The 57,671-nt window shown below is 29.8% G+C and carries 52 protein-coding genes and 1 other RNA gene (2 of these 53 only partly in view); 46 read left to right on the forward strand and 7 right to left on the reverse strand.

The window, feature by feature from the left end; translation table 11 throughout:
* The 5 genes from gyrB to FOC48_RS02825 all read left to right on the forward strand — a co-directional run.
* Positions 1 to 706: the 3' portion of a DNA topoisomerase (ATP-hydrolyzing) subunit B gene (gene gyrB / locus FOC48_RS02805; RefSeq protein WP_003146322.1), read on the forward strand. The gene continues 1,211 nt to the left of window position 1, outside the view; the window shows 706 of its 1,917 coding nt (coding positions 1,212-1,917); its start codon lies beyond the left edge, outside the window; it ends in the stop codon at positions 704 to 706.
* 16 nt (positions 707 to 722) lie between these two features.
* Positions 723 to 3,170, forward strand: a complete 2,448-nt coding sequence (gyrA, locus tag FOC48_RS02810; protein ID WP_003146321.1) for a DNA gyrase subunit A — start codon at positions 723 to 725, stop codon at positions 3,168 to 3,170.
* A gap of 362 nt (positions 3,171 to 3,532) precedes the next feature.
* Positions 3,533 to 6,223, forward strand: a complete 2,691-nt coding sequence (gene ppc, locus FOC48_RS02815; RefSeq protein WP_003146319.1) for a phosphoenolpyruvate carboxylase — start codon at positions 3,533 to 3,535, stop codon at positions 6,221 to 6,223.
* A gap of 185 nt (positions 6,224 to 6,408) precedes the next feature.
* Positions 6,409 to 6,993, forward strand: a complete 585-nt coding sequence (locus FOC48_RS02820) for a transposase (protein ID WP_172497837.1) — start codon at positions 6,409 to 6,411, stop codon at positions 6,991 to 6,993.
* Positions 6,924 to 7,817: an IS3 family transposase gene (locus FOC48_RS02825; RefSeq protein ID WP_172497839.1), complete on the forward strand. Its 894-nt coding sequence runs from the start codon at positions 6,924 to 6,926 to the stop codon at positions 7,815 to 7,817. Before FOC48_RS02820 ends, FOC48_RS02825 begins: the two co-directional genes overlap by 70 nt.
* A 188-nt stretch (positions 7,818 to 8,005) precedes the next feature.
* On the opposite strand, the gene FOC48_RS02830 is transcribed toward FOC48_RS02825, so the two are convergent.
* Positions 8,006 to 9,856: a glycoside hydrolase family 13 protein gene (locus FOC48_RS02830; protein WP_003146314.1), complete on the reverse strand. Its 1,851-nt coding sequence runs from the start codon at positions 9,854 to 9,856 to the stop codon at positions 8,006 to 8,008.
* Positions 9,857 to 10,188: 332 nt separating this feature from the next.
* Between FOC48_RS02830 and glgB the strand changes: the two genes are divergently transcribed.
* The 36 genes from glgB to trxB all read left to right on the forward strand — a co-directional run bounded on the left by glgB (position 10,189) and on the right by trxB (position 46,580).
* Positions 10,189 to 12,042 (forward strand): 1,4-alpha-glucan branching protein GlgB, encoded by a 1,854-nt coding sequence (gene glgB / locus FOC48_RS02835; protein WP_003146312.1) that lies wholly within the window; start codon positions 10,189 to 10,191, stop codon positions 12,040 to 12,042.
* Between the two features lie 27 nt (positions 12,043 to 12,069).
* Positions 12,070 to 13,242 (forward strand): glucose-1-phosphate adenylyltransferase, encoded by a 1,173-nt coding sequence (locus FOC48_RS02840; RefSeq protein WP_003146310.1) that lies wholly within the window; start codon positions 12,070 to 12,072, stop codon positions 13,240 to 13,242.
* Position 13,243: 1 nt separating this feature from the next.
* A complete protein-coding gene (gene glgD, locus FOC48_RS02845) occupies positions 13,244 to 14,356 on the forward strand; it encodes a glucose-1-phosphate adenylyltransferase subunit GlgD (protein ID WP_003146309.1) in 1,113 nt (370 codons plus the stop codon).
* Between the two features lie 144 nt (positions 14,357 to 14,500).
* On the forward strand, positions 14,501 to 15,919 hold the full coding sequence (gene glgA / locus FOC48_RS02850) for a glycogen synthase GlgA (protein WP_003146307.1): 1,419 nt from the start codon (positions 14,501 to 14,503) through the stop codon (positions 15,917 to 15,919).
* Between the two features lie 24 nt (positions 15,920 to 15,943).
* Positions 15,944 to 18,337, forward strand: coding sequence for a glycogen/starch/alpha-glucan phosphorylase (locus FOC48_RS02855; RefSeq protein ID WP_003146306.1), 2,394 nt, complete (start codon positions 15,944 to 15,946; stop codon positions 18,335 to 18,337).
* Between the two features lie 249 nt (positions 18,338 to 18,586).
* Positions 18,587 to 19,396: a TlyA family RNA methyltransferase gene (locus FOC48_RS02860; protein ID WP_003146304.1), complete on the forward strand. Its 810-nt coding sequence runs from the start codon at positions 18,587 to 18,589 to the stop codon at positions 19,394 to 19,396.
* 11 nt (positions 19,397 to 19,407) lie between these two features.
* Positions 19,408 to 21,108, forward strand: coding sequence for a DNA repair protein RecN (recN, locus tag FOC48_RS02865; protein WP_003146303.1), 1,701 nt, complete (start codon positions 19,408 to 19,410; stop codon positions 21,106 to 21,108).
* Between the two features lie 33 nt (positions 21,109 to 21,141).
* Positions 21,142 to 22,023, forward strand: a complete 882-nt coding sequence (rsgA, locus tag FOC48_RS02870; RefSeq protein WP_003146301.1) for a ribosome small subunit-dependent GTPase A — start codon at positions 21,142 to 21,144, stop codon at positions 22,021 to 22,023.
* A 1-nt stretch (position 22,024) separates the two neighbouring features.
* Positions 22,025 to 22,669, forward strand: coding sequence for a ribulose-phosphate 3-epimerase (rpe, locus tag FOC48_RS02875; RefSeq protein WP_003146300.1), 645 nt, complete (start codon positions 22,025 to 22,027; stop codon positions 22,667 to 22,669).
* Positions 22,669 to 23,301: a thiamine diphosphokinase gene (locus tag FOC48_RS02880; RefSeq protein ID WP_003146298.1), complete on the forward strand. Its 633-nt coding sequence runs from the start codon at positions 22,669 to 22,671 to the stop codon at positions 23,299 to 23,301. Before rpe ends, FOC48_RS02880 begins: the two co-directional genes overlap by 1 nt.
* A gap of 11 nt (positions 23,302 to 23,312) precedes the next feature.
* A complete protein-coding gene (locus FOC48_RS02885) occupies positions 23,313 to 24,161 on the forward strand; it encodes a sulfite exporter TauE/SafE family protein (RefSeq protein ID WP_003146296.1) in 849 nt (282 codons plus the stop codon).
* A gap of 1 nt (position 24,162) precedes the next feature.
* Positions 24,163 to 24,516 carry a DUF1634 domain-containing protein gene (locus FOC48_RS02890; RefSeq protein ID WP_003146295.1) on the forward strand — a complete coding sequence of 118 codons (354 nt, stop codon included), beginning with the start codon at positions 24,163 to 24,165 and terminating at the stop codon, positions 24,514 to 24,516.
* Positions 24,517 to 24,730: 214 nt separating this feature from the next.
* A complete protein-coding gene (locus FOC48_RS02895) occupies positions 24,731 to 26,113 on the forward strand; it encodes a cytochrome ubiquinol oxidase subunit I (RefSeq protein ID WP_003146293.1) in 1,383 nt (460 codons plus the stop codon).
* A gap of 1 nt (position 26,114) precedes the next feature.
* On the forward strand, positions 26,115 to 27,143 hold the full coding sequence (gene cydB, locus FOC48_RS02900) for a cytochrome d ubiquinol oxidase subunit II (RefSeq protein ID WP_003146292.1): 1,029 nt from the start codon (positions 26,115 to 26,117) through the stop codon (positions 27,141 to 27,143).
* A gap of 53 nt (positions 27,144 to 27,196) precedes the next feature.
* Entirely contained in the window at positions 27,197 to 28,861 is a 1,665-nt protein-coding gene (cydD, locus tag FOC48_RS02905) for a thiol reductant ABC exporter subunit CydD (protein ID WP_003146291.1), read from the forward strand.
* Positions 28,851 to 30,584, forward strand: a complete 1,734-nt coding sequence (gene cydC / locus FOC48_RS02910) for a thiol reductant ABC exporter subunit CydC (protein ID WP_003146290.1) — start codon at positions 28,851 to 28,853, stop codon at positions 30,582 to 30,584. The genes cydD and cydC overlap by 11 nt, the downstream gene beginning before the upstream one ends.
* 170 nt (positions 30,585 to 30,754) lie before the next feature.
* A complete protein-coding gene (locus tag FOC48_RS02915) occupies positions 30,755 to 31,537 on the forward strand; it encodes a DUF4037 domain-containing protein (RefSeq protein ID WP_003146288.1) in 783 nt (260 codons plus the stop codon).
* A gap of 276 nt (positions 31,538 to 31,813) precedes the next feature.
* A complete protein-coding gene (gene uvrA, locus FOC48_RS02920; protein WP_003146286.1) occupies positions 31,814 to 34,642 on the forward strand; it encodes an excinuclease ABC subunit UvrA in 2,829 nt (942 codons plus the stop codon).
* A 179-nt stretch (positions 34,643 to 34,821) separates the two neighbouring features.
* Positions 34,822 to 35,005: non-coding RNA, 6S RNA (ssrS, locus tag FOC48_RS02925), on the forward strand.
* Positions 35,006 to 35,069: 64 nt separating this feature from the next.
* The gene (locus FOC48_RS02930; RefSeq protein WP_003146284.1) at positions 35,070 to 35,837 is read left to right on the forward strand and encodes a tRNA threonylcarbamoyladenosine dehydratase; all 768 of its coding nucleotides are present in this window, start codon (positions 35,070 to 35,072) and stop codon (positions 35,835 to 35,837) included.
* Between the two features lie 210 nt (positions 35,838 to 36,047).
* Positions 36,048 to 36,410, forward strand: a complete 363-nt coding sequence (locus tag FOC48_RS02935) for a helix-turn-helix domain-containing protein (protein ID WP_003146283.1) — start codon at positions 36,048 to 36,050, stop codon at positions 36,408 to 36,410.
* Positions 36,411 to 36,552: 142 nt separating this feature from the next.
* Positions 36,553 to 37,521 carry a competence type IV pilus ATPase ComGA gene (gene comGA, locus FOC48_RS02940; protein ID WP_035466877.1) on the forward strand — a complete coding sequence of 323 codons (969 nt, stop codon included), beginning with the start codon at positions 36,553 to 36,555 and terminating at the stop codon, positions 37,519 to 37,521.
* Positions 37,496 to 38,542, forward strand: a complete 1,047-nt coding sequence (gene comGB, locus FOC48_RS02945) for a competence type IV pilus assembly protein ComGB (protein ID WP_003146281.1) — start codon at positions 37,496 to 37,498, stop codon at positions 38,540 to 38,542. Before comGA ends, comGB begins: the two co-directional genes overlap by 26 nt.
* Before the next feature lie 10 nt (positions 38,543 to 38,552).
* Complete coding sequence (comGC, locus tag FOC48_RS02950; RefSeq protein WP_003146279.1) at positions 38,553 to 38,885, forward strand: competence type IV pilus major pilin ComGC; 333 nt, start codon at positions 38,553 to 38,555, stop codon at positions 38,883 to 38,885.
* Positions 38,860 to 39,300 (forward strand): prepilin-type N-terminal cleavage/methylation domain-containing protein, encoded by a 441-nt coding sequence (locus FOC48_RS02955; RefSeq protein WP_003146278.1) that lies wholly within the window; start codon positions 38,860 to 38,862, stop codon positions 39,298 to 39,300. The genes comGC and FOC48_RS02955 overlap by 26 nt, the downstream gene beginning before the upstream one ends.
* A gap of 127 nt (positions 39,301 to 39,427) precedes the next feature.
* On the forward strand, positions 39,428 to 39,574 hold the full coding sequence (locus FOC48_RS09935) for a hypothetical protein (RefSeq protein ID WP_254263192.1): 147 nt from the start codon (positions 39,428 to 39,430) through the stop codon (positions 39,572 to 39,574).
* Positions 39,552 to 40,130, forward strand: a complete 579-nt coding sequence (locus tag FOC48_RS02965; RefSeq protein WP_003146276.1) for a hypothetical protein — start codon at positions 39,552 to 39,554, stop codon at positions 40,128 to 40,130. The genes FOC48_RS09935 and FOC48_RS02965 overlap by 23 nt, the downstream gene beginning before the upstream one ends.
* 3 nt (positions 40,131 to 40,133) lie before the next feature.
* Positions 40,134 to 40,325, forward strand: a complete 192-nt coding sequence (locus FOC48_RS02970) for a hypothetical protein (protein ID WP_035466785.1) — start codon at positions 40,134 to 40,136, stop codon at positions 40,323 to 40,325.
* Positions 40,326 to 40,528: 203 nt separating this feature from the next.
* Complete coding sequence (locus FOC48_RS02975; RefSeq protein ID WP_003146275.1) at positions 40,529 to 40,777, forward strand: hypothetical protein; 249 nt, start codon at positions 40,529 to 40,531, stop codon at positions 40,775 to 40,777.
* Between the two features lie 4 nt (positions 40,778 to 40,781).
* Positions 40,782 to 41,684, forward strand: coding sequence for a YihY/virulence factor BrkB family protein (locus FOC48_RS02980; RefSeq protein ID WP_003146274.1), 903 nt, complete (start codon positions 40,782 to 40,784; stop codon positions 41,682 to 41,684).
* Positions 41,685 to 41,904: 220 nt separating this feature from the next.
* Complete coding sequence (msrA, locus tag FOC48_RS02985) at positions 41,905 to 42,393, forward strand: peptide-methionine (S)-S-oxide reductase MsrA (protein WP_003146273.1); 489 nt, start codon at positions 41,905 to 41,907, stop codon at positions 42,391 to 42,393.
* Positions 42,394 to 42,474: 81 nt separating this feature from the next.
* Positions 42,475 to 43,401 carry a manganese-dependent inorganic pyrophosphatase gene (locus FOC48_RS02990; RefSeq protein ID WP_003146272.1) on the forward strand — a complete coding sequence of 309 codons (927 nt, stop codon included), beginning with the start codon at positions 42,475 to 42,477 and terminating at the stop codon, positions 43,399 to 43,401.
* A gap of 82 nt (positions 43,402 to 43,483) precedes the next feature.
* Complete coding sequence (locus FOC48_RS02995) at positions 43,484 to 43,876, forward strand: phage holin family protein (RefSeq protein ID WP_003146271.1); 393 nt, start codon at positions 43,484 to 43,486, stop codon at positions 43,874 to 43,876.
* Between the two features lie 13 nt (positions 43,877 to 43,889).
* Entirely contained in the window at positions 43,890 to 44,834 is a 945-nt protein-coding gene (gene hprK / locus FOC48_RS03000) for an HPr(Ser) kinase/phosphatase (RefSeq protein ID WP_003146270.1), read from the forward strand.
* Position 44,835: 1 nt separating this feature from the next.
* Complete coding sequence (gene lgt, locus FOC48_RS03005; protein WP_003146269.1) at positions 44,836 to 45,639, forward strand: prolipoprotein diacylglyceryl transferase; 804 nt, start codon at positions 44,836 to 44,838, stop codon at positions 45,637 to 45,639.
* 17 nt (positions 45,640 to 45,656) lie between these two features.
* Positions 45,657 to 46,580, forward strand: coding sequence for a thioredoxin-disulfide reductase (trxB, locus tag FOC48_RS03010; RefSeq protein ID WP_003146267.1), 924 nt, complete (start codon positions 45,657 to 45,659; stop codon positions 46,578 to 46,580).
* A 127-nt stretch (positions 46,581 to 46,707) separates the two neighbouring features.
* On the opposite strand, the gene FOC48_RS03015 is transcribed toward trxB, so the two are convergent.
* Positions 46,708 to 48,951 (reverse strand): hypothetical protein, encoded by a 2,244-nt coding sequence (locus FOC48_RS03015; protein WP_003146266.1) that lies wholly within the window; start codon positions 48,949 to 48,951, stop codon positions 46,708 to 46,710.
* Between the two features lie 186 nt (positions 48,952 to 49,137).
* The gene (locus tag FOC48_RS03020) at positions 49,138 to 50,541 is read right to left on the reverse strand and encodes an APC family permease (RefSeq protein ID WP_172497841.1); all 1,404 of its coding nucleotides are present in this window, start codon (positions 50,539 to 50,541) and stop codon (positions 49,138 to 49,140) included.
* A 463-nt stretch (positions 50,542 to 51,004) separates the two neighbouring features.
* Here FOC48_RS03020 and FOC48_RS03025 point away from each other — a divergent pair, with 463 nt between their 5' ends.
* Both FOC48_RS03025 and FOC48_RS03030 read left to right on the forward strand, forming a co-directional pair.
* Positions 51,005 to 52,516: an ATP-binding protein gene (locus FOC48_RS03025; protein WP_254263193.1), complete on the forward strand. Its 1,512-nt coding sequence runs from the start codon at positions 51,005 to 51,007 to the stop codon at positions 52,514 to 52,516.
* Positions 52,517 to 53,197: a response regulator gene (locus FOC48_RS03030; protein ID WP_003146259.1), complete on the forward strand. Its 681-nt coding sequence runs from the start codon at positions 52,517 to 52,519 to the stop codon at positions 53,195 to 53,197.
* A 63-nt stretch (positions 53,198 to 53,260) separates the two neighbouring features.
* Here the strand turns inward: FOC48_RS03030 and FOC48_RS03035 are convergent, their stop codons facing one another.
* From FOC48_RS03035 to prmA, 4 genes are all read right to left on the reverse strand, one after another.
* A complete protein-coding gene (locus FOC48_RS03035) occupies positions 53,261 to 53,530 on the reverse strand; it encodes a hypothetical protein (protein WP_003146258.1) in 270 nt (89 codons plus the stop codon).
* 219 nt (positions 53,531 to 53,749) lie between these two features.
* Positions 53,750 to 54,193 (reverse strand): hypothetical protein, encoded by a 444-nt coding sequence (locus FOC48_RS03040; RefSeq protein ID WP_003146257.1) that lies wholly within the window; start codon positions 54,191 to 54,193, stop codon positions 53,750 to 53,752.
* A gap of 274 nt (positions 54,194 to 54,467) precedes the next feature.
* Positions 54,468 to 54,734, reverse strand: a complete 267-nt coding sequence (locus FOC48_RS03045) for a hypothetical protein (RefSeq protein WP_003146255.1) — start codon at positions 54,732 to 54,734, stop codon at positions 54,468 to 54,470.
* 124 nt (positions 54,735 to 54,858) lie between these two features.
* Positions 54,859 to 55,827, reverse strand: coding sequence for a 50S ribosomal protein L11 methyltransferase (gene prmA / locus FOC48_RS03050; protein WP_254263194.1), 969 nt, complete (start codon positions 55,825 to 55,827; stop codon positions 54,859 to 54,861).
* Between the two features lie 591 nt (positions 55,828 to 56,418).
* Here prmA and FOC48_RS10160 point away from each other — a divergent pair.
* The 3 genes from FOC48_RS10160 to gatC form a co-directional block, all read left to right on the forward strand.
* Positions 56,419 to 56,637 carry an isochorismatase family protein gene (locus FOC48_RS10160; protein ID WP_003146253.1) on the forward strand — a complete coding sequence of 73 codons (219 nt, stop codon included), beginning with the start codon at positions 56,419 to 56,421 and terminating at the stop codon, positions 56,635 to 56,637.
* A gap of 6 nt (positions 56,638 to 56,643) precedes the next feature.
* Positions 56,644 to 56,943, forward strand: a complete 300-nt coding sequence (locus tag FOC48_RS10165) for an isochorismatase family protein (protein WP_196792834.1) — start codon at positions 56,644 to 56,646, stop codon at positions 56,941 to 56,943.
* Positions 56,944 to 57,512: 569 nt separating this feature from the next.
* On the forward strand, positions 57,513 to 57,671 hold the 5' portion of the coding sequence (gene gatC, locus FOC48_RS03060; RefSeq protein ID WP_003146249.1) for an Asp-tRNA(Asn)/Glu-tRNA(Gln) amidotransferase subunit GatC. It continues 132 nt past the right edge of the window; 159 of the gene's 291 nt are visible here — the first part of the coding sequence; its start codon is at positions 57,513 to 57,515; the stop codon falls past the right edge of the window.

A 57,671-nucleotide genomic window follows, 5' to 3' on the forward strand; every position in this document is an offset into this window, starting at 1 on the left:
TACAAACCTTCCTGGGAAACTAGCTGACTGTTCGAGTAAAGATGCAGCTGAATGTGAACTATTCCTAGTCGAAGGGGACTCTGCGGGAGGAAGTGCAAAACTTGGACGTAATAGTAAATTCCAAGCCATTTTACCATTAAAAGGTAAAATTCTGAACGTAGAGAAAGTAAGAATAGATAAAGTATTAGCTAATGACGAAGTACGTTCATTAATTACAGCTATTGGTATGGGAATTGGAGAAACATTAAATATTGATAAACTTCGTTATCATAAAATTGTTATCATGACCGATGCCGATGTCGATGGAAGTCACATTAGAACATTATTATTAACATTCTTCTTCAGATATATGAGAGAACTTATCGATGAAGGATATGTATATATCGCTAGACCACCTCTATATGGTCTAAAAGTAGGTAAAAAAGAATTCTACTGTCATACAGAAGAAGAGCTTAAACAAAATATTGAAGAACATGCTGGAGATAAGAAGTACACTGTTCAACGATACAAAGGTCTTGGAGAGATGAATGCAGAAGAACTATGGGATACTACAATGGATCCAGAACATCGTTTAATGTATCAAGTAAGTATTGATGATGCTCAAAGAGCGGATGCAGCATTTGATACGTTAATGGGTGAAAAAGTAGAACCAAGACGTAAATTCATCGAAGATAATGCTCTAAATGTTATAAACTTAGACATTTAGAAAGAAAGGATAGAACATGGAAGATAATAAAAATAATATTACCTTAAGAAACATAACGACTGAAATTGAAAATTCATTCTTAGATTATTCAATGAGTGTTATTGTATCACGTGCCTTACCAGATGTACGTGACGGGTTAAAACCAGTTCATAGAAGGATACTTTATGCTTTTAATGACTTAGGGTTAACATATGATAAACCTTACAAAAAAAGTGCCTTTGTTGTAGGGGAAGTAATGGCGAAGTATCACCCACACGGTGACTCTGCAACATACGGTACAATTGTACGTTTAGCGCAAGATTTCAACAGTAGATATCCTTTAGTAGATGGACAAGGGAACTTTGGTTCTATCGATGGAGATGGAGCTGCTGCGATGCGTTATACAGAAGCAAGAATGAGTAAAATTGCTTCTGAACTACTTCGTGATATTAACAAAGATACAGTTGATATGCAAGATAACTATGATGGTACTAAACAAGAACCAAAAGTATTACCAGCAAGGATACCTAACTTATTAGTTAACGGAAGTAGTGGTATTGCAGTTGGTATGGCGACTAACATTCCGCCACACAACTTAGGCGAAGTTATCGATGGAGTAATCGCATTAGCAGATAACTCTGAAATAACTATTGCTGAACTTATGTCTAAGATAAAAGGACCAGACTTCCCAACAGGCTCATTCTTATTAGGTCGTAGTGGAATAGTTAAAGCCTACACAACAGGACGTGGTTCTGTAATAATGCGTGGTAAAACTGAAATTGAACAAATGAAAAATGGTAAAGAAAGAATTGTTATTACAGAAATTCCTTACCAAGTAAACAAAGCTAAATTAGTAGAAAAAATTGCTGAATTAGCTCGTGATAAAAAAATAGAAGGTGTTACAGACCTTCGTGATGAAAGTAACCTAAAAGGTATAAGAATTGTAATAGAATTACGTCGTGATGTTAATAGTAACGTAATTTTAAATAATTTATACAAATTAACGCCATTACAAAGTTCATTTGGTGTTAACATGATTGCTCTTGTAAATGGAGTACCTAAGTTATTAAATCTTAAAGAAGTACTTTACTACTATCTAGAACACCAAAAAGAAGTAGTAGTTAGAAGAACTAAATTCGATCTTAAAAAAGCTCAGGCGCGTGCTCACATATTAGAAGGTTTAAGAATTGCTTTAGACAATATAGATAGAATTATTAGCTTAATTCGTGGATCACAAACTGCTGAAGAAGCAAAAGCTGGCTTAATAGATCAATTCGGATTAACTGAAATTCAAGCTCAAGCTATCCTAGATATGCGTCTTCAAAGACTTACAGGTTTAGAACGCGATAAGATTGAAGAAGAGTACAGCAAACTTATGGAACTTATCGCTGATTTAGAAGATATTCTAGCTAAACCAGAGCGTGTAATTCAAATAGTTAAAGATGAATTATTAGAAGTTAAAGAAAAATTCGGAGATAAACGTCGTAGTGTAATTATCGAAGGACAAGTAGATCAAATCGAAAATGAAGATTTAATCGAAAAAGAACAAATTATAATTACTCTATCCCATAACCAATACATTAAACGTCTTGCTGCAAGTACTTATAAATCTCAAGGTCGTGGTGGACGCGGAGTAAATGGTATGACTACAAACGATGAGGATAATGTAGCTTATATGCTAAGTTGTTCAACTCACGATCATATTCTATTCTTTACAGATAAAGGTAAGGTTTATACTCTTAAAGGTTATGAAATTAACCAAATGAGTAGACAATCTAAAGGAATACCTATCATTAACTTATTAGAAATTGAAAAAGAAGAGAAAGTAAACTCTATTATTGCAATATCTGATCTTCAAGAAGAAGGAACAAGCTTAATCTTCTCAACTAAATATGGTATCATTAAGAAATCTAAATTAGGAGATTACGCAAGTATCCTTAAGAAAGGTAAGATTGCTCTTAAACTTGATGAAGACGACTCACTAATTGATGTTCAAAGAATTACTGATGATCAAGATATTATGATTGTTACAGCAAATGGACAAGCAATTAGAATTAATGCTGAAAAAGTCCGTACAATGGGACGTGTAAGTCGTGGTGTTAAAGGTATTACACTTTCTCCAGATGACTATGTAGTAGGTATGGAAGTTGTTGATGAGTCTAAGAAAATTTTAACAGTAACAGAAAATGGTATTGGTAAAATTTCTAAATCTACGGAATTCAATGTAATTAACCGTGGCGGAAAAGGTGTTAAAGTAGCGAAAGTTACTAAGAAAACAGGTAAGATTGTAGCGGTTAAATCAATCGCAGGAAACGAAGATTTAATGATTATGACTGATCAAGGAATTATTATTAGAATAGACGTTTCAACAATTAGCACACTTGGAAGAACAGCGACAGGTGTTAAAGTAATTAATCTTGTTGATGATCAAAAAGTAGCAACTGTTACATTAGCAGCGAAAGAAGAAATCTACGAAGAAGAATAATAAAATATAAATCGAGGAAATTATTGAAAGTAAGATTGATAAAATTTCACTTTCAAATTCCTCGATTTTTTATGTATAGAAATTAAAAACTACCAATTTAATCTTCTAGTTATTAGAATGATAAATCATGTGAATATTAGAATATTATTAGAATTTTTAGATATAGTATAAAATATTATTTGATAAAACAAAATAGGAACAATAAAATTAAAAAAACAAAAAAAGTTAGTAAAATGCATGAGAAAATGAAAAAAATTCTCAAAATTCATTGTGTTATTTCTAAAAAAGTTTTATAATGGAATATGTAGTTAAAACTGATAAAATAAACTTTATTAGTAAAAATCTTATCAAGGAGTAACTAGATGCAAAAAACAAGACTAGAAAGCAATGTAAATGAAAATATTATCCAAGAGGAGATTCAGATTCTTACTGAAATGTTATTGAAAGCAACTCAAAAATTAATTTCAGAAGAAACTTTTCAAAAGATAGTAGAATTGAAATCATTAGCAGATCAGAAAAATTATGAAAAATTAAATCTTATTATTAAAGACTTAACACAAGAGGAAATGGAAATTGTTGCTAACTTCTTCTCAGTTTTACCTCTTTTAATTAATATTGCCGAAGATGTTGACTTAGCTTATGAGGTAAACTATAAAAATAACTCTGGTGAGTCTTACATAGGTAAGTTATCTGATTCAATAAAAAATATTAAAGATAAAAATATTTTAGATAATATTAATGTTGTACCAGTATTAACAGCACACCCTACACAGGTTCAACGCAAAACAATTCTTGATTTAACTGAAAAATTACACTCATTATTAAGAAAACATAGAGATGTGAAAAATGGTTTAATTAATGAAAGAAAATGGAGAAATTCAATCCAAAAACATATCGAAATATTAATACAAAGTGATATTATTCGTGAGAAAAAACTAAAAGTAGCAAATGAGATTACAAACGTATTAGAGTATTATAATTTATCTTTCATAAAAGCAATTGGAAAACTAATGACTGAGTATAAGCTGTTATTAGAAGAAAATAATATTGATTTAAAAAATGAAACACCGATAACTATGGGAATGTGGATTGGTGGAGACCGTGATGGTAACCCGTTTGTAACAGCTGAAACACTGAATTTATCAGCGATGAAACAGTGTGAACTTATATCTAATTATTATTTAGATAAATTAGAAAGTTTATATAGAACATTCTCAATGTCGACTCAATATATTCAAGAAAGCAAAGAATTAGAAGAATTAGCTAATCGTTCTAATGATTCATCAGTATATAGAGAAAAAGAACCATATAGAAGAGCAATATTTTATATTAAAGAAAAACTTGAAAATACTAAAGAATTCTTACTTAATGATAAGGAAATTGGAGAAAAGTACTTAACATCATTAGAATTTATTAATGATTTAGAAGTAATAAAAACATCTTTATTAGAAAATAAAGGTGAAATATTAATCACTGGAGAATTTGAGGAATTACTAAATGTTGTGAAAATCTTTGGATTCTATTTAGCAAGTATAGATATGCGTCAAGATTCAAGTGTCTATGAAGCTTCTGTAGCAGAATTACTAAGAAGTGCTAATATTGAAAAAGACTATAGTTCTTTAAGTGAAGATGAAAAATGTAAATTGTTATTAAAACAATTAGAAGAAGATCCACGTCCTCTAAGTATTAATGATGAAGATAAACAATCAGAAGAATTAAGAAAAGAGCTTGCTATTTTTAGAACAGCTAGAAAATTAAAAGATAAACTTGGAGACAATGTTATTAAACAAAACATTATATCTCATACGACTAGTGTGTCAGATTTATTAGAACTAGCGATTATGCTTAAAGAAGTTGGATTAGTAGGTAGTGATTTTGCTAGGTTACAACTCGTACCATTATTTGAAACAATTGAAGACTTAGAAAATTCATATGAAGTTATGGATAAATACTTAAGCTTAGATATAGTGAAAAAATGGGTGAGTGATAATGGTCGATACCAAGAAATAATGTTAGGATATTCAGATAGTAACAAAGATGGTGGATATTTATCATCAGGATGGTCTTTATATAAAGCTCAACAAGAACTTTCTTCGCTTGGTGAGAAACACAATATCAAAGTTACATTCTTCCACGGTCGTGGTGGTACTGTAGGTCGAGGTGGAGGACCAAGTTATGATGCGATTATTTCACAACCACTAGGAAGTGTTCAAGATAGGATCCGACTTACGGAACAAGGGGAAATTATAGCTGCTAAGTATGGAAATAGTGATGCTGCTTATTATAATCTAGAAGCATTATTCTCTGCTGTAATTCAAAGAATGAATGCCGATAAAGTGAATACTGACATTAGAGATATTCCAGAAATTCAAATCATTATGGATGAAATCGTTGATGATAGTTATAGTAAATACCGTGAGTTAGTGTTTGAAAATCCAAACTTCTACAATTATTTCTTTGAGGCAACCCCAATTAAAGAAATATCAAGTTTAAATATAGGTTCTCGTCCAGCATCACGTAAGAAAATTACGGATATCGGTGGCTTAAGGGCTATTCCTTGGGTATTTTCATGGTCACAAAGTAGAATTATGCTTCCAGGTTGGTATGGAGTAGGAACAGCATTCTCTAATTTTATCAATAAAGACAAAGCAAATATTGAAAAGCTACGTTCTATGTATAAACAATGGCCATTCTTTACATCATTATTATCAAATGTAGATATGGTTATGTCAAAATCAGATATGGATATTGCAAAAGAATATGCAAATCTATGTAATAATGAAGAAACTAAAAATGTATACGAAGAAATTCTAAGAGAGTGGAACTTGACTAAACAAGTAGTACTAGAAATTTCAGAACACAAAGAGTTCTTAGAAGATAATACATATTTAACTCGAAGTTTAGAAAATAGGTTACAATACTTTAATACTCTAAACTTACTACAAGTGGAATTGATTAAACGTGCAAGAGAAGGTAAATTGCCAGAATCTCAAATTAATACAATTCACATAACAATTAACGGAGTTGCTACTGGACTTAGAAACTCAGGATAATATAAAAATGACACTAAGATTGAATCAGTCTTAGTGTCTATTTTTACGGCTTCCTAATCATTTATAATTCTGAAAAATACCTAAATGAAGATACAAAAAGAATAGGAAGTTGCTCAAAAATCGTGATTTCGAAGAAATGATATGTACCCCCTTTTACTGGACAAACCAGTGAAAGGGGTATTTTTATGCGTTATAGTTTTGAATTTAAAGTAAAATGTGTTGAGATGTATGAAAGAGGGGAATATCCAGAAACACCGAACGGAATAACCACTAGAAAATTTAAAGATACTATTAGAAAATGGAAAAGAATGGTTGATTCGTTAGGAGTAAGTGTCTTGCGACATAAAACAAAAAATAAGAAGTGGAATCCAGAAGAAAAACTAGTATTAGTTTCTAAAATTTTAGCTGGTTATTCATATAATTCCGTTGCACTAGACAATGGAATTAACTATAGGACACTGTATAAATGGGTTCAAAAATATAAGGAAAAAGGTTATAATGGACTTGTAGATGAAAAGAAAGAAAGACCAAGAAAGGTACCTATCATGAAAGAAAACAGTAGTCCTAAACCATTAAAAGAATCAGAAAGAGAAGAATTAATTAGATTACGTGCAGAAAATAAATTTATAAAAACGGAAATCGAAAATATTAAAGCGGAAAAAGAAATAATAAAAAAATTAATAGCCTTGAGGCGAGAAAAATGGGCTGCGCAACTCAAGGCGAAAAAGCAGCAATCATCAAAGAACTTAGAAAAAAAGGATATCAATTAAAATGTCTTTTACAAGAAATAGGAATGGCAAAATCAACGTATTATTATTTAGTAAATAAGGAAGAAGTAGATGTTGAGGCTATTCGTAATGAACCAGTGTTAAAAGAAATTAAAATTATTTTTACCGAAAATAAAGGACTATATGGTGTCCGTAGAGTTCACAATGAACTAATTAATAGAGGTTTTAAAGTAAATCATAAACGAGTACAAAGTCTTATGCATAAAGAAGGATTGAAAGGGAAAACTCCTAAAGAAAGATACCATTCATATAAGGGAACAGTAGGAAAAGTCGCTAATAATATAATAAATCGAGATTTTAGTACGACTGCTCCTTTACAGAAATGGACTACAGATGTATCACAATTCAATTTTTCATGGGGAAAGTGCTATTTTTCAGCGATTCTAGATATGCATACAAATGAAATAATATCATATGATTTATCTTTACATCCAAATTTAGATCAGATAAAAAGGATGTTAGAACAAGCATTTAATAAATTTCCAAATACAGAAGGATTAATTATGCATTCTGATCAAGGGTGGCAGTATCAACATTCACACTATAGAAGTGAGTTAAAAAAACATGGAATCATTCAATCGATGTCTAGAAAGGGAAATTGTTATGATAATAGTATCATGGAATCACTTTTTGGAAGAATGAAGACGGAGATATATTATGCTTATGAAAAGGTTTATATGTCATTTGAAGAGTTTAGTAAAGCTGTATCTGAATATATAAATTATTACAACAACAAGAGAATTCAATCAAAAACAAAATGGATGCCTCCTGTACAATACAGGATAACATCCACTTGTCTAAACTAAATATATATGTGTCCAGAATTCTGGGTACACATCAAAATCGATTTTGTCGAGTCACCCCCGCACAGTTTATAAGATATCTAAAAAGCTTTTATAAAGCGACTTTAGATATCAATAAACCACTGCGTCTATAAGTTCTCATAGACACTTTGTTAAATTTTATGACTTTTGGGTCAGCCCCTTAATTTGTTTTATTTAACTTTTATAGCAATATAGCTATTAGGGGCTACAACAGTACCAAAAGGTGTTGAATAAATTTCATTGTTTCCAAATATTTTTTCACCAAAATAATCTTCAATAAAGTGAGCCTTAGAATCTAAGTTTATTATACAAAGAATGTTATTACGTCTATATGCAACACATTTTTCATTAGTATAAATAAATTCAAAATTTGTAATAAAATCATCTTTATTTTCATTTCTAAATTTTGATAATTCTATATAATGATTTAGTAAATCTTCATCTTTATTATTATGAGAAAATCCTAGTCTGTTATATGGGTCTCTAAATCCATACATACCAATTTCATCACCATAGTAAATACAAGGAACACCAGGTAATGTAAATTGTATGAAACTAGCAAATTTCAATAGATTTTTAGCTTTGTTATATTGTTTTTGTGACATTTTATATGTTGGACGTTCATGAACAGGTACATCTTCTGGATTGTTAAATGCTAATATTGTAAGAACACGCTCAGTATCATGACTTCCAAGTAAATTCATCACCGCATCAAGGGAAGGGCGAGGATAGTTTTCTACCAATTTTAGTATTTCTAGGGTAAAATCATCTGCATTTTTATATTTTACGAAATTAATAATAGCATTTTTCCATGGATAGTTCATTACACTGTCTAGTTGATCACCTAAGAAATATCGACGTCGTGTATTGTAAGAAATTTTATTAGTTGCATCTTCCCAAACTTCTCCGATAATTAGGGAATCTTTATCATAGTATTTTGCACTTTCACGAATTCTATCTAAGAATTCATCAGGAAATTCATCAGCAACATCAAGACGCCATCCAGCAATTCCTAATTTTTGCCAAAAGTTAACAACACCAGTATCTTTATTATTTATGAAATCACTATATTCTTTGTTTTCTTTTACCACTGTAGGTAAATTGTCAAATCCCCACCAAGAGTGATATTCGTTAGGGAAATTAATAAAATTAAACCAAGAATAGTATGGTGAATTTTGAGAGTTATAAGCTCCAATACTGTCATAATTGTTATATCGATTGAAATAAATACTGTCAGAACCTGTGTGGCTAAAAACACCATCTAGAATAATTTTAATATTATCTTTTTTGAAATCTTTACAGAATTTTTCGAATTGCTCATTAGTTCCAAAATAAGGGTCAACATTAAAATAATCGGCAGTAGAGTATCGGTGATTCTCAGGGCTCTCAACAATAGGATTTAAATAAATACTTTCTATATTTAATTTCTTAAAGTAATCTTTTTCTTCCTCTATCCCTAATAGATTCCCCATTAGGAAATCTTTAGCACCATAATTATCATGAGTAATAGATGAGTGTGGAACGCTGTACCAATTTTTATGTCTAATTCTTACATTTTCATTTTTTGCTATTGTTGCGGTATATTTATCACTTCGTTTAAATCTATCTGGGAAGATTTGGTACATAATTGAACCTTTGTACCAATCTGGTGTAGTGAAGTTTGCATCGTAGACTGTAAGTTGCCAGTCAGGTAAGTCATCATTACTATTAACTAACTTAGCATTTAATCTATCATTTTTTAAATATACATTAAAATTATCAAAATGTACTTCAAAATGATAAAAGTATAAGCCAATATTAAAAGGATCAAACTCTACGAAATATTTAGAATAATTACTTTCAGTCTTTTCTTTAAATTTCAAACTTTTAGAAATAATCTCTTCAGAAAATTCATTTTTTATAATAATTTTGAAATCATTAAAATAAAAATCATCTTTAATTAACACTTCAAAATGAAAAACATCTTTATTTTTTATTGCTCCTTTAGGAAATTTATTTTTTATAGGATTAAATTTAATCATTTTTTCTTCTCCGAAATATAAAATTTTCATTATCAATTTGTTTTACAAAAATAACAATCTTAATTTTAATACAAAAATATTTAAAAGTAAATGTTAATATTTTAAAAAATAGAATTTGATTAGTATTAAAGCATTAAATTTGAGATAAAAATTTGTAACGAAATAGTAAAGAAAACATTTACATAAAAGCTTTCATATGTTATACTATAGGTATAAAAAATAAAGAATAAATTAGTGTTGATTTGAACTATTTTTTATGAAATTTTTATAAAATTAAATTTTTTTAAAAACTGAAGAAAACGTTTACTTTTTATTGAAAAGGGGGTTATTTAGTGAATAGTAATATGGCTGAATATTTATTCCATGAAGGAACTAATTACCATAGTCATAAATTTTTAGGATCGTTTTTAGAAGGGGATTCTTGTACTTTTAGAGTATGGGCCCCAAACGCGAAAAGAGTTTTTGTTACAGGTGAGTTTTGTTCTTGGTATCCACATACATATGAAATGAAAAGAATAAATGATAGAGGAATCTATGAAATTCAAATTCCAGGAGTTAGCGAGTTTGATACCTATAAATATGTAATTGTAACACATAGTGGGGTTGAATTATGGAAGGCAGATCCCTACGCTAAGCATGCTGAGACTAGACCGTTAACAGCATCAAAAGTTTATACTTTACCAGAATATAAATGGAAAGATAAAAAGTGGATGGATAATAGAACGGTACCTTATCATCAGCCTATGAATATTTATGAAGTACATCTTGGATCTTGGAAACATAATGAAGAGGGTAAAGAACTAAGTTATAGAGAATTAGCACATAGACTGGTAGAGTATGTAAAAGAAATGAATTACACTCACGTTGAGTTATTACCGATCACAGAATATCCATATGATAAATCATGGGGATATCAAGCTACAGGTTATTTCTCTCCTACATCAAGATATGGGACACCGGAAGATTTTATGTATTTTGTTGATATTTGTCATCAAAATAATATTGGGGTAATACTAGATTGGGTTCCAGGACACTTTACAAAAGATGCTCATGGATTATATGAATTTGATGGAACACCATGTTATGAATATTCTGATACGAGAAAAATGGAACATGAAGGTTGGGGAACTAGAGTATTTGACTATGGTCGCAATGAGGTTAAGTCATTTTTAACATCAAGTGCAGTATCATGGATTGAAGATTATCACATAGACGGAATCAGAGTCGATGCTGTTAGTTCTATGATTTTTCTAAATTACTGTCGTGATGAAGATAAGTCGGCACGAAATATTTATGGTGGATTTGAGAATTTAGAAGCAATAGATTTTCTGAAAAATCTTAATTTGTATATAAAAGAAAATTATCCAGGTGTAAGTATGATAGCAGAAGAATCAACTAGTTATCCAAAAGTAACTGCTGCTGTTGAACATGGTGGTTTAGGATTCGACTTCAAATGGAATATGGGATGGATGAATGACAGTCTTGATTATTTAGAAACAGATCCTTTCTTTAGAAAAGGAGTACATAACAAATTTACATTTTCTATGCATTATGCATTCTCTGAAAATTTTATTCTTCCAATCTCACATGATGAAGTAGTTCATGGGAAAAAATCTCTTTTAGATAAGAGTCCTGTTCCATACGAAGACAAATTTGCAAACTTTAAAGCATTTTTAGGATATATGTATGCACATCCAGGGAAAAAATTATCATTTATGGGAATTGATATTGCTCAATTTATCGAATGGGATGAAGAAAGAGAACTTGATTGGTTATTAATGTTATATCCTAAGCATGTTTTTACACATAGATATGTAAAAGAACTTAATAAGTATTATAAAACTACGCCAGCACTATGGGAAAACGACAGTGATTGGGATGGTTTTAGATGGCATGTTGTAGATGATAATAATAACAATGTTTTTGCTTTTTCTCGTAAAGATAGATCAGGTAAAGAAGTCATAGTAGTTAGTAATTTCTCAAATCAAGTATTGAAAAATTATGAAATTGGGGTAGATACTTGGGGAAGCTATAAGATTGCGCTAAATTCTGATGCTAAAAAATACGATGGTATTGCAGTATCAAATAGAAATCTTAAAACAATTAATAAAGAAAAAAATGAATTTAAATATACGTTGAGTTTAAACATTCCGCCTTATGCGACAATGTATATAGAAAAGAAATAACAAGTTTTGAAGAAGGGGGTCAACTTAATGGCACGAAAAAAAGAAGTTGTAGCTATGCTACTAGCAGGAGGACAAGGTACAAGATTACAAGTATTAACAAAAGATATGGCTAAACCAGCTGTACCTTTTGGTGGAAAATATAGAATTATAGATTTTCCACTTTCAAACTGTGCTAACTCTGGAATTTCAACTGTAGGAGTACTAACTCAATTTATGCCTTTGGAACTTAACTCATATATGGGGAATGGTCAACCATGGGATTTAGATAGAATGGATGGAGGATTGTCTATTTTACCACCTTATACTGCTGGAAAAACTGGAGAGTGGTATAAAGGAACTGCAAATGCTATATATCAAAATATTAAATATATAGAGCAATATAATCCTGAATATGTTCTTATTTTATCTGGGGATCACATTTACAAAATGAATTATAAAGAAATGCTAGATTTCCATAAACAAAAAGGTGCAGATTTAACAATTGCACACATTAATGTGCCAATTGAAGAAGCTAGTCGATTTGGGATTCTAAATACAAATTTTGACCTTAAAGTTACTGAATTTTTAGAAAAACCAGAAAATCCAATATCTACTAAAGCATCTATGGGAATCTATATTTTTAGTTGGCAACAATTAAGGGAATATTTAATTCGTGATGAAGAAAATCCAGATAGTGAAAAAGACTTCGGTAAAAATATAATTCCAATGATGTTAAATGAAGGTAAAAATATTTATGCATATCCATTTTATGGGTATTGGAAAGACGTTGGTACAATTGAAAGCTTATGGGAAGCTAATATGGACCTTATTAAAAATAAAGAAAACTTCAATATAGATGATAGACTTTGGAGAATTTATTATCGACACGAAGGAGCTATGCCACAATATTTAGGAAATAGCGCTAATGTTAAAAATTCTATGATTTCTGACGGTACTTTAGTTTATGGAACTATTTCAGAATCTATAATTTCTTCAGGTGTTAGAATTGAAGAAGGCGCAGAAGTAGTAGGAAGCATCATCATGAAAGGTGTGGTAATCGAAAAAGGTGCGAAAGTTTACAATTCAATCATCGCAGAAGGTTCAGTTGTTAAAGAAAATGTAGAAGTTGGGAATAGAGAAATCGTTTTAGGAAAAGAACAAATAACTGTAGTAGGTAGAGATGAAGTTGTAAAAGAAAATAGGAAAGTAGAGGGAAAATAATATGGTAAGAGCGTTTTGTATTTTATTTGCGGATAACTATCGTAATGATGATCTACAAGGATTAGTAAGAAATAGAACACTAGCATCTTTAGCGGTTGCCTCAAGATATAGAATGGTTGACTTCATGTTATCTTCTTTAGTGAAAGCTGAAGTATCTAATATTGCAGTAGTGACAAATCATCATTACAAATCTTTAATGGATCACTTAGGTTGGGGGAAAGACTGGGATCTTAACAGAAAAAATAGTGGATTGAAGTTTATAACGCCGATGTCAAATCATCAATCAAATAGAGTAGCACAAAACAAAATTGAAGCATTAGGGGATGCAGCTAGATATGCGGATACATTATTAGAAGAATACTGTATACTTGCTGATGGAAATATTGTTGGGAATATTGATTTTAAGGAAATGGTAAATTACCATAAATCTACAAATGCTGATATAACATTAGCTTATACGTATAGAAAACCTCAACAACGTGAGTCGCAAATTATTTTTGATGACAAAAACAGAGTATATGATAGTTTATATCATTATGATGGATATGATCAAGTTTGTCCGACACAAGTTAAAATATATATTATGTCTAAAGACATGTTTAAAGAACTTGTAAAAAAAGGTATGACATATGGATGGCAAGATATTCTATTAGATTTCATTACTAAGAATTTCCATAGATTAAATGTTTATGGTTATGAAATTAAAAATTATACAAGAACAATTAATAGTGTTCAAGAGTTTTATAATTTTAATAGAGATTTATTAGACCCTAATAAAATGAATGAATTATTCTTATCAGGAACTGATATCCTAACTAGGGTTCAAGATAGTGTACCAACTACTTATGGAGATGGAGCAATCGTAAAAAATTCTATACTAGGAGATGGTTGTGAAATTAATGGAATTGTTGAGAACAGTATATTATTTAGGGACGTAGTAGTTGAAGAAGGAGCTGTTATTAAAAACTCTATAGTAATGTCTAATAGTGTTATTAAAAAATCAGCTTACTTAGACTATGTGATTTTAGACAAAGAAGCAACTGTTTCAGAAAGAGTTGAATTAAAAGGAACTGAAAATTGCCAAGTTATTGTCGAAAAAAATAAAGTAGTATAATAAAAAATACGGGTTAGGATAAAATGTGGGAGATATTTGTAAAATCTTCGATTTTCGAAAGAAAAAAGAGTATAATAAACAGATAGACTACATCTAAAACTAACCCTTTTAGTATGAAATAAATAACGAATAAGGAGAATTATAATGAAAATATTATTCGTGGCAGCTGAAGCGGCACCATTTGTTAAAGTTGGAGGACTAGGGGATGTAATAGGATCATTACCTAAGGCACTTCAAGATGAAAATGTAGAAGCAAGGGTAGTTCTACCGTTGTATTCTACTATAGATAGAGAAAAGTACGATTTAAAATATAAACAACATATCTTTGTTAATTTAGGTTGGAGAACTGTTTACTGTGGAATTTTTGAAACACAAGTAAATGGAGTAACATATTATTTTATTGACAATGAACAATATTTTAACAGAGACAGTGTTTATGGACAACAAGATGATGGAGAGCGTTTTGCATTTTTCTCAAAAGCAGCACTAGAAATATTACCACATATAGATTACAAACCAGATGTAGTTAACGCTAATGATTGGCATGCTGCATTATCAATTATCTATTTAGATGATATTAAGTCAAGAGGACAAGGTTTTTATCAAAACATTAAAAGTGTAATATCTATCCACAATATTGAATTTCAAGGGAAATTTAACCCGTATGAAATGGGGAATTTATTCGGTTTAGACAATAAATACTTCGATGCTTTAATTTATAAAGGTGATTTAAATCTATTGAAAGGTGCTATTCAATTAGCCGATAGAATAAATACGGTAAGTGAAACTTATGCACATGAAATATTAGACCCATACTTCTCATATGGCTTAGATGATATACTAAGAGTAGAACAAGGTAAACTTCACGGTATAATTAATGGTTTGGATATTGATAAGTTCAATTCAAAAACTGATAAAAATATTTATAAGAACTTTGATGTTAAAACATTAAAAAATAAAGTAGAGAACAAATTGAAATTCCAAGAAGAGTTAGCATTAGAAGTAAATGAAAATATACCTATGATAGGGATGGTTACTAGATTAACTCACCAAAAAGGAATTGACTTAGTTCTTCATGTTGCTGATGAAATTTTAAAAACAGGTGCTCAACTTGTGATTTTAGGAACAGGTGATCGTCATTATGAAGATGCACTTCGTTCATTAGAATATCGTCGTCATGATAAAGTAAGAAGTTTAATTATGTTCTCATCAGAAGTATCATCAAAAGTATATAGCTCGTGCGATATGTTCTTAATGCCATCTAAAACTGAACCATGTGGTTTATCTCAACTTATTTCAATGAGATATGCAACTATACCGATTGTTCACAGAGTTGGTGGTTTAAGAGATACTGTAGAACCATTTGATGGAAAAACAGGAACAGGGTTTACATTCGAAAGTTTTGATGCATATGATATGTTAGATGCAGTATACAGAGCAACATATTGCTATTATCAAGAACGTCATATTTGGAATATAATTATGAAAAATGCAATTCAACAAGATGTAAGTTGGAAAAAATCAGCACTACAATATATTAATATGTACAACGAGATCGTCTAACAAGATAAATTATAGGAGAGACTAATGAAACAACAAGAGTTAGAACAAAGAATAGAAAAGTATTTAAAACGACAATTTGGTATTACAATACAATCAGCTAGTAAACGTCAAGTTTATGAAGCATTAATGAGTACTGTTAGAGAAAAATTATCTGAGAAAAAATTTGTGTATGAACAAGAATTAAAGAAAACAAAGCAAAAACGTGCTTACTACATGTCAATGGAGTTTCTTGTAGGTAGAACTTTGAGAAACAATTTATTTAATCTTGGAGTAGAAAAAGAAATCAAAGAATACCTTGCAGAAAATAACTTCGATTTAGATGAAATTTATGATATTGAACCAGATCCAGGTTTAGGGAATGGTGGTCTTGGGCGTCTTGCTTCATGTTATTTAGATGCTTTAACAAGTAGTGATTATCCAGTAACAGGTTTTTCTATTCTTTATGAATACGGAATCTTCAAACAAGTGATTAACAATGGTTGGCAACAGGAGTTTCCAGATTATTGGTTAGACTTAGGGAAATACGGTTTAGTTTATAGAAATGACGAAGAAATTGAAGTTAGATTCTATGGTCACGTAGAAGAAAAAATGACTGAAAATGGATTTACTGTAGAACACAAAGATTATACTTCGATTCAAGCTGAACCATATGATTTATTAATTTCAGGATATAAAACAAAAACAGTAAATACCTTAAGATTATGGGAAGCAAAAGCAAAAACTGGATTTAATATGAAATTGTTTGAACGAGGGGAATATTCAAAATCTTCAGAAGCAGAAGCAATAGCTTCATCAATCTCTAAATTATTATATCCAGCAGACAGCACAAATGAAGGTAAAGAATTACGTATTAAACAACAATACTTCTTTATTAGTGCTTCATTGCAACAATTAGTGAAAAATCATTACAATGAATTTGGAACATTAGAAAACTTAAGTGAACATGTTGCATTACATATTAATGATACTCATCCAGCGATGGGAGTTCCGGAATTGATGAGATTATTATTAGATGAATACGGATATTATTGGGACAAAGCATGGGAAATTACCACTAAAACTTTTGCCTACACTAACCACACAATTATGGCAGAGGCATTAGAAAAATGGTCTGTAGATTTATTTAAACCATTATTACCACGTATTTACTCAATTATTGAGGAAATTAATAAACGTTTCTGTCAATGGGTAATAGATCAAGGCAAAGACTACACTTTAGAGGAAACTGCAATTATATATGATAATCAAATAAGAATGGCTAACTTATCAATAGTAGGAAGCCACAATGTTAATGGTGTATCAAAACTACATAGTGATATTCTTGTAGAATCTACATTTAGAGCATTTAACGAATTGTATCCATCTAAATTCGGAAATGTAACTAACGGTATAGCTCACCGTAGATGGTTAGGACAGGCAAACCCTGAACTAGCATCATATCTAAAAGAATTAATCGGTGATGATTTCGTTAAAGATTTATCTAAAATCAGTAAATTAAATGATTATAAAAATGACAAAAAAGTTGTTGCTAAACTTCAAGAAATTAAAAAAATTAAAAAAGAACAACTTGCTACTTACATTCAAAATACAACAGGTATAACTGTAAATCCAGAATCCATCTTTGATGTACAAGTTAAGAGACTACACGAATATAAACGTCAATTACTGAATGCATTACACATTGTATACTTATATAGAGAAATAAAATATAATGGATTACGTCCAGTACCAAGAACATTTATTTTTGCTGCAAAAGCATCATCGGGATACCAAATGGCTAAAAATATAATCAAATTTATCCACTCAATCTCTCAAATGATAGAATGCGATGAATTAGTGCGTGAATACATCAAAGTTGTATTCTTACCAGATTACAAAGTAACACTTGCAGAAAAAATTATTCCAGCGGCTGATATTAGTGAACAAATTTCACAAGCCGGAAAAGAAGCAAGTGGCACAGGTAATATGAAATTAATGCTAAATGGAGCTTTAACATTAGGAACACTTGATGGAGCTAATGTAGAGATTCATGAAGCGGTAGGAGATGATAATATCTTCATCTTCGGTTTAGAAACTCCAGAAGTTGATGCATTATATGCTCATGGATATAAACCTTGGGAATACTACAACAATTCAGTAAAAATTAAAGAAACATTAGATTTTATTAGAACTATGACTGTAGGAGGTATGAACTTCAACTTTATCGTAGACTACTTATTAACTCAAGATAACTATATGTGTCTAGCTGACTTTGAAAGTTATGTTGCAGCTCAAGAAAAAGTTGCCGAAACATATCAAGATAAAGAAAAATGGGGACAAATGAGTTTAGTAAATACAGCTAACGCTGGTATCTTCTCTGCAGATAGATCAGTAGCTGAATATGCTAAAGATATTTGGAACATAAAAAAAGTAAAATAGAATATTAATCTAGAGGGTGACCTAATAGGAAAATTTTCCTTAGGTTGCTCTTATTTTTGTTAGGCTATAAAATATCAACGAATAACAAAGAGAAATATTATTTAAATTTAGATATAATGTATATATAAACACACCATTCTCATAGATAAAATACGATTAATATGGTAAAATTAAAAGGAAAGACTGTGCCAATTTTAAAATTAATATTTATTTTGAAATGCACACTTAGTAAATAAAAAAGAGGTAACTATGGCAAAAGAAAGAGCAGATGTCCTTTGCGTAAGTCAAGGATTATTTGAATCAAGAGAAAAAGCAAAACGAGCTATAATGGCTGGTATAGTTTATAATGATAATATTAGAATTGATAAAGCAGGGGAAAAGATTGAATCAACTGCTGAACTTAGAATTAAAGGTAAACAGATGCCTTATGTAAGTCGTGGAGGACTTAAATTAGAAAAAGCAATTAATGAGTTAAACTTTGACGTTAAAGACAAAGTAATGATTGATATCGGTTCATCAACTGGAGGATTTACAGACTGTGCGTTACAAAATGGAGCAAAGTTCGTATATGCTTTAGACGTGGGTACTAATCAACTTGTGTGGAAACTACGTAATGATGAACGTGTAAAAGTAATGGAACAAACAAACTTCAGACATTCTGTTAAAGAAGATTTTGATGTTTATGAAATTGATATAGCTTCAATTGACGTTTCATTTATTTCGTTATCATTAATATTACCAAATCTTGCTGAAATAATAAAAGATGGTGGAGAAGTCTGCGTACTTGTAAAACCTCAATTTGAAGCTGGAAAAGATAAGGTAGGAAAAGGTGGAATCGTTCGAGACATAAAAGTTCAACTAGAAGTCGTAGAAAAAGTATTGCTACTAGCGAACAGTGTTGGATTCAGTATGACAAATCTATCTTATTCTCCAATAACAGGTGGAGAAGGGAATATCGAATTCTTAATGCTTCTTAAATACAATGCTGATAAAGAAGTGGAAAACAGTAAAATCAATATAGAGCATATTGTAAATAATGCTCATAATCACTTTAAATAGAGGAGGAGCCAATGTTAATTCAGTTAAATATTAAGCAATTTGGAATAATTGAAAAAGCTACTATAGAACTTAAAAATGGTTTAACTGTCTTAAGTGGAGAAACTGGTGCAGGAAAATCAATGATTCTAGCGGCAATTTCGCAACTATCTGGTCAAAGAACATCAACGTCTTATATTCGTTACGGTGAAGAGAAGGCAAGTGTTGAAGGTGTATTTGATTTTCCAAAGAGTAAAGAAGTTAAAGAGATTTTTAATGAACTTGATTTAGACCTTGAAGATGAGGTTATTGTAGTTCGTCGTGATATTTATAGTAGTGGAAAGAGTGTTTGTAGAATTAATGGAACTATAGTTAATCTGTCTACATTAAAAAAAGTAGCCGCTCATTTATTAGATATTCATGAACAACACGATAATCAAGTATTATTAGTAGAAAAAAATCACCTAAACTTGGTAGATTCATTTAATAGAGAAAAAATTCAACCTGTATATTCAAAATACAAAGAAAAATATAAAGGATACCAAGTAATTAAGGAAAAAATTGATAACTTAAAACAACAAGAAAGTGATGTTCTTCAGAAAGTTGATTTCTTAAAATTCCAGTATAAAGAATTAAGTCAGATGAAACTTAAAAAAGATGAAGATTTAGATCTTGAAAAGGATATTGACTACTTAGAGAATTTTGAAAAAGTAAATACACTTGCTCATAGTATTACAGATGGTATAGATGGTGAGTATGGAGTATTATCAAAACTTGCAGAAATTAGATCTAATCTAGGGGAACTAACTAGGTATAATTCAAACTTTGAAGAAAAATATGAAGAAATTACAAATTTATATTACATTCTTGATGATTTAAAATATGAAGTTTCTAGTTATACTGATGTAATTGAATATGATGAAGAAAAATTAGATCGTTTAATTTATAGATTAGATAAAATAAAAACATTAGAGAAAAAATACTCTAAACCACTTAATGATCTAATTGCCTTTACTGAGACGATTAAAGAAGAATTAGATGAGTTAGAAAACTATGAAGAGAACTTCGAAAACTACTTAGAAGAAGGTAAGAAAATCGAAGAAGAACTGACGACTCTAGCTGAAGAGTTAAGTTCAATAAGAAAAGAGACAGCATTAAAACTTGAGAAACTTATTCAAGATGAGTTGAAATTTTTATACATGGAAAAAAGTACAATTAAAGTTGATTTTAAAGAAAAAGATTTTTCATCAACAGGAAAAGACGATGTTAAGATATTAATTAGTGCAAACCTTGGTGAACCGCTAAAATCATTATCTAAAGTTGCTTCAGGTGGAGAACTTTCAAGGGTAATGTTAGCTCTGAAAATAATTTTCTCAAGAAGTATAGAAGCTACTTCGATAATATTTGATGAAATTGATACTGGAGTAAGTGGAAGAGTATCACAAAGGATGGCTGAAAAAATGTATCAGCTTGGTGTAGGTTCGCAAGTACTTTGTATTTCGCACTTACCTCAAACTACAGCCTTAGCAGACACAAACCTACTAATCAGTAAAGAAATAATTGATAAGAGAACATTAACTGTAATTAGAGAACTATCAGAAGAAGAGAAGATTGCTGAAGTAGCAAGAATGGTGTCAGGAGACACTATGACAAAACTTTCTGAAGAACACTCTATTGAAATGTTAAGACTAGCAGAAAAAACTAAAGCAGAAATAAAAGAAAAACTAAACAAATAGTTACAAAAAATACCAAAAAGGTATAGGAGGAACATGACAAAAGAAGGAAAAATTTTAAAAGCACTTAGTGGATTTTATTATGTGGATTGTAATGGAGAAATAGTTACGTGTCGCGCACGAGGGAATTTCAGAAATGAGAATATCACACCATTAGTAGGTGATGATGTAAAAATTCAAATGAGTGATAATAATACAGGATATGTAGTTGAAGTTTTAGAAAGAAAAAATGAATTACTAAGACCTAAGGTTGCGAATATAGATTATAGTATTATTGTAGTATCTGTTAAAGATCCTGAGTTTTCAAGTAAGCTACTAAATAAAACAATTTGCTTAAATGAAAATAGTGACGTAGATATTATTATCATTTTTACTAAGTTAGATTTATTAGATGATGATGAACTAGAAAAAATGAAAGAAATAATGAATTACTATTACGAAATAGGATATCAAGTGTTCACAAATTCTGAAGAAGATATCGATAGATTAAAAGAAGTTATTTCTAATAAGTACGTAGCGATTTCTGGACAATCAGGTGCAGGGAAATCTACGTTCATTAATAAACTAGCAGAGCACCTTGATATCGAAACAGGAGAAATTTCTAAACATTTAGGGCGTGGACGACACACGACTAGACATACGGAATTTTATCAAATTGATGATTTTTATATCGCAGATACACCAGGATTTTCTTCACTTGATATTACATTTATTGAAAAAGAAGATTTACAATACTTATTTAGAGAGTTTCATGACTATGATTGTAAATTCAAACCGTGTAATCACATGGAGGAAATTCAATGTGGTGTCAAAGAAGCGGTAGAAAGTAAACAAATACTAGAAAGCCGTTATGAAGACTATAAAGTTTTATTTATAGAAAAACAAAATCAAAAAAGAAAATATATAAAGGAGAGATAAGATGAAGAAAATTTTACCCTCAATATTATCAGCAGATTTTGCTAATTTAGAAAGAGATATTAAAGAATTAGAAAATATAGGAATTGATATGTTTCATATAGATGTAATGGATGGAAATTTCGTTCCTAACATTTCTTTTGGATTTCCAATAATTGAAGCAATCCGACCTAAGACAGATAAAATTTTTGATTGTCATTTAATGATTGCTAATCCAGAAAATTATGTAGAACAATTTTGTAAAGTTGGTTGCGATATGGTTTCTTTTCATATAGAAGCAACTAATCATGCAGATAGATTAATACAAGTAATCAAAGATAATGGAAAAAAAGCTGGTGTAGTATTAAATCCTCAAACACCACTTGAAAGTATTAAATACTTATTACCAAAATTAGATTATGTTCTAATTATGACTGTTAATCCAGGGTTTGGTGGTCAGAAGTTCATTCCAGAAATGCTTGAGAAAATAGAAGAATTAGGTAAGATAAGAAAAGAAAAAAATTATAACTTCTTAATAGAAGTAGATGGTGGAATAAATGTAGAAACATCGAAAGCTTGTAGAGATAAAGGTGCAGACTTATTAGTTTGTGGATCATTTTTATTCGGAGCAAGCGATAAAGAAAAAACATTAGGTGAGTTGTTAAAATAATGAATACAAAAAAAATAAGCATAATGTTAGGTGGGGTATTTCCAGATGAATTACCTTCATCTGACTTATGGTGTGGAGTAGATAGAGGAGCATTGTACTTACTTGATAAGGGGATAAATCCATTATTAAGTTGTGGAGATTTTGATTCGATTACTTCTGAACAAAGAAAAGAAGTAGAGGGAAAATCCAAGTATTTTAGAGTAAAGGATAGTGAAGATTTAACTGATGCAGACTTCGCATTAGAAAATATACTAGAACTATTTGATTCAGTAGAAGAAATAGATATATACGGAGCAACAGGTAGAAGACTTGATCACTTCTTTGGAAATATTTTACTTCTAAATAATGAAAAATATAACAGTGTTAAAGTAAAAATTATTGATGATAATAATATAATAACGGTAGCCCATAGTGGACAAAATATTTTTGAAAAAATTGAAGGGTATAAGTATTTCTCAATAGTCCCAATATATAAAGATACTAAAATGACTATAAAAAATTCTAAATACGAAGTAGAAAATCTGATTTTGACTCTAAATCGTCCTAATGCAACAAGTAACGAATTTGCTAATGAAAAAGCAATTGAGTTGGAAGTAAGTTCAAATGTATTAGTAATATATTCTAAAGATTAGAAGGAGACATTATGATTGAGATAATACAATTTATGCTTATAGCTGTACTTGCTGGTTTTCTTGGTTCTTTAGTAGGTTTAGGTGGAGGAATAATTATAACACCGGCCTTAACAATCTTATTTGGTATAGATATTAAATATGCAATAGGAGCTAGTATCGTAGCGGTAATAGCGACTAGTAGTGGTTCAGCAATAGCATTCGTGAAAGATCATATTAGTAATATGAGAGTAGGTATGTTTTTAGAAGTATTTACAACTGCGGGAGGAGTCGTAGGAGCTCTTATGGCAGGAATATTCTCTTCTAAATTGCTATATATCTTTTTCTCGTTAATTCTATTGAATTCTTTTTATGGTATGCTTAAGAAAACAGGATTAATAACTAAGCTGAAAAAAGAAGAAGAAAAGGTAGTAAATGATAAATATGCAGACAGATATAAGTTAAATTCAACATATTACGATAAAGCGACAGGTAAAACCATAGCATATAATGTTACTAATGTTCCTCAAGGATCACTAGTAATGTTTGGAGCAGGTTTTGCAAGTGGATTACTTGGGATTGGTAGTGGAGCGTTCAAAGTTGTCGCATTAGATAGTTATATGAAATTACCTATAAGGGTAAGTACAGCAACGAGTAACTTCATGATGGGTGTCACAGCAACAGCAAGTGCTCTAATTTACTTCTTTAATGGAACAATCAATCCAGCAATCGCAGCTCCTATAGCTATAGGAACTTTAATAGGATCTAGAACTGGAGCTAAGGTAATGCAAAGATTAGATGCAAAATATATACGATATATATTTCTACCAATCTTATTATTTACAATAGTTAACATGTTCTTAAAAGGTGTGGGGGTACTTTAATATGGAAAAGAAAAGAGATATAAATGTCGTTATTTCTAATATATTAAAGACTGGAGTATTTATTAGTTCATTCTTTATTATAACAGGGATAATACTAAGTTTTATACATGGAGTAGATGGTGTTTTAACTATAGAAAGGTATACTTTCATAGAAATGCTAAAAGGATTAACAACATTAAATTATTACTCATATTTAATGTTTGGGATATTCTTATTAATATTAACACCTGTACTGAGAATAATCGGGTTGCTTTATGTTTATCTTGAAGAAAAAGATTTTAGATTCGTGAGAATCTGTTTATTAGTACTAATAATTTTAATAGTTAGTCTAATGCTAGGAGTAACTCACAATTAAAATAAGAAAAAATTTAAAATAAGAAAAGTATGACTATGCGATAATAAAGAATCTATCGTCAAATGTGAACAAAATGTGAACGAAAAATGGTAAAAAGTAGGAAAAGTGCTACTTTTTATCATTTTTGTTTTGCTATAATAAAGACTATGTTATAAAATAATATTATAAATATTTGCACTAAATATAATTTAATATTTTTAAAGGAGGTATATCTATGTTGGATCCACTATTACTTGCTAGGATACAATTCGCAGCGACAACAGTGTTCCACTTCTTCTTTGTACCGATTACTATTGGTATGGTGTTCTTAATCGCGATTTTTGAAAGTATTTATGTTAAAACTGGCGATGAGCATTACAAAAGAATTACGAAGTTCTTTGGTCATTTATTCCTAATTAACTTCGCTGTTGGGGTTGTTACAGGTATCCTACAAGAGTTCCAATTTGGTATGAACTGGTCTGAATATTCTTCATTCGTAGGAGATGTTTTTGGACCTTCACTTGCGATAGAAGCATTACTTGCATTCTATCTTGAGTCAACATTTATCGGTATTTGGATTTTCTCTTGGGAGAAAATTAACAAAAAATTACACGCAATGTGTATTTGGTTAGTAGGTATCGGAACAGTTATGTCAGCGTTCTGGATTTTATCTGCTAACTCTTTCATGCAACACCCAGTTGGTGTTAAATACGTTGAGAACAATGTAATTGGTAAGAAAGCAGAGATGATTGATTTCTTTGCAATTATTAAAAACCCATATTTATGGAACCAATTCCCTCACGTAATTACAATGGCGATAACTGTAGGGGCATTTACAATTGCAGGTATTGCATCTTGGAAAATGCTTCGTAAACACGAAGTTGCAATCTTCAGAAAAGCTTTTAGAGTTTCAATTATTGCTGCTCTAATCGGTTCAACTGGATTATTCGTAACTGGGCACTCTCAAATGCAATATTTAGTAAGAGAATATCCTATGAAAGTTGCAGCTGCTGAGGCACTATATGAAGATACAGGAAACTCAGCACCATTCTCAGTGTTAGCAACAATCGATCAAAAACAACAAAAAGCAGAACATTATATTGAAGTTCCAGGTATGTTAAGTTTCTTAGCATATGATAAATTTGAAGGAAGCCTTAAAGGTATGAAATCTCTTCAAAAAGAAATGGACGAAAAATATTATCCAGTAGTTGGAAAACATATTGATTACACACCACATGTGCCGACTATTTACTACTCATTCAGAATTATGTCAGCTTCTGTGGGTATCTTAATTCTAATGTCATTACTTGGAACTATTTATTCATTCAAGAGAACTGAAACTAAGAAACGTTGGTTCTTAAAACTTATGCCTTGGACACTTCTAGTAGCTGAAGTTGCTACTGCTTGTGGTTGGATTATGGCAGAGATGGGACGTCAACCATTCTTAATCTTTGGAGTTATGGCTACTGAATCAGGAGTTTCACCAAACTCTGGTGCATCAGTGTTATTCTCATTATTAGTTTTCTGTGTGTTATATACAGTATTAGGTATTATACAATTTATCGCATTCAGATACACAATGAACAAAAAAGAAACAACTGTGAAGGAGGTAGCATAGTATGGATTGGTCAGTAGCCTTACCAAATATTTGGTTCTTACTTATAACAATACTATTTACAGGATTCTTCGTATTAGAAGGATATGACTTCGGAGTTGGGGTACTAGCTCAAGTACTTGGTAAAAACGATGAAGATAAACGCGTTTACTTCAATACAATCGGTCCTTTCTGGGATGCAAATGAAGTATGGCTATTAACAGGTGGTGGAGCGATGTTCGCAGCGTTTCCTATCTGGTATGGTAAATTATTCAGTGGTTACTACATCGCATTCGTATTATTACTAGTTGCGTTAATTTTACGAGGCGTATCATTTGAATTTAGAGGTAAATTAGGTAATAATAGAACTTGGATTAAATCATTCGATATAGCAATGTTTGTAGGTAGCTTACTTCCTCCGATTTTATGGGGAATAGCAGTAGCTAACTTCATGACAGGAGCAAACCTTGATGCTAAGAAAAACTTAGTCGATGGTTTCTTAGGATTATTATCACCATTTACTATTCTTGGTGGAATTATGATGTTACTTCTAATGTTAGTTCACGGAGCTCAATTCTTAGCTCTTAAAACTACAGGAGAATTAAGAAATGCAGCTCGTGCGACATCTGCATTATTATTCCCATTCGCTGCAGTAGTAACATTAATATTCGCAATCTGGGCACTATTTAAAACAGATATCTTTACAACAAACTATTATGTTGGTTTAGTACTAGCTTTAGTAGCGGTAGCATTCTTTGTATTATCATTTGTTTTAAACTTCAAAGGTCGTGACTTAGGTGCGTTCTTAAGTACGTCAGGAACTTTAGCGTTCCTAACTCTAAGTGTCTTCGCTGGTATGTTCCCACGTGCTATAATAAACAGTAATGATGTTAGTCAATCATTATTTATTTATGATGCTGCTAGTGGAGTATACACACTAAGACTTATGACAATAGTTGCATTATTCCTATTGCCATTTGTTTTAGGATACCAAGTTTGGTCATATTCTATTTTTAGAAAACGACTATCTAAAGAAGATAAATTGGAGTATTAGTCAATGAAAAAAAGGAAGCAAAATTAAAACTTCCTGTTAAAAAAAGTCTTACATTGACACTATTAATATTATCAATATTTGAAGCGGCTTGTATAATTATACAAGCTGCTTTTTTAGCAAAAGCCATAGTGGGTCTTTTTGATAAAAATTTTGATAATGTTGTAAGAGATAGTGTTCTTTTTTTAATAGGTTATATATTTAGAATAGTGTTTTTACACTTACAACAATATTTTACAGAAAATCATGCAATAACATTTGAAAAAGAACTTAGAAAAAAATTGCTAACAAGTTATTTTGATTTAGGACCTGATTTTACGTCAAGAGAAGGATCAGGGAAATTAGTAACCTTAGCAATTGATGGTATTGGAAAAGTTAAACAGTATTTTGAATTGAATGTATCAAAACAAATACGTGGAGCAATAATACCAACGTTAGTAGTTATTTTTATATTTTATACAGATTATGTATCTGCATTAATGATAATATCAGTGATACCAGTTATCGTAATTTTCATGATTTTACTTGGAATTAATGCTAGAGATATGGCAAACAGACAGTATAAAAAATATAGAGCTCTCTCTAATAACTTTATTGATACAATTCGAGGAGTAGAAACTCTTAAATTCTTAGGAGTAAGTAAAAATTACTTACCAATAATGGAGAAGAAAAATAGAGAATATCGTCAAAGTACGATGAAAACACTTAGTGTAGCATTTTTAAATAGCTTCGCATTAGATTTCTTAACCACTATAGCAATCGCACTTTTAGCGGTTAGATTAGGGATATTATTATTAGATGGTAGTACAGTATTATTGCCATCATTAACAGTATTATTAATTGCACCTGAATTTTTCCTACCGATGAAACAAGCTGCAACAGATTATCATGCAACGCTTGATGGGCAAATGGCTTATGAAGATATTAATAGAATGATAATTGATAATGAGAAAAATAAATCTGAGAAATCTTCTATTGAGAGTGTGGATAGTATTGAACTAAAAAATATAGGTTTAATAAAAGATGAGAAGAAAATTCTTGATAATATAACTTTATCTATAAATAAAGGTGAAAAAATTTGTCTTGTAGGACAGAGTGGAAGTGGAAAAACTTCATTAATATCAATATTATCTGGATTTAATGAACAAAGTGAAGGTGAAATATTAATTAATGGTGAAGTTACAAATCTAAAAAATGTACACTGGTCAAATAATATTTCGTATATTTCACAGTTTCCGTATATATTCCCTGATACAATTCGTAATAACATTTTATTCTATACTGATGAAAATGTTAGTGAAGAGTACTTAAAAGAAATTAGTAAATTAGTAGGATTAGACAAATTTATTTCAACTCTTCCGCAAGGATTCGATACTAACATTGGTGAAGGTGGACAAGAGCTAAGTGGTGGACAAGCACAACGTATAGCAATTGCTAGAGCTTTAATAAGTAATAGAGAAATAATTATTCTAGACGAGCCTACTAGTCATCTAGATATTGAAACAGAGTTCGAAATTAAAGAAAAACTGCTAGAGTTATTTATAGGAAGAACAGTTATTATAGCTACACATAGACTACACTGGTTAAATAATGTAGATTATGTGTTAAATCTAGAACAAGGAAGAGTTAGTGATTTCGAGAAAGTCGTAGAATTTAAAAATTCACCTCGATTTGATCAGTTAAAAGCTAATCTAGTAGGAGGTAGCTATAGTGAAAAATAATTCAATAGTAAGAAAAGAACTTAAAAAGAATAAAGCTGTCATGAGTGGAATAATCTTCTTAGGATTAATGTCAGTTATTAGTGGAGCAGCGTTAATGTATGTATCAGGATTCTTAATTAGTAAAGCTTCATTACGTATAGGAAATATCCTAATGTTACAAGTTCCAACTGTATTAACTAGAACATTCTCACTAGCACAATCAACATTTGCTTATATCCAAAGACTAGTAAGTCATAACTTAGTTTTAGGAATTATTGAAAAAATGCGAAGTAGGGTATATAAAATTTTAGAACCTAAAGCATTAAAACTTAAGAAAGAATATAAATCTGGAGATCTACTAGGTATTATTTCAGAAGATATTGAGAATATGCAAAATATTTACTTAAAAACAATCTTCCCTAGTATTATTTCGTTAGTATTATATGTAATATTTATTACGGTAATGTTTGGTTATGATATGAATTATGCAATCTTAGCATCTTTATTTGGATTATTCATAATATTTGTAGTTCCATTTGTGTCATTAACAATCACAAGAAAAAACTTCCAAATTATGAAAGAAGCTAAATATAATTTATATCGCGATTTTACTAGTGCGATTTTCGGATTAAGTGACTGGATTTCTTCTAATAAAGTAAATAAATTTATGGATGATTATCAAGCAAAAGAAGAAAAACTTCTAAAACGTGAAAGAAAAATTAAAACATTCGTTCACTTAAGAGAAAACTTTGTAAACCTACTTGCTGGAGCTACAGCATTCTTAATGATTTATAGCTGTTGGAATATGTCGATGAATAATGTTATCGAAAATGTATATATTGCATCATTTTGTATGATGGTATTATCAGTTCTTAGTGTAGCTGTAATTACGAGTGAAGCTGTTGCTCATATACCAGGTTACGAAGTATCAATCAATCGTGTAAAAGAATTTTACGCTCAAGAAGATAATGAACAAACTGAAATAACAGTAGCTAAAAATTCTGATGGAAATATTATTGATGTTAAAAACCTTTCGTTTGAATATGAGAAAGGTAAAACAGTTTTAAACAACTTATCACTTTCAATTAAGAAAGGTGAGAAAGTAGCGATATTAGGAAGAAGTGGTGTTGGGAAATCTACATTAGTAAAATTACTAACAGGTACATATACAGATTATAAAGGAGAAATAGTTGTACTTAATAAAAAACCAACAGAAACTATGTTAGGTACAGAAATCTCACTATTAAATCAGAAACCATATCTATTTGATATGACTATTAGAGAAAATTTAAAACTTGCTCTTTTAGACGCTGGCGTAGAAGATTCTGAAATTGAAAATAAAATTAATGACAGTTTAGAAAAAGCACAATTAACTAAACTACTGCAAAGTTTACCAGACGGAATAGATACTAATGTATTCGAAACTGGAAGTAGATTTTCTGGTGGAGAGCGTCAACGTATAGCTTTTGCCAGAAGTATAATTCAAAATAATGAATTATTACTACTAGATGAGCCAACAGTAGGTTTAGATCCAAAAACAGAACATGAATTATTAACTACGATTTTTGAATCTAGTAAAGATAAAACAATCGTATGGATTACCCACCATTTAAACTCTATCGAATATATGGATAGAATAATTTTCATTAAAGATGGAGAAATTGAAATGGATGGAACTCATAGTGAGCTATACGCAACAAATGACAAGTATAGAAAACTTTATGATATGGATAATATTGCATAATATTATTTGAAAAATTACGTTAATACTATGAATTAAGATGAAAGCTATGCTCTATTTAAGGGCATAGTTTTTTTATTTTATAAAAGTATAAAATAGGTATATATACATGTATAGATATATGTTAGAATATTATGTAATAGGGATTATATCAAATTTGAAAGGATAATAAAATGATAGTATTTGATAAACTTTGGCTTGAATTTACTAAATTCCCTGAGGTAACAGCAATAGTATTAGGGGGCTCTAGAAGTGGTAATAACTTTGATAAAAGTTCCGATTATGACCTCTATATTTATTGTACAAGCATACCTGATAAGGATTCTAGGAAACTAATTTTAGATAAATATTGTTCTTATATTGAATTAAATAATCAATTTTGGGAAGTTGAAGATGATTGTACTTTGTCTGACGGGATAGATATAGATATAATTTATAGAAATATTGATGAATTTGAGAAAAATATAGTAAATGTTGTGGAAAAACATCATGCTGGTAATGGATATACAAAGTGTTTTTGGTATAATTTGAAAAATAGTAAAGTTCTTTATGATCCATATAAAGAATTTCATAAAATACAAGAAAGATTTTCAGTTCCATTTCCTAAGGAGTTAAAAGAAAATATTATTTCAAAAAATCTTCGTTTATTAACGGGGAACTTACCTTCTTATGATAAACAGATTCTAAAAGCATTTAGACGCGGGGATTTTGTTAGTGTGAATCACCGTATTGCTGCATTTATAGAATCCTATTTTGATATTATCTTTGCGGTAAATGAACTTACTCATCCTGGAGAAAAAAGAATGATATCGTACGCTAAAGAGCACGCTAAAATTCTTCCTAAGGATTTTGAAGAAAATATAAATGAATTATTAAATAGTATAGGAAGTACTTTAGAAGATGTGGAAAATAGCTTGAAAAATATTATAGAAAATTTAAAAGAAATTTTATCATAGATTTATTGTATAAATTTGAAAGGATATATTGATTGAATGATAGATCAATTCTATATATGATAAATCATATGATTGTATTTTATCAATTCAAAAATAAATTTATAGAATTTAAAAGTTTTGAAATTATTATTCAGAACTTTCTTTTTTAATATTCAATTACATTTATGATATAATAAGGAAGTTAATGTAAAATTAAATGAGTCTAAAAAAATAGGACACAAAATTGATTTTACAATGAATAATAAAATTTGATAGTATAGAAACATTGAGGTATGTATGCAAAAGAAAAATAAAATAATAATACAAGGAGCAAGAGAAAATAATCTAAAGAATATAGATTTAGAGATTCCACGCGATCAGTTTGTTGTTATTACTGGTCTAAGTGGTAGTGGAAAAAGTTCACTTGCATTTGATACTATATATGCAGAGGGCCAACGTCGATATGTAGAAAGTCTTAGCGCCTATGCGAGACAGTTTCTTGGAAATTTAGAGAAACCAGATGTTGATCTTATAGAAGGATTATCACCAGCTATATCAATAAACCAAAAGACAACATCGAAAAATCCAAGATCGACAGTTGCGACAGTAACGGAAATCTACGATTATCTACGTCTCCTTTATGCAAGAATAGGAGAAATTTATTGTCCAAATCATCATGAAAAGATAGAAAGTAGTTCTATAAGCCAAATTGTAGATGCAATTATGCAGATGCAAGAACGTAGCAGAATACAAATCGTAGCACCTATTGTAAAAGACAAAAAAGGTACACACAAGAAATTAATAGATAAATTAATAAAAGACGGATACATTCGCTTTAAAATAGATGATGAACTATTTGAAGTGGGTGATCTTCCAGAATTAGATAAGAATAAAAAACATTCTATTAGTGTTATTATAGATAGAATAGTAATCAAAGAAGGAATTGAAACTCGTTTAGCAGATTCATTAGAAACTTCATTAAATCTATCTAACAATGATTTAGTAGAAGTAGATGATGTGAAAGAAGAAACTACACAGTTATTCTCGACAAAATATAGTTGTAAACATTGTGATTTCACATTAGGTGATTTAGAACCACGTATCTTTTCATTTAACAACCCTCAAGGAGCTTGTCCTGAATGTGATGGGCTAGGGATGCACGAAACTGTTGATATTAATAAAATTATTGATAAAGACCTGTCGATAAATGAAGGTGCGATTCTAGTTTATAATAATGCAACATCTACATATTATCCAAGTCTAATAAAATGTGCATGTGAACACTTCGGAATAGATATGGATACTCCATTTAAAGATTTGAAAGATGAACAACAACAAATTATTTTATACGGAAACGATCAAGAGGAAATCACTCATAAATATATTAATGATGAAGGTATTCAACGTTCGCGCATAGTATATTTTGAAGGTGTAGCGAATAACATCCTTAGACGTTATAAATCAGGAATGACTAGAGCGACTAGAGAAGCGATGGCTAAGTATATTAAGGAAGACTCATGTCGTAGCTGTAAAGGTCAACGTTTAAAACCAGAGATATTATCGGTTTATGTTGCTGGGAAAAACATCGCAGAAATTTGTGAGATGTCTATCAAAGATAGCTATGAATTTTTCCAAAATATAAAATTAAGTGAAAAAGATTATGCAATAGCAAAATTAGTACTTAAAGAAATTAAATCAAGATTACAGTTTTTAAATGATGTTGGTCTAGATTATTTAACATTGGATAGATCTTCAGGAACATTGTCAGGAGGAGAAGCTCAGCGTATTCGATTAGCGACTCAAATTGGTTCGAAACTGATGGGGGTTACTTACATACTAGATGAGCCATCAATTGGATTACACCAAAGAGATAATGAAAAACTAATTAATACTATGTTATCTATGAGAGATTTAGGAAATACAGTATTAGTAGTTGAACATGATGAAGATACGATGATGGCTTGTGACTATATTGTTGACATTGGTCCTAAAGCTGGTGAACATGGTGGTCAAGTAGTGGCAGTTGGAACACCAGAAGAAATTATGGCTAATGAAAACTCTATAACAGGTGCATATTTATCAGGACGTAAAAAAATACCAGTACCGACTGAAAGAAGAGAAGGTAATGGAGAAAATATAGTTATTAAAAAAGCAAGAAAAAATAATTTGAAAGACGTTAATGTGAAGTTCCCACTTGGTAAATTTATTGGAGTTACAGGAGTATCAGGAAGTGGGAAATCAACGTTAGTTAATGAGATATTGTTTAACTCTGTAAAAAATGTTCATAATAAAGAAGAAATTGATACTACAGTAGTAAAATCGGTAGAAGGAATTGATGGTAATATTGATAAAATTATTGATATAGACCAAAGTCCTATCGGAAGAACCCCACGAAGTAACCCAGCAACTTATACTGGTGTATTCGATGATATACGAGATTTATACGCTAGTACAAATGAAGCAAAACTACGAGGATACAAAAAAGGACGATTCAGTTTTAATGTTAAAGGTGGTCGTTGTGAAGCTTGTAGTGGTGATGGAATATTAAAAATAGAAATGCACTTCTTACCAGATGTTTACGTGCCGTGTGAAGTATGTAAAGGAAAACGTTATAACAGAGAAACATTAGAAGTTAAATATAAAGGTAAGAGTATAAGTGATGTACTAGATATGACAATAAAAGAAGCTTATGAGTTCTTTGAAAACATTCCAAAAATAAAAAATAAACTTGAGACACTTGTTCATGTAGGACTTGATTATATAAGATTAGGTCAAAGTGCGACAACCTTGTCAGGAGGAGAAGCTCAAAGGGTTAAACTAGCGAGTGAACTTTATAAAAAATCTACAGGAAAAACACTATACATTCTAGATGAACCTACAACTGGATTGCATATTGATGATATTAGTCGATTAATCAAAATAATAGATAAATTAGTTGATGGTGGAAATACTGTTGTAGTTATTGAACATAATCTAGATGTTATTAAATGCTGTGACCACTTAATAGACCTTGGTCCAGAAGGTGGAGTAGGAGGAGGAACAATTCTAGCAGAATGTACTCCAGAAAAATTAATAAAAAACAATGAAAGTTATACAGGAAAGTTTCTGAAAAAACTTTTAAATTAATATAAACACATTAAATAAAATAAGTCTAAAACAAATTAATATTAGAAAAATATTTTTGTTAATTTTTCATTATGAAAACCTTTTAAAAATAAGGTTTTATAAAAAAATACACAAAACAAACACATGATTATACAAATTTTGAGGTTGTTTTACAAGTTTAACTGTGGTAAAATATAAATATAAAACTAAAGCGCTTGTATGACTTACCTCACATTCGGGCCTAACACTTTTTGAACGGGAACGAAAATCGCTTATCAGTATAAAATGCTTCCTTTGAGAAGACTTTAGAACGTAAGGCTATCGTGCCCACCTGATTATATCAGGACCAATTTAGGTAAGAATCTACGGCGTTTTGGTTTTTTTTAGACTGGTTATTCTAATTTCCAGTCTTTTTATTATTTGATTTTAGAAGAATATGGAGAATAAAATGTTACATCAATTTTCAAGAAATGAATTAGTAATAGGAACTGAAGGTTTAGAAATATTAAAAAATAAAAGAGTAGGAATACTAGGTATAGGAGGAGTAGGATCATTTGCGGCTGAGTCATTAGCCCGTTCTGGAGTTGGTTCATTGGTATTAATGGATAAAGATAATATTGATATTACAAACGTTAATAGACAAATTCATGCAACAACAGAAACAGTGGGTCACAGTAAAGTAGAAGAGATGAAAAAAAGAATTTTAGCTATTAATCCTGAGTGTGAAATTATAGCTATTCAAGACTTTTACACAGAAGATACTTATCCTGTCTTTTATGAGAAACCACTTGATTTCGTAATAGATGCATGTGATACGGTGACGTTTAAAATACATTTAATAAAATATTGTTTAGCTCACAATATACCAGTAATTAGTGTGATGGGTTCTGCAAATAAAATAGATCCAACAAAATTCCAAATTGCTGATATTAGTAAAACTACTGTTTGTCCTTTAGCAAAAGTAATAAGAACAAAACTAAAAAAAGAGAGAGTTCGTGGAAAAGTACCTGTAGTATTTTCTACAGAAAGTCCAACAATTGCGAATAAAGAATACCTAGAAAAAATTGGGAAACAAGATTCAGAAATACGTAAAGCTAAGATACCACCAGCTTCTAACGCATTTTGTCCATCAGTAGCTGGCCTTATAGCAGCTAATTATGTTTATACAACTTTATTAAAAAATATAAAAATATTAACTGTTGAAAAACCTGTTTAAAGAATGAAAACAACGCTAATTATAGCGTTGTTTTATTTTTTCTCAAGGTTGACATATCAGAGTTTATACTAATTTTTCTGTAAAAATTACACATAATTTGCAAACAGTATTTTATATTAGTATGAAAAAAAGGTTCGAAAATTTATAATTTAATTTGATTTTTTATAAAAAAAAAGGTATAATAGTTATAGATGAGAAAGGAGGATTACTTTGAAGAATAAAGGAACATTACTGGCACAAAACTTGAAAAAACTTCGAAAAATGAACAATTACTCTATGTCAACTGTAGCAGATAAACTAGAGTTATCATCTCATGGTGTTTATGCTAACTGGGAATACGGTCGAAACGAACCTAATGTAGCGACACTAGTATCTATTGCAAAACTGTATAACGTTTCAATAGACGAACTTGTGGGGTATAAAACAGAAAAAGGGGAACCAGATGAGTTGGTAGATACTCACTTTGAAGTAATTGATATGATTAAGTCACTTGATAGTGAAGATTGTAAATTAGTAGAAGAAGTTTTGAGAAGATTTAGGGGATATTCTTTTTCTAGAAATATAAATCTATAACAGACTCAAATACTTAGGCTATAGAGTTATAATGTAGTAAGTTAAATTAATAGTTTTTAAATATAGGCTAAGTAGTGATACTTAGCCTATATTTTCCTTTTCTTTAGGAAATGGGGTGATAGCTATTGATGTAAAGCTTTTAATGAATCGTATAATTAACGAATCAATAGAAAAAAGAGCCAGTGATATCCATATATACCCGCATATATCAGGGGATTCCTTTATACAACTCAGAGTGAATGGACACCTGAGTAAATATGAAAAATTTACTAACAGGGAGATTGAACAGATAATATCTTTGTTGAAATATAATGCCAACATAGATATTTCAAGAAATAAAGAACCTCAAAGTGGTCGTTTCGTTTATAACTATAACGAAAAAGATTATTTTTTACGCGTTTCTACCTTGCCGTTAAGTGAACTTAATGAAGGATGTGTAGTGAGGATTTTTATTAATGAATTAGAAGATGTTGATTACAGTATCTTCGAGGAAGATAATGAATTTATATATAATCTTTCTAAAAGAGCCTATGGTTTGATACTATTTTCAGGACCAACAGGAAGTGGAAAATCAACATCAATGTATAAACTAGCTAGCGAATTAGCTAGTAGGGATAAACAGATAATTACCGTGGAAGATCCTGTAGAGAAAAACATACCGACTTTAATACAAATGCAAGTGAACGAAAAAGCTGGAATAAATTATGACAATGCTTTAAAATCAATCTTACGATGCGATCCAGATGCAATGGTAATCGGTGAAATAAGAGATTTTAAAACAGCAAGTCAAGTAATTACTTCATCATTTTCTGGACATTTAGTATTAAGTACAATTCATGCAGAAAATTCTATCGGTGTAATTAATCGATTGAAAGATTTAAACCTGTCATTAGAAGATATTAAGCAGACCATAATTTGTATAATTTCTCAAAGATTGGTCAACTTAACAAATGGAAAAAGAGGATTAGTAACCGAAATATTGAAAAAAGAAGATATTTATGATTATATAGATAATAATAAGATTATAGCAAACTCTTTAGAGCAAAAATTTCAATTAGCATGTGAGAAGGGGTTAATCACTACTGATGAAAAAGAAAAATGGGGATATTAAAAAAGCTCTAGATAAAGAGAATAAAATATATTTTATAAAACGTCTATATGAATTAATTGATCATGGATATATGCTAGAGGATTCTTTAGAATTTTTACTTATTCAATATGAAGTTGCTGATGACGAGATTAAAAAGATAAAAGAAAAACTCTCTAACGGAAGTAAATTATCCGATATATTGGGATATCTTGGTTATTCACAACTAATTGTTAGTAAAATAAAATTTGCTGAAGATTACGGTCGAATAGAAGATATGTTACTTGAAGTTGAAACATATCTAAAAATAAAAAAAATACAACAAGAAAAGGTAATAAAAACTTTACGATACCCACTATTTTTAACACTCACATTAATTTGCCTTATTATGGTCTTTAATGCGCTAGTAATTCCACAATTTGAGAACATCTATACTTCATCTAATATTAAGATGGATCTCCAAACTATTATATTAATCAAATCACTATATTACATTCCAAAAATTATTTCAATTATTTTTTTACTTATACTAATATGTATAGGATACACCTTTTATACAATTAAATATAAACCAAATCTATTTTTAAAATCTCTTTTATACATTCCTAAAGTAAGGAACTATTCTAAATTATATTTTTCTTACAGATTTTCTATGGAATTAAGTTTATTTCTTATGAGCGGATTTTCGTTAAAGACAGCTTTAGAAGTCATGGTTGAAGAAGACTATGATTATTACTTAACGCTCTTTTCTAAAGATATTTTAAATGAGTTAGATCAAGGTATAGGCTTCGAGGATGCAATCGGAAAGATTAAATACTTTGATAAATCTATGAGAAAATTTGTAAGCCATGGAAAAAATAATGGTTTGATTGACAAAGAATTAAAACTATTTAGTGAACTGATGCTAGATACTTTTCTAACATCGTTAGATAAAAACTTGAAAAAATTACAACCTATTTTATTTGGTATTTTAGCCGTAGTTATTGTCGGATTATACATGGTTATTCTTTTACCGATATTTAATATGGCTAGCTCTCTTAAATAAGGAGGAATATATGGAAAATATTATTAAAAAGTTCAAAAACAAAGATGGATTCACATTGATTGAAATGTTAATCGTTTTGTTTATAATTGCAATACTTCTAATTCTTATAATCCCTAATATTACTAAGAATATAGATACTGCAAAAGATAAAAGCTCTGAAGCTTATGAAAAAACGGTTCAATCCCAAGTAACAGCTTATGAAATCAATGAAAAAGACAAAGATGTTACTTTCGAAAAACTAGTGGAAAAACATTATTTAGATGGCCCAGCAGACAAAGCTAGTACAGCACCAAATGGTAAAAAAATAGTAATAGCTAATGGTAAAGCGACATTACAAAAATAGGCAGGGCTTCAGTTTAGTAGAAATGTTAGCTGTATTAATGATAGTAAGTATCATAGTAATAATATTATCAAGAATATCTATAAACACCTATGAAAAATATCAAGAAAGATTAGCGGTTAATGAATTAGTTTCAGAGATATACAATGTGCAAACGCGAAGTTTGAATGAAAGAAGAACATTTATCATTTTTTTTGTGAACGATGATAAGTACGATACATTTTATGATGATCATGAGCATTGGAAAAAAATTAAAAGAGTAGGAAAACCAAAGTTAGGAGGAGCCTCGGTTACATTTGAATACAGAAAGGGGAATCTAGTGTCTAAGGCAAATACTGTAGATGTACAGTTTGATAATAGTAGATATAGAATTATTGTTCATTTAGATACTGGATACATAACACTAGATGAAGTATAACAAAGAAGCTTTCACCTTTGTTGAAATGATAGGGGCACTATTTATATGCTCATTATTATTCGTGTTTTTGGTTCCGAATATGGTTCGCCAATACTCAAATCTAAATAAGATAGAAAAAGAATTAGAAATGAAGGAAATATTATATGAGGAAATTTGTAGTCATTACAAAAATCACATGTTCACAGTAATACGAGGTGACTATTACATAAGTGTAGATGAAAAATCAGCTAGAATAGAGGATGAACATACTGGTGAAAAAATTAGCTATAGTTAAGAACAAAAAAGGATTTACATTTCTAGAATTAACTGTATCACTGTTTCTATTAATAATTTTGACACTACTACTTATGTTAATTATACAAACAACTATGATGACTTCAAAAAGATTTCTAGATTATTCTAATTACGAATATGCACTTGCTCATAAAAAAATATTAGAAACGTATAACAATAGCGCTAAAGTCTATCAAGAAAGTAATTACATCATAATGAAAAGTAAAGATGATGTAGAAGATGTAAGAATTAACTTTAGAGGTGGCAGGATATATATAGATAAGTTCAAAGATTCCAATAACTTTGCAGGATATATTCTTGTGTTAAAAAATATGAAGAGTTATACATTATCACAAGAAAATGACATTATACATGTTTCAATTGTTGATAAAAGTGATCACGAACGAGAGATGTATTTGAAAGTCAAAGATGAAAAAACTGACAAAGAGAAAGAAAAAGAAAAGAAAGAAAAAGAAGAAAAGGCTAAAGAGGAAAAAGAAAATAAGAATAAAGAGGAAGAACATGATCATAATGAACACGAGAAGGAAGGTGAGTAAACTATGAAATTTAAAACAAATCATAAAAAAGCTAATGCCATAGTCGCCTCACTTTTAGTAACCTTGTTAGTAATAACAGTCCTCTTTAGTATTATAGGAATATACATAAATAAAATGTATAGTTTGAAAAATTTGAACGATTATTATGATAAGAAAATAGTACAGCAACTTCAAGAAAACAACAAATCTAAATAATATTGAGGCATCCTAATCTCGAATAATGAGGTTAGGATGTTTTGTGTTTATATGTTAATTGATTTCTAGAAGAGTGAGATATGGTTTAATGTAGATCAATTAGTGTCATAGAAAATTATAATATTTGTTGCTTTGTTTAAGTAAATGGTTTAAAATATTATTATATTGTCAAAAATTTAAAATTAAATTTTAAGGAGATTTTAATGGGTAAAAAATTATTGTTAGGACTAGTAGGTGCTGGAGCATTAGCAGCTACTGTATTTCATAAAAAAGAAAATCTTAGTTCAGAAGAACGTGCAAAAGTAGAAGAAGCTAAAAAGTATTTAGAAGAAAAAGGATATGTTGTAACAGGAAAATCTAAGTTTCCTGTTGGAGGTTTAAACATACTTTCAGTATCTTCATTACCAATGTATTATAAAGCTGTAAAGACTGTAGCTAAATTTATTTTATAAGATTATGTTTATACCAGAAAAAAATTATTCATTTTATGATGATAATCCAAAAGGTAAATTAACAATAAAAAAATTTGTAAAAGAAATGTATTATCGTCTTATGTATGATGAAATATCATTACTATCTGCAAATTTAAGTTATTATTTTATTTTATCATTATTCCCTATGTTAATTGTTGCGTTAGCTTTAACACCATACTTTAAAATTGACCAACAATTTCTATTAGAGAGGATTCAAAATTTCGCCCCTGGAGATTTGGGTAACTATCTTTTTGATATGATTTCTGAAGTATTAAATAATAAGAATAATACGATTATCACCGTGGGTATTGTATTTACTTTATGGTCAGCGTCTAGTGGTATTTATGGGATTATTATTGCCTTTAATAATGCATTTAGAGTTCGAGACGGAAGAATATGGATAGTAACAAAATTAATTAGTGTAGTAATTACAGCGTTGTTTTTAGTAGGAATGTTCGTAGTTCTTGCACTAGTCGTATTTGGAAAACAACTTACATACTTATTATTCCATAAATTTAATCTAGATGAAGGTTTTTATAATTTATGGTCAGTTTTAAATTATAGTTTCCCGATATTATTTACATTTATAGTATTTGTATTTTTATATATAATGGGACCAAACTTAAAATTAAAAGCTATTAGTATTTTACCAGGTTCTATATTTGCGACAGTTTCCTGGACTTTAATAAGTAGACTATTCGGATACTACATAGATCATTTTTCTAGCTATATTAAAACATATGGAACAATCGGAGCATTTATGGCGTTTATAATTTGGTTGTATATTACAGGATATATACTAATTATCGGAGCAGAAATAAATGCAATATTTCATAATTATAGAGTTGAACATAGAGTGTTTGAAGAAACTCATACTACAGAATAGAAAATAAATAGATAAAACATATATATAATAGACAAGTACAACCTTTGCTATGTACTTGTCTTTGTTTTTGTAAAATTATATAAATACACTATGAATGTCAAATATTTGATGTAATTAGCATACAATAGAAGTGCATAATTATATTAAAAGTTAGCGTTTTATAGTATAATAATAGTTAACAAATTTTGAATTTTGACTATAGAATGTGAGGAACTAAACCATGAAAAAAGAAATATATTTAGCAGGTGGATGTTTCTGGGGAGTAGAAGGTTACTTTGCGCAACTTGATGGAGTTTTATCTACAAGAGTTGGATATAGTAATGGTCAGACTGCAGAAACTACTTATCAAAATATTAAATCTACAGATCACGCAGAAGTAATTTACTTAACATATGATAACTCAGTATTACCATTAAACGATGTATTTCGTCATTATTTTAGAATTATCGATCCAGTAAGTGTTAATAAACAAGGTGGAGACAGAGGTCGCCAATACAGAACTGGTATTTACTACGTAGATGAAGAAACAAGAGACGGAGCTGTTAAGTTTATAGAAGAACTTCAAAAGAATTATACTAAGAAAATTGCTGTAGAAGTAGAAGCGGTAAATAACTATATTGATGCTGAAGAATATCACCAAAAATACTTAGAGAAAAATCCTACAGGATACTGTCATGTAGACTTAAGTTTAGCGAAAAAAAGCTTATAATTTATTAAAATAAGTTTGAAATAATCACTAAAAAAAGGTAAAATATAATTAGGTATAAATAAGAAAATAAGGAGTTATAAAATGACAAATATTTTAATTTTTGGACATAAAAATCCAGATACTGATACAATTTGTTCAAGCATTGTATACAACAACTTAAAAAGAATTCAAGGAATGGATACAGAAGCTGTAAGACTTGGAGAAATCAATGATGAAACAAGATATGCTCTTGAGTACTTCAACGTACGCTTACCACGTTTAGTAGACGAAGTAGCAGAAGGACAACATGTTATTTTAGTTGACCACAATGAATTCCAACAATCAGCTAATGGAATTGAAAAAGCAGTTATTCGTGAAGTAATCGATCACCACCGTATTGCAAACTTTGAAACTGCTGGACCACTATACTACCGTGCTGAACCACTTGGATGTACTGCTACAATCTTGAAAAAAATCTATGAAGAACAAAGTGTTCACATCGATAAACAAATGGCAGGATTAATGCTATCAGCAATTATTTCTGACTCATTATTATTCAAATCACCAACATGTACTTTACGTGATAAAATTGCAGCAGAAGAATTAGCAGCTATCGCTGAAGTAAACATTGAAGAATATGGTTTAGCAATGCTTAAAGCCGGAGCTTCAACAACTGACAAAACTGCTGAAACATTAATCTCATTAGATGCTAAAGAGTTTGTTTTAGGTGCTGATAAACTAGTAGTAGCTCAAATCAACACAGTAGATGCGAACGAAGTAGCAGTAAGAAAAGCAGAATTAGAAACAGCTATTAAAGCAGAATTAGATTCTAAAGGATTAGCAGCATACGTATTTGTAATCACAAATATCTTAACTTCAGATTCAGAAGTATTAGTATTAGGAGATAAACAAGATAAAGTTGCTGCTGCATTTGGAAAAACTCTTGAAAATGACTTTATGACACTAGAAGGTGTTGTATCTCGAAAAAAACAAGTAGTTCCTCAAATTACAGAAGAGTTTTCAAAATAATTTTTAAAAATATAAATTTAAGAAAGTGAGGACATTGCTTCTCACTTTCTACTTTATATAAATAACAAGAAGAAGGAAAAATATGTATACATTTAAAAAATTATATTGGCCTATTATAAAAAAGGTCATATTAAATACATTTATTGTAATTGCCTTTTCTGGTTTGACTAAAGGAAGTTTGCGAGTCGATCATCCAGTATACGGATTTTTAGGAGCATTACTTATTACTATTTTATTTATATTAGTTCGACCTATATTATTGATAACTATAATGATATCAATATTTAGTTTAGGATTATTTTCGTTATTAATTAGGACGTCACTAGTATATTTAGTTTCTTTTATATTGTCGCCACATTTTGAGATAATGTCCTTTTGGACAGCTTTTGGCTTGGTGATAATTATTATGCTATTTAACTTTATATTAAATACAAATGATAGAAAGATAGTAATAAAAACATTTAAAAATAAATAAAAGGAAAAAAATTATGCCAAAAATTACAACAAGAGATCTTGTAGAAAAATTAAATCTAGAAATTGTTAGTGGGGAAAAGGGACTGGATAGAGAAATAACTACTGATGAATTATCACGTCCAGCTTTACAACTTGCAGGATATTTTTCTCATTATTCACCACAGAGAATTCAAATATTAGGAACTAGTGAATTATCATTTTTTAAATTAATTCCTGATATTGAGAAAAAATCAAGAATGAGAATGCTTTGTACAAGGATAACTCCATGTATTATTATATCAAGAGATTTAGAAGTTCCTAAAGAATTAGAGGAAGCTGCAGATCGATACGATACACCAGTTTTAAGATGTCACCAAGATACTACAAAACTTATGGGGAATATTTCAAACTATCTTAGAAAAGAATTTGCACCTGCAACTTCAGTTCACGGTGTGTTCATAGAAGTTTATGGTATTGGAGTATTGATTACAGGAGAAAGTGGAATTGGTAAGAGTGAAATAGCTCTAGAGCTTATTAAACGTGGACACAGATTAGTAGCTGATGATAGAGTTGATATTAAAGAATTTGAAAAAGGTTATTTAATAGGAAGCTGCGAATCAACGCTAATAAAACATTTATTAGAAATTCGTGGATTAGGTATTATTAATGTAATGACACTATTTGGTACTGGTGCAGTAAGAAGTGATAAGAGATTACAATTGAATGTACACTTAGAAACATGGAATGATCAAAAACAATATGATCGTATAGGATTAGGAGATGAACATAGAGAAATTCTTAATTCTAAAATTGAAAAGAAAACAATTCCTGTAAGACCAGGTCGAAACGTAGCAATCATTATAGAATCTGCAGCGATGAACTACAGATTAAATCAAATGGGAATTAATACTGCTAAAGATTTTACATCAAGACTAGCAGAAGAAATAAAACAAAATAATATGAATAATGGGGTGAACTAAAATGACATTAGGTTTCTTAGATCCGGTTGCATTTCATCTATTCAGTAAGCCTGTCTATTGGTATGGAATAATAATTGCTACAACAGTATTTTTTGCGTACTTGCTTGCTGATAGAGAAGCGACTAAACGAGGATTAAAACAAGATACAATGTTAGATCTATTACTAATAGCTTTACCAATAGCATTTATCTTTGCTCGTGCTTATTATGTAATATTTAGATGGGAATATTACGCTGGAGACTTTAGTAGTATGATAGCTATCTGGGATGGTGGAATAGCCATTTACGGTGGTTTAATTGGAGGATTTTTAGTACTTTACTTTTTTGCGAGAAGAAGAGGGGTAAAAATAATCAAACTATTAGATATAATAGCTCCAAGCTTATTAGTAGGACAAATGTTAGGACGTTGGGGGAACTTTTTCAACCATGAAGCATACGGTGAAATTGTTACTAAACAATATTTAGAAAACAGATTTATACCGAACTTCATTATTGAAAATATGTACATTGATGGTGCATATCGTCAACCAACATTCTTATATGAAAGTTTATGGTGTTTAATAGCACTGGTAATACTATTATTAATACGTAATAAATTAGCTCAAAGTGAAGTATTTGCTGCATATTTAATTTTATATGGAGTAGAGAGATTCATTGTAGAAGGAATGAGAACAGACTCACTTTATATTGGAAGTCTTAGAGTATCTCAAGTCCTTTCGCTAGTATTTGTGGTAGGAAGTTTGATATACTTAATAGTGCTTAATACAAAATTCAAAGATAAGAAGATTTTGTATAGAGAATCATAATAAAGAAGGTGGAAAATATGTCAGAAAAAATTTATGACTTAATTATCGTTGGAGCAGGTCCAGCAGGTATGACAGCTTCAATCTATGCATCACGTGCGAATATGTCAGTGTTGATGTTAGAAAGAAAATATCCAGGTGGTCAAATGCTTTCAACGGAAGAGATTGAAAACTACACAGGATATGAAATGGTAACAGGTCCTGAACTATCAGAAAAAATGTTCGAACACTCTAAAAAATTCGGAACAGAATTTGCTTTTGGTAATATTACAAAAGTTGGTGAAAAAGATGGACTTAAATACGTAGTTGCAGGAGAAAAAGAATATGTTGCTAAATCAATAATTATTGCGACAGGTTCAGAGCACAGAAATCTTGATGTTCCTGGTGAAGAACAGTTCTCAGGAAAAGGTGTAAGTTACTGCGCAGTATGTGATGGTGCATTCTTTAGAAACAAAGAAGTAGTAGTTATCGGTGGAGGGGATTCAGCGGTAGAAGAAGCTTTATATCTTTCTAATTTAGCGGCAAAAGTTACGATAGTTCACAGACGTGATGAACTACGTGCACAAAAAATTCTTCAAGATAGAGCATTTACTAAAGAAAATATCGAATTCGTATGGGATAGTGTAGCATACGAAATTAAAGGTGAAAGAAAAGTTTCATCTATTGAAATTAGAAATGTAAAAACTGGAGAAGAAAGTTCAATTCCAGCTGATGGTGTGTTTATCTATGTTGGTATGTTACCGCAAACACAAGACTTCAGAGACTTAGGAATTACTGATGAAGCTGGTTATATTCCAACTAACGAAAGATTAGAATCAGCAGTACCAGGAATTTTTGCTGCAGGTGATGTTCGAGTAAAAGAAATTCGTCAAGTAATCACAGCAGCTTCTGATGGTGCTATTGCAGCTCAAAGCGCATACAGTTATGTAGAAGGTTTAGAATAAAAAAGAAGAAGAGAGGTTCAAATTAGAGCCTCTCTTCTTTTACTTAATTTTAGCATTATATTTTACAACTTACCTTAAGTAAAAACTGTGGACCTATTAAGAGCCACAGTTTTTAATATTTTATATCTTATCCTTTGAAATCAAAAATACTCTTACGTTTACCGAAGTCAAATTTCATATGATTATTAGAATTTACCATTTTATCTCTAAAATCATTTACTGGAATTTCTTCATTTTTACCAGAAGGATATGATCTCTTATAAACTTTTGAATTAGTTTCAGCATAGAAATCAAAAGCATCAGTTTTTTCTAGCGCCAATCCATCACTGTTTAGTTTATAGAATGTATACCCATGGACTTTCGCACCACCTGAACCATATACTTGGAAAATTTTATCCTTAGTTATTGAAAGTGTTGTTCGTTCTCCATTTACTCTTTCAGGTGTAATACGTACTACTTTATTATCTTTGTCTAGAGTATATACATCCATTGGACTATATTCGTTTGGTTTATCCTTACTAGCTTCAGTGAATAGTAATAGTTCATCAATTCCGTCACCATTAATGTCGAAGAAACCATAGTTAAGGAAGTTATTACCAACTTGTTTTTCACTAAAAACTTTATAATTAGTAATGGCTACTGTATTAACATCTTTAGCATCATTTTTACCTCTACTTATAACATCTTTATAATTTTTTAGGACACTAGCATAAGCAGTTTCGTAGTTATCGGGTTTCTTACGTTGATTATTGTCTTTTTTCTCGTCTTTTTTATCATTGTTTTCGTTAGAAGAACTTTCACCGAATTTCTTCACTGATTGCCAATTTTCATTATCAAATTTTATCACTTCGGCAATAGGGAAAGTATCATTAAATTCTTTCTTAGAGTTGTATTCTTTATTATTTGTAATATCTTTGTATTTACTATCATCAGCATCTAGACCAGTGAAAGTAATGACGTTTGTTTTCTCCAGTTTATCTCCATCATTAGAGAATTTTAGGAAATTGTATTCTCCAGTGTCTTTATCGAATTTTCTAATTCTTATAGTTTTATCTTTAAATACTGCTGAACCAGAATTGTTATTAGATCCATCAACACCAAGTTTATTAAGAATAGCACTATCGATAGTCTCAGGATTAAATAATCTTATAACTTTGTGTTTTTTATCAAATGTATAAATATCGAATGGGTTATTAGGTTTATCATTTCTAGAAATGATAAGTTCTTTTCTGCCGTTACCATCGATATCGTAGAAAACATATTTAATATAATCATCATTTTTCTTCTCTTTAATAGCAGCTTTTAATGCTTCAACATTTATTGAACTATCAGCATTGTCAGGATTGTTAATAGCATCCTTATATTTTTGAATAATTGTTCCATATATTTCAATCTCATTTACTACTTTTGGTTTAGAATGTTTAGAGTAATAATAATATCCACCACCAGCAAGTAATAATATACCTAGTAGAGAAGAAACAGTTGCGACTAATTTCCCTTTTGATTTTTTCTTAGGTTGTTTAGGAGAATGGTTAAAATTCTTTGGATTCATTATTGGAGGAATTGGAGGTATATTATCTCTTTTTTGGTTATTTTTGTTTTGATAAGAACTTTGTTGATAATTTGCTGAATTCCCTTGAATTGAATTGTAATTTTGAGTATTACTTTGTTGGTTATTATTAGAACTTGTTTGATTTACATTATAATTTTCAACGTTTTTTTGTTCATTTGAAGTAGGTCCTTGATTATAACTGCCATAAGAGCCCGTAGTGTTACTTTGTTGATAACTTTGACTATTATAGTTAGCTTGTGTTTTATCTTGGTCAGAATATTTAAGGTTCTGGTTATTATTTACTTGATAATCTTGCTCATAGTTAGTTTGTACGCTAGTATTTTGCTGAGTATAATTGAAATTATCTTGTTGATAGTTTTGATTGTAGTTGTTTTGTGTATTATTTTGTCCAGAATAACCAAAATTTTGAGAATTATCTTGTTGATAATTATTATAATATTGATTTGTATTTTGAGTATTATAGTTATATTCGTTTGAATATTGTTCTTGTCCAAAACTATTTTGAGAATTATATTGATTATAATCTTGATTATAGTTGTTATAATCTTGATTATTGTACTGATTATTATAATAATTTTGGTTGTAGTTGTTATATTCTTGATTATAATTATTGTACTGTTGATTATAATTTCCTAAATAAGGATCTTGTTCAAAGTATTGATTAGAATTTTGATTATAATATTGGTTATTATTTTGATAATATTCATTATAATTTTGTCCGCTATTTTGATTATAATTTTCATAATTACCATTTTGATTATTATTGTTAGTTGGCGAATTATTATTATTTTTATTCATAAACATTTCTCCTTGTTATCTTATAATTAATATTATAAAAAGTTATTTAAAGAAAATCAAGAAGTCGAAGGAAAATATAATCTAAAAATAACTGTAAAAATTATAAGTTGCACATTATGTTAGAGAAAAATAGAATGAAAAATAAGAAGTAACTAAAGTTTCAAGTTACTTCTTATTAAATAGATATTATTTGTTATTTTTTCTTGCTAAGTAAGGCATGATTAATCCTAATGAAAGTAGAACGATTGGAGTTACAATATTCATAACTGTTTGGAAAGAACTTTCTGGAGTGTACATACCAGAAATACAAGCAAAGGCTGTTAAGAAGAAACACCAAGCACCTAGTCCCATACCTACAAATTTATTTTTAACAAATTTGTATTCAGATTGGAATTTTTCAGCTGATTTTTTTAAGAAGATATATGCAGCAAATACCCATAGGTAACGTAATGGCATAGTAACAGCATTAAGTTTAACTAACCATCTGAATAAATCATTAACTTCTTTAATTCCGAACATAGGGATAATTAGTAGGATTGAAACAATTACTCCTACAAGTTTTAATCCATTTACATACACATCATTTTCATTTTTAACTAATAATTTTTTAGGAATGTATTTTTCATCAGAACTACTTAATAACATACGAAGTGGAGCATCGATTGAGATAATAACAACAGAAACTTGTCCGATTAAATCAACGATCGCATAGATAACTAAGAATAAGTTACCAACACCGTAGTAGTTACCTAGAGTTTGGAACGCGTAGTAAGTTCCGTTAGTTAATAAATCTTTAGGAATGTTATTTGTATCGAACATTAACGCAAGGGCGAATGTTCCTAAAATAGCTGTTGTACAAACCATAACAACTAAGGCGATCATTCCACGTGGGAAGTCTTTAGATGGATTTTTCATTTTATTTACATAAGGAGAAATCTTCTCACAACCACCGACCGCAAAGACTAATATGGCAATCGAAGTTATGTATTTAATATCAAATGTTGGCATGAATGTATCTAATGACCAATCGATATTAAATGTTTTTGCTCCAGTAATAGATGGTGCTGTGATAGCCATAACAACGAATAATAATGACATAATAAACATTGATGATCCAGCTAACATAGCCATTTTTTTAATTAAGTTAACTCCACGAGCTGCTAAGAATAAAGCTACTAAGAAAATTACCAGTGAAATAATTTGTAAATATGTGATATTCATTTTACTAATACGATTATCACGGAATACTGTCCAGCTAAACGCTGCGATAATACGAGATGGTTTTTGTGAAATATAAGGCATGTGTACGACCCACATTGTCCATCCAGTATAGTAAGCAAGTAATTTACCATGTGTAGAACTTATCCAAGAACTAACACCTCCACCTGCATCTTTGAAAGTAGAACCTAGCTCACCAACTATTAATGAATACGGAATAAAGTATATAACAAAAATTAAAATCCAAGAAACTATAGATTTTAAACCGCCGAACTCAGAGTATCCATTAACAACATTCCCGAACGCCCAAACCGTAGAGAATGCCATGAAGGCTAGAGTGTACCAAAAAATCTTTTTTGCGTCCTTCTCCATTAAGAACCTCCTAATAATATAATTTTTCTAATTACTGCAAAATTCGCATTACTAAAATACTAGCATAGTATACATAATTATTCAAGTAAAAACAAAATAAATTAAACTAAAATTTTTTTATTTGAAAATATAATACTGTTTTATAGAAAATATATAAAATCAAAGTGTTTGATAATTTCTCAAATAATTCTTTAAAAAAAATAAGATGAGAACGATTTGAAATGTAAATTTACAATATAAAAATATATTCGTATAATTTTGATATTCTAAAGTATATCTAAAGTTTACAAAACTTAACATTGCTTGAATTGATAATTATTTTGGTTTATAATTAACAGTGATAGAGAAGTTATAAAAAATAAGGAGTGATAAAAACTTGAAAAAAAAACACCGAACTTTAACCAGGTTAATGTTGATAATGACAGGTCTGGTAGTAGTTTCATTATTAGTAACTTCTTTTTTTATGACAGAATATATAAAAAAACGTGAAGATGAAATTATCCGTCAAAAAATATATGCAACTGCTAAAGTAGTAGCTAGTGACACTCGTGTAAAAGACGATATTAAACATCATAGGAAAACATTAGCAATTCAAAGATTTGCAAATAGGGTAATGGAAGAAACAGGAACGGACTTCGTAGTTATCACGGATGAAACTTTTACAAGATACAGTCACCCAATAGAGGACTTTGTTGGAAAAAAATTTTCCAATATAGAAGATATTAGTTCGACATTTTATTCTGGAGATCACTATAGTAAGCAAAGTGGTGTTCTAGGAGACGGGCTTAGATTTTTTACAACGATTAAGGATGAAGAAGGTAAAAATATTGGTGTTGTGTGTGTAGGATATACTAAAGAAACTGTAAAAAAACAAATACTACATTCACAAGAAAAAATATTATTTGGGTTATTGATAGGTATAGGAGTTGCAATTACGTTAGCAATAGTGTATAATAAACGACTTAAACGTATATTATTAAATTATGAACCAGAAGAAATTGCATACAACTACATAGAGAAAAATCTTATATCCGATCATGTTTCAGAGGGAATTATAGCGATAAATATTGATAAGAAAGTTATCGTTAAGAACAGCAGTGCTAACCAAATTTTAGACAAGGCTGGCTATTCTAAAGTTAAGAAAGGAGAGCAAATTCCTGATGAAATGTACGAAATCTTCTTTAAATCAATCATTGAAGAAAATATAATAAGTCGAGACGAATTAGTTTTATTAAATCATATAGAAGTATTAGTTAATAGAAATGCTATATATCAAAATGATAAATTATATGGTGCAGTTGTTACACTTCGAGATCAAAGTGAAATGAAAAAATTAATCACAGAATTAAGTGGAACAGAAAAATATAACGATAGTCTCAGAGAACAAAGTCACCACTTCATGAATAAACTTCATGTACTACATGGATTAATAGAGATGAAGTCATATGATGAAGTAGAAAAATTTATAACTTATCTAAAAGATGACTACCATGAAAAAATAGGTCATATATCAGAAAATATTAAAGTACCGGCTATAGCAGGGTTTTTACTTGCGAAAGTCAGAGAAGCTAAGCAAAAAAATATATCATTATTAATAGATCCTGATTCGATGATTTTAAATAAGAAAGGTCTAGATGAACTATTTAATGAACTGCTAATCATACTTGGTGTATTAATCGACAATTCGATGGAGTCTATTGGAAATAAAGAAGGCGGTAAGATTGCTGTTTACTTATACTTAAATACAGAGGAAAATATATTACTATGTAAAGTGTATGATAATGGTTCCGGAATTAGTAAGGATATACTGGAGAATGTATTTGAAAGAGGATATTCAACTAAAGGGGAAAATAGAGGATATGGTCTAAATGCTGTAGAAACTATTGTGAAAAAATATAACGGTTTAATAGACGTGGAAAGTGAAGTAGGAAAGACTACATTTACAATAGAAATACCAATTGAGGAGGAGCAATAATTGAAAGTACTAATAATAGAAGATGATCCAATGGTAGCGATGATACATAAAGAATATTTTAAAAGAAAAGAATTTTCGAATGACCTTAATCATGTATCATCACTTGAAGAAGCAAGAAATTATTTAGCAACTAATGATGTTGATTTAATAATTTTAGATAATTATTTAACAGATGGACAAGGAGTAGAATATTTACCAGAATTAAAAGGTTATCCAATAATTATGATAACAGCTGCGAATGATATTCAAACAGTGGAAGCTGCATTAACGAATGGAGTAGTGGATTATTTAGTTAAACCATTTACATATGAAAGATTCTCTCAAGCAGTAGATAAAGTACAGGACTATGTATCTTTATTATCAAAAGAAAAAATTAATCAAGATTTAATTGATGACTACTTGAATTCTGGAAGAGTAGAGGAAGAGGAAGACAGCTTACCTAAAGGTTTATCTCGAATAACTCTGAGAAAAGTGCTAGAAAATATTCAAGAACACGAAGCAGGATTCACTACGCAACAAGTAGCGGATGAATTAGATATTTCAAGAATAACAATTAGAAAATATTTAAATTACTTAGTTAATATAAGCGTACTAAGTGAAGATGCAGAATACTACACATCAGGAAGACCAGTGTCGGTATTCACAATTGAAAATCAAAATAAATTAGAAAAATTGTTATAAGAATATAAAGAAGGAGCGACTCGAATGAGTCGCTCTTTTATGTTTTCTTAGATAAATAATATGTTAATCTTTGATTCTATATTTATTTTCTCGATAACTTTTAGTTTTTTTATATTGCTCAATCATACTATTTATTCTATCTAAATCTTTTTGTGTAATTTTTTCTTTAATTTCTTTATATGTTGCTTTCTTCACTGTTTTAAAATCACGTTGTCCAACGGGTTTATTATAGTCTAGTGTTTGTATTTCTATACCGTCATTAGTTTTGATAACCTGTACTGTACTTCCACCCGTTCCCATACTTGATGATAATTTTCCATTATTTTCTGACATTATAAAAGGTGATTCATAGTTAATAATAATCTCATCAAAGTTAGTTGAATTCGCTAGAAGAGCTCGTCCAATTAAAGTAAGTTGAGAATTCGTGTATTCTACTTTAAAAGTGTCTATGTTATCTTCTGAAGAATTACTTCTATTTTCATTGTAAGTATAAACTGATTTAAAATCAGATTTTGTGAAGTCTAGTTTATTACTTGATTTTTTGTTGTTTTTTTAGAAGTCTTCTAGACTACTGAATTGATTATTTGATATTGTATCAAGATATTTTCCATCTTTTTTTTCTTTTTCAGATATTGTAATATCATGTATTTTATCGTATTTATCTTTTTTGTCATTTAGTTTGTAGACGACATATCTGTCATAGTTTATTTCTTTTGTGTGAATCCATATAGTTCTATCTTTATAGAAATTCGCACGAGGAATATCATTTCTAGACTCAGCTTGATATAGTACTATAATTTTGTTTGAATTATATGAATAAACAGCAAATGGGATGTTAGGTTTATCTTTTTCAGCAATAACTAATTCATTTTTACCATCTTCATCTACATCATAATAACTATAAGTTATAAAATTTTTCTCTTTACCATGTTCATCATAATTTTTAATAGCGAACTTATTAACTTCAGAATTTTCTCCTAATTCATTATTATCCATAGATTTTTTGTATTTCTCTAGTATAGGAGCGTAAATTTCCTCATCATTTTTACTAATAGAAAAAATACTAGAGATAGATTTATTAGTAGTTTTTGAATAGTAGTATAAACCACCACTACCAATTAATACAAGTCCAAGTATAGTTGATATGATTGGAACAAACTTTGAACGTTTTTTTTTGGTTAGGATTAAAGTTATTATTAAGATTTCGAGGAGCGTTCATAAAATTAGGGTTTTGTTGATTATTATAGTTTTGATATTGTTGATTAAATCCCTATTGATTATTATTGTAGTTTTGATATTGTTGATTAAATCCCTGTTGATTATTATCGAAGTTTTGATATTGTTGATTAAATCCCTGTTGATTATTATTGTAGTTTTGATATTGTTGATTGTATCCTTCTTGATGACCATGGTTATTATAATTTTCGTATTGGTTATTATAGTTAGTTTGTCCGTTGTATTCATTTTGATTATAATTACCATAATTCTGGTTAAGGTAGTTATTATTATTTGACTTCGAATTATTATTATTATTCATAACACCTCTCTTTTTAAAGCGCTTTCACTACTATTATAAAATAAATTTAACATATTTCATAGTAATATTAAAAAAAACTCCTAATTTCATATAAATTCTATACGAAATTAAGAGTCGATGTGTTTTATTTAGTTACTACGAAAGAATACCATCCGTTATCAGAAGTTTCTTCAACAAGTTTGAAGCCACGTTCTAACATTCTTTCAAGAAGTTCATCTTTCTTCTCTTCGATAATACCAGAAGTGATGTAGTAACCACCATCTTCTAATAAGTTATACGCATCATCAATCATAAGCTCGATGATATGAGTAAGAATATTTGCTACAATGATGTTGTACTTTTTAGTTTCTTTTGTAAGAAGACTAGCTTGTTCAACTTCAATTCTTTTCTCAAGTTTATTTAAAGCAAAGTTCTCATAAGAAACATCAACAGCAAGCTTATCTAAATCAACTGCTTTAATATTTCCATCAGTTAAATAACTAGCTGCGATACTTAAAATACCACTACCACAACCAACATCGATAACATTATCATTTCTTTGAACATATTTCTCAAGGTTTTTAATGCATAGAGAAGTAGTCTCATGACCACCAGTACCAAATGCCATACCTGGATCAATATTTATAATATATTTATCTTCAGTGTTTTCATATTCACGCCAAGTAGGTACAATAACGAATTTTTCCCCGATATTAAGAATATCGAAATAATCTTTCCAAGAATTTTCCCAGTCGCTATCTTGAATAATAGTAGTTTCAATCTTGAAGAAATCTCCAATGTTAATATTTTCACCTAAAGCAAGAAGCTCAGCTTCGAAACGTTTGAAAGTTTCTTCATCAAAATTAAGCTCGTTAATGTATCCTTTAACAACAACTCCAACTTCAGGATAATCAGTAGGACTAAGTTCAACAATAGTACCGAAATCATCGTGTAAGTTTTCCTCAAGAGTCGTAGGATCCTCAATAGCAACCCCAGTTGAGCCATAATCTAAAAGAATAGACTCAACTATTTCACTTGCTTCATTAGTAGTATGAATTGTAATTTCAACCCAATTTTCCATCTTATACCTCACAAATATTTTAAATTTTTTCATTATATTTTTGATCGAAAAGACCAAAATAAGTGACTGCCCCAAAAGTCCTAAAATTTAACAAAGTTCATATGATAACTCATAGACGCAGCAGTAGACACAATCCAATCAGTTTCGTCTTATGACTCACTTCTTGGTGTGTCCTTGCATACGTTATACGTAAGAATTTTAACGTGCCTTTGGCACTAAAAATTCTTACGTACAACGCAAGTGGTTTATTGATATCTAAATTCGCTTTATAAAAGTTTTTTAGATATCTAATAAACCACAACGAGAAGTGACTAGATAAAATCGATTTCTCCGAAATCACGATTTTTGAGACACTCCCATTTAACATACCTACAACATATTATACTATTTTCAATATTTAAGCAAATAAAAAGGATGCGGTAGTCGTTTATATTTCGAGTGTAGAATACACGAAGAAATATTTATCTGGTAAAATATTTAAAATATGTCAAGAGCATTAGTGTGAGCAACCTTTTATTATTTGACACATATGTATTACAACCTAAAAATATATCGAGATAGGTTGGTTGACAGTTTATGTAAATGTTGCTACAATAAAAAAAATAGAATTCAAAGGAGAAAAAAATGATGGAAGCATTGATTGTTGTTGATATTCAAGAGGGATTAGTTAAACTTGGACCTGCTAATAAAGAGGAATATATTGTGAAAGTGAAAGAAACTATTTCAAGTTTTGAGGAAGCTGGTAAAGAGATTATTTATATCCGCCATACAGAATCTGAAGGATTCCTATCAGAAGGAGACCCAAGCTGGTCAATTTATCATGAATTAAGTCCACGTCCGTAAGATAAGATTTTCAATAAAAATTTCAACTCTATATTTCGAAAAACAGAAGTAAAAGCTTATTTAGATAGTAAAGGAATTAAGAGTTATACAGTGGTAGGAATGCAAGCAGAGTTTTGTATCGATACTTCATTAAAAGTTGGTTTTGAGTATGGTTATGAGCAAGTCTTAGTGAGAGATGCTGTAACAACATTTGATAATAATCATTTGAAAGCGCAACAAATTATTGACTTTTATCAAGAGCATATCTGGAACAATCGTTTTGCGCAAGTTTTAGATATTGAAGATGTGAAAAATCTTTTGAACTAAAGAGATGATATATAAGAATTATTTACTAGTAGAGATAAAGTAGGTTTAATTTTCAACAGATGAGTTATTTATAATAAGCTTTATTATAAAATTAGAGTAGTTCAACGCATAGCTAAGTTTGATTTAAAAATGAATCTACGGAGATAATAATTAATATTTTAAACACAGAATATATATTTATTTTGTAATGAGATATTTAAATAATAATAAATTCAGAATACTATAAATTTTATAAAATCCTTGACAATAACGGTCGTTTAGTATAATATAGACTAAGTAAACCGTAATATAAAATATTAGTAAAGAGACTTTTATTTCATGTTTTTTTAGAAGAGAGTTTAATCCATAGGCTGAAAGATTAAATAATAATGATTGAAATAAGCAACACTCTTTATAAAACCGAATATAAATTGAAAGGTATCAGGAAATTGATATGAATTCGGGTGGCACCACGAAATTAGTATTCGTCCCATGTAGTTATGTAACTATGTGGGGCGATTTTTTGTTTTCAATAGATATAAGGTTTGGCTAATATTAGTAGTTAAAATTGAAAAAATATGGAGGCACTTATGACAACAATTACGAAAGAACAAGTAGCTCACATCGCTCATCTTTCTAGATTAGAAATCCAAGAAAATGAAGTAGATGGATACATCGAAAAATTAGAGAAAGTTGTAGAATTATTCGATACAATCAACAACGCACCAACAGAAAATGTAAAACCAACA

Source organism: Gemella haemolysans, assembly GCF_012273215.1.
In the GTDB taxonomy this organism is placed as follows: Bacteria; Bacillota; Bacilli; order Staphylococcales; family Gemellaceae; genus Gemella; species Gemella haemolysans_A.

Coding starts and splice junctions, on each gene's coding strand:
- gyrA (WP_003146321.1), top strand. CDS start 723: ATGGAAGATAATAAAAATAATATTACCTTAAGAAACATAACGACTGAA.
- ppc (WP_003146319.1), top strand. CDS start 3,533: ATGCAAAAAACAAGACTAGAAAGCAATGTAAATGAAAATATTATCCAA.
- FOC48_RS02820 (WP_172497837.1), top strand. CDS start 6,409: ATGCGTTATAGTTTTGAATTTAAAGTAAAATGTGTTGAGATGTATGAA.
- FOC48_RS02825 (WP_172497839.1), top strand. CDS start 6,924: ATGGGCTGCGCAACTCAAGGCGAAAAAGCAGCAATCATCAAAGAACTT.
- FOC48_RS02830 (WP_003146314.1), bottom strand. CDS start 9,856: ATGATTAAATTTAATCCTATAAAAAATAAATTTCCTAAAGGAGCAATA.
- FOC48_RS02840 (WP_003146310.1), top strand. CDS start 12,070: ATGGCACGAAAAAAAGAAGTTGTAGCTATGCTACTAGCAGGAGGACAA.
- glgD (WP_003146309.1), top strand. CDS start 13,244: ATGGTAAGAGCGTTTTGTATTTTATTTGCGGATAACTATCGTAATGAT.
- glgA (WP_003146307.1), top strand. CDS start 14,501: ATGAAAATATTATTCGTGGCAGCTGAAGCGGCACCATTTGTTAAAGTT.
- FOC48_RS02855 (WP_003146306.1), top strand. CDS start 15,944: ATGAAACAACAAGAGTTAGAACAAAGAATAGAAAAGTATTTAAAACGA.
- FOC48_RS02860 (WP_003146304.1), top strand. CDS start 18,587: ATGGCAAAAGAAAGAGCAGATGTCCTTTGCGTAAGTCAAGGATTATTT.
- recN (WP_003146303.1), top strand. CDS start 19,408: ATGTTAATTCAGTTAAATATTAAGCAATTTGGAATAATTGAAAAAGCT.
- rsgA (WP_003146301.1), top strand. CDS start 21,142: ATGACAAAAGAAGGAAAAATTTTAAAAGCACTTAGTGGATTTTATTAT.
- rpe (WP_003146300.1), top strand. CDS start 22,025: ATGAAGAAAATTTTACCCTCAATATTATCAGCAGATTTTGCTAATTTA.
- FOC48_RS02880 (WP_003146298.1), top strand. CDS start 22,669: ATGAATACAAAAAAAATAAGCATAATGTTAGGTGGGGTATTTCCAGAT.
- FOC48_RS02885 (WP_003146296.1), top strand. CDS start 23,313: ATGATTGAGATAATACAATTTATGCTTATAGCTGTACTTGCTGGTTTT.
- FOC48_RS02890 (WP_003146295.1), top strand. CDS start 24,163: ATGGAAAAGAAAAGAGATATAAATGTCGTTATTTCTAATATATTAAAG.
- FOC48_RS02895 (WP_003146293.1), top strand. CDS start 24,731: ATGTTGGATCCACTATTACTTGCTAGGATACAATTCGCAGCGACAACA.
- cydB (WP_003146292.1), top strand. CDS start 26,115: ATGGATTGGTCAGTAGCCTTACCAAATATTTGGTTCTTACTTATAACA.
- FOC48_RS02915 (WP_003146288.1), top strand. CDS start 30,755: ATGATAGTATTTGATAAACTTTGGCTTGAATTTACTAAATTCCCTGAG.
- uvrA (WP_003146286.1), top strand. CDS start 31,814: ATGCAAAAGAAAAATAAAATAATAATACAAGGAGCAAGAGAAAATAAT.
- FOC48_RS02930 (WP_003146284.1), top strand. CDS start 35,070: ATGTTACATCAATTTTCAAGAAATGAATTAGTAATAGGAACTGAAGGT.
- comGA (WP_035466877.1), top strand. CDS start 36,553: ATGAATCGTATAATTAACGAATCAATAGAAAAAAGAGCCAGTGATATC.
- comGB (WP_003146281.1), top strand. CDS start 37,496: ATGAAAAAGAAAAATGGGGATATTAAAAAAGCTCTAGATAAAGAGAAT.
- comGC (WP_003146279.1), top strand. CDS start 38,553: ATGGAAAATATTATTAAAAAGTTCAAAAACAAAGATGGATTCACATTG.
- FOC48_RS02955 (WP_003146278.1), top strand. CDS start 38,860: ATGGTAAAGCGACATTACAAAAATAGGCAGGGCTTCAGTTTAGTAGAA.
- FOC48_RS09935 (WP_254263192.1), top strand. CDS start 39,428: ATGAAGGAAATATTATATGAGGAAATTTGTAGTCATTACAAAAATCAC.
- FOC48_RS02970 (WP_035466785.1), top strand. CDS start 40,134: ATGAAATTTAAAACAAATCATAAAAAAGCTAATGCCATAGTCGCCTCA.
- FOC48_RS02975 (WP_003146275.1), top strand. CDS start 40,529: ATGGGTAAAAAATTATTGTTAGGACTAGTAGGTGCTGGAGCATTAGCA.
- FOC48_RS02980 (WP_003146274.1), top strand. CDS start 40,782: ATGTTTATACCAGAAAAAAATTATTCATTTTATGATGATAATCCAAAA.
- msrA (WP_003146273.1), top strand. CDS start 41,905: ATGAAAAAAGAAATATATTTAGCAGGTGGATGTTTCTGGGGAGTAGAA.
- FOC48_RS02990 (WP_003146272.1), top strand. CDS start 42,475: ATGACAAATATTTTAATTTTTGGACATAAAAATCCAGATACTGATACA.
- FOC48_RS02995 (WP_003146271.1), top strand. CDS start 43,484: ATGTATACATTTAAAAAATTATATTGGCCTATTATAAAAAAGGTCATA.
- hprK (WP_003146270.1), top strand. CDS start 43,890: ATGCCAAAAATTACAACAAGAGATCTTGTAGAAAAATTAAATCTAGAA.
- lgt (WP_003146269.1), top strand. CDS start 44,836: ATGACATTAGGTTTCTTAGATCCGGTTGCATTTCATCTATTCAGTAAG.
- trxB (WP_003146267.1), top strand. CDS start 45,657: ATGTCAGAAAAAATTTATGACTTAATTATCGTTGGAGCAGGTCCAGCA.
- FOC48_RS03015 (WP_003146266.1), bottom strand. CDS start 48,951: ATGAATAAAAATAATAATAATTCGCCAACTAACAATAATAATCAAAAT.
- FOC48_RS03020 (WP_172497841.1), bottom strand. CDS start 50,541: ATGGAGAAGGACGCAAAAAAGATTTTTTGGTACACTCTAGCCTTCATG.
- FOC48_RS03025 (WP_254263193.1), top strand. CDS start 51,005: ATGACAGAATATATAAAAAAACGTGAAGATGAAATTATCCGTCAAAAA.
- FOC48_RS03035 (WP_003146258.1), bottom strand. CDS start 53,530: ATGTCAGAAAATAATGGAAAATTATCATCAAGTATGGGAACGGGTGGA.
- FOC48_RS03040 (WP_003146257.1), bottom strand. CDS start 54,193: ATGGATAATAATGAATTAGGAGAAAATTCTGAAGTTAATAAGTTCGCT.
- FOC48_RS03045 (WP_003146255.1), bottom strand. CDS start 54,734: ATGAATAATAATAATAATTCGAAGTCAAATAATAATAACTACCTTAAC.
- prmA (WP_254263194.1), bottom strand. CDS start 55,827: ATGAAAAAATTTAAAATATTTGTGAGGTATAAGATGGAAAATTGGGTT.
- FOC48_RS10160 (WP_003146253.1), top strand. CDS start 56,419: ATGATGGAAGCATTGATTGTTGTTGATATTCAAGAGGGATTAGTTAAA.